We start from the raw sequence: 45678 nt of genomic DNA, 5'->3' as shown, positions 1-45678 counted from the left end.
TCGCAGCAACTGCTTGAGGTCTTCGACGCTTTCAGCGATTTCTAGTTTGTAAACCCCTGCCATAGATGCCTCTTGAACCCAATGACAGTTTTATACCATCTGTAGCCCTCCTTTAAAGAATTGGTATTATATGTAAACTCAATCTTAATGCACGCTAGCGAGGGTTTTTCCCGTAGCAAAGTCCGTACCGAGAACAGCGCACGGAAAATCACTACCGAGTTGTTGAATAATGGGGTGATTCGCCGAGTTACAACCTAGAAATAGTAAAGCAGCGTCTTCTGACTCAACAACGGCTTTAAGTTCTTGTGCAATATCACCAAAGCGTAGATGTGTCACCAACGAACCCCGCCATTCTGCTGCAAGGCTTTTCGCTTGCCATAGAATGAGGTCAGCTTGTTCAAATAAATCGGGAGACGTAATCCGTGGCTGAATTGCTGTTTCCCAACGCGATAAAGTTGCTACTGGTTGAAATGCTATCTGAGTTGATTGCTGTAAAAGTCTCTCGGTGGACAATTTAGCAACATCGAATACAGGAGAGGTTGGACAATGATGCTGAGGATGTTCTTCAGCAACATAGACTACATGAACAGTTACTTGCTTTTGAGTTGCTAAGCGAGTTTGATGCGCAATCCACAGTGTTAGATCTAAAGCTGTTTGACTGTTGGGAGAACTGTTATAACCAACAACCAGGTTAACTGATGTCGCCATCGTGTTCTGAGTATGTGCTGCTGGTGGTAACAACATCATTCTTTCGATCGCGTTCGTACCCATTGCGCTTTGTAGACGCGCGAGCATTGGCTTGATATTCATGCGTTTAGATACCTTAGGTCAAAAGCAGGTACAAAAAACTGAGCAGTACGAGCCTCAGACACTGAACGAGATATAAGGCATTATGAAAATGCTTACTCTTCAGTCTCCTCTCGATGCCTACGAAGTTAGCTGACGGGCTAGGACTGAGAGATGTCCTTCTACCTTAATTTTCGGGCTAGTTAGGATAATTAAGGTTTAATAGATACGCCCCATAATGTGGTTCCTCCGCTCTAGCTTTCTTTCAATTCGTCGAAATGATTACCTTGAAAGAAATGTCTAGATTAGGCTGACTTACTCAAATTCTGTAGATTGTATCATCGATCGTGACATCAAGCAACTTCTCTGGCGATCGCGATCGTGTAGATTGCACAAGTTCTAGAATTATTGGTAAAAATCTAAAATGAAAAGATAACGCTTCAGGCATTGAATGCGATGAACCATAAGTTCAAAGTAGTTGCATTGATTAAACCTTTTGGGTACTTAGCACTTGGTTATCTAATGGTGATAAGTGCATATTCTACAGTGCTAGCTAAAACGCCCGTGACGAATCACAAGCAAGCATTCCAGTTAGCGCAGATGGGCGAAAGCAGCACTGAGGAACGAACTCGTTTTATTCAAGCTGCTGATGCTTTATCCAGTCAGGAAAAATTTACTGAAGCTGAAGAGATTTTACGTAAGTTAATTGAAAGATATCCAAAGTATGCTGTAGGACATTACAAACTCGGCAATGTACTATTTCGTCAAAACAAAGCTGAAGAAGCAATCGCTGCCTATCAACAAGCTATCAAACACAATTCACGCTATGCACTTGCTTATAATGCGATCGGCATCGTTCGGGCGCGTCAAGGTAGATGGCAAGAAGCAATTACCGAGTATCAAAAGGCTCTCGAAATTAATCCTGAATATGGTGAAGCTCTAACACATTTAGGACAAGCACTTTGGCAACAAGGAAGACGCGATGAGGCGTTAGCATCGCTAGAAAAAGCGTTGAGTATCTTTAGAAATCAAAATCGGCTCGATCAAGCTTATCGACTCGAACAACTCTTGCGAGAACTTAAACCTGATGACGATCCTTCTGTAGCATAAAGCAGACTATTCTCAAGTTAGATGCTAGCCAGTCTTAAAGACGTGTAATTTGTAAGTAATAAATAAAAATAATCGGTTATTTTGTTTTTATTTATACCTAAAGTGTAGGCGATCGCGCGCTGAGATCGCCTACAAGCTATATGCTTATGAAAGGATTGCTTACATGGCAGACGCACAAGCAACAGAGAACGAAAAATTTCTTGGTGCAGGGAGATCTGGACAAGTCTTTTTAATTGAGAATCAGGATGTCAGTATTGCTAGAAAGATCTTTGCAGGCGACAAGCTGACTAAGTTAGTTCACTATATTTTTTTAGGAGCGCCCAACCCCTATATTTGGAACGAAGATATCATTCGATGTGCGTACTACCGCAGAAAGATTTTAGGTGCTTTAGTTGAGTATTGGTTTGATTCACAATTAAAAGTCTCAGATGCGATCGCCACTGCTTGGAACCAAGAACAGAAAGCATATCAGATTGATACAGAATTTGTAGATGGTAGAAGTGTTGCTTTGTGTCAGCCGTTCACGCGACTGCGAAAAAAAGAATTACCCGATTTAGTTCATCAAGTCATGCTACCACTTCAACAAAAGCTAATTGATGCAGGATTTGATGGTTTAGTTTGGCAAGCAGGAAAAGGAAATCCGGTTGCACTAAATAACTTTTTGCTAACAGATGTAGAACATAACGATACAAATGGTAAATTTAGTTATTACTATGCTTGGATTGATTTAGAATCAGGCGTCCCTGCATTAGCTCCCTTAAATGTTTTGAAGCTTTTCACATATTATATTCCCATGTCTGTTAAGCATGGGCAACCTTTATTTGATGATGTTGATGTTGTCACTCTAAAGAAATATTTGGCAAAACATAAAAAAGCAATAATAGATAAGCTAGGTCGAGATAAATATGCAGCAATAATTGCAGACACTGATAATTTGGAACATCATCAAAGTCAGTGGAAAGAACTCAAACGAGTAGAGCGAAGTATTCAGTATCAACTTAAAAAAGGTAAAATTACTCAGCAACAAGCTGAATGGTATTCTCATCATATTTTTCGCTGGTATTTAAGAGAATTAGTAAGAGCTTGGCAAAAAATCTTACGTTTGTTTGTTAAACTACCAGTTAAAATAATCGAAAAGTTAAAGAAAATTCGATACCGAGATTTCTTTGCACGAGTTTGGAAAGTACTCATCTCACAACGCTACCGATTACAATTTACAAGAGATATAGTTAGAGATCGCATTGATGCATGGGAAGAGCGAACTCAATTAATTCCAGAAGAAGCAAATTTTTTGCGATCGCGTTTAGATCGAGAACACGGTAGTGGCTATTTAGTTGACTTTAGTATTCATGTTGCCTTGAAAATTATCATTCAATCACTTGAATTTATTGTTATTCCTTCACTTTACGCGCTTGGAGTAATTGATGAGATAAGTTTTGGAGTTTTATTTGTAGTTGATGGTCCTATTTTTAGATCAATTTATACTGGCTACAAAAGTATTCAAGCTTTAACTACAGGTCAACAAATACCTTGGGTTGCTTTTCTAGTAGGGTTAATTCCTTTTGTTGGTACTGTTGCTTATCCTTGTCAACTTGTTTATTCAACAGCAGGTAAGCGTGGCAAGATAGCACAATTTATTGTATATGATACTTTTACCCAACTTGGTGAAAAAATTCCTATTTGGGGTGGAGAAGATACATTAACCGAACATTTTTTCAATCAAACTGCTTACAAACTAATTCGATTTTTAAATAACCATGTAAGTGTTTCACGCCGGAAAGTAGTTTCGTAAGTGAGCAATAAACTAAATTAAACATCAATCATAATTGAATACTTACATCTTCGTAAATCGCTGATATAGGACAGTAAAAATCAACGCTGGCTAGGTGTATTTCTTGCCCTTGTTCATACGGATAAAGTTCCCAACGCCCTTTCTCATTACGACGGAAACACTCTACATTCATAGTGTCTTGAGAAATTAACACATATTCTTGAAGCGTCTCTAAGTGGCGGTAGTCACTAAATTTTCTACCTCGGTCAAGAGCTTCGGTACTCTCAGAAAGTACTTCTACGATTAAGCAAGGATACGACTTAAAATAGTCAGTCTTTTGATCTCGCATATCACAAGTTACCATGACATCAGGATAGTAGTAGCGATTGATAGTTTCAATTTGAGCTTTCATATCTGCCATGTAAACGCGACATCCGCTACCTCGAAGATGGTTGCGTAACAAAACAAAGAGGTTTCCTGTTATGGTGACATGAGCGTCACTTGCTCCTGCCATTGCATAAACTTGCCCATCGATATATTCGTGTTTAACTTGGCTTGTTTTCTCCGCTTCTAGATATTCTTCAGGAGACAGATAGTATTCGTACTTACTAGTAATCATAAGTTTCTCACTTATTCTTCATCTCAATCTCATTTTAAAATGAGTATCATAGCTACTTTGAGTTACATCATGACTTCCATAACTGCATTAACTTCAGATCTTGCACCGTTTTCATCTATTACCCAATTGCTCGCCCTCTACTAAAGTGCGGGCTAACAGCCAAAGTCCAATTTATCAGACTGAATCAGTTTTTCAGTCCACTTTAAGTGAGCTTGAGCTATCAGCATGGGAATTGATTCCCAGGCGGGCTGTATGGTTAATTTATTTCGGGTGATGGTAGTGAAGATAACCGCACTTCTCTATCAGAGTGTGAACCTGGAAAATTTTGAGTATACGAATAAGCTATTCGCGTACCTTATCATGCAATTTATGAAGTCGAAAAGGCTCAAGTAGAAGTATATCACTTAATCGACAATGCTTACCAATTGATGTCACTGAATGAGCCTAGACATTATGCGATCGCACTGATGAAAGTAGAGTTAGAAATTTGGGTATGAAACTTACAAAAGAATAAAAATCTCCCAACACCTAGGGCGTGGGAGTTTGTTTGTGGAAATTAGAAAATACTTCAAACCCTTTGATTCAATAATTGTTGAATGTCAAGTATTCTTATTTATACTTTTTTTTGTGCTCTGGTCAGCCTATATTTATTCAACTTATGTAAATTGAAACGGTACTAACGACGAGAAGACAATGCCATAACAATTCGCAATACATACCAGAACAACAAAGCAACTGAAGCAAATAATTCTAAGGAAGCTGCTACATATTGATTCTTGGAATAGTGATGCATCACCTTTGACGTGTCATAAAGGATTGCTGCTGAAGCAAATCCCACCATTGCTACTGAAAAGAATAACCCCAGTGTGAAACCAAATAAAATACTACAAATAATCAGTCCTAGCGCAATAAACCCACCAACTTTGAGTATTCCACCTAAAAAGGAAAAGTCTTTACGGGTTGTAAAGGCAACTGTTGTTAATCCACCAAAGAGTAATAGCGTCAGAATGGCAGCTGTGGGAATCACGCTTGGATCAAAAAACACTGCTGCAATGTACAGCAAGGGTGCAAAGACCAAAGCTTCTGCTACGACGTAAACTCCTAAACCGATATACTGAATTTGTACTGAATCTGCTTGGGATGCTAATTCTCGTGATATCCAACCTAGCAAGGCAAATGCTCCGAGAATACCAAGCCAGGTAAACCGACTTGCCATAACAAAGTTAGTCACGGCTTCAGCAATACCTGTCTGAAATAGCAAGAACTCAATCACAATAAATGCACTTACTGCTCCAGCAAGATGCGTATACGTACGTTGAATAAATTGAGCGCGTTCGTCAGGTCGCGCTTGTGCAACTGTCAACATAGATTTGATGTTTTAAAACTAATAGAAGCTATCTGCAAGCTTAGCTTCTACTCTAGATACTCAGTAGAGTAAAAATGCGGAAGTAAGCGGCGATCGCAACCACAAAATTAGCTGAATGTAACTCTATCAATAATCGTAAAAATACTCACAAAAGGGTAGGCAAAAGCCCACCCTGTTACTTATTGAATAACACCAGAATGACCAGGAATATCTCCCATTGGTTCAAATCTTCCACCCAAGTATTTTGCTAAAAACTCCTCCGCTACAGCATAAAAATGCAAGCGGTTTTCAGGACGCGCAAAACCGTGTCCTTCATCGGTGTAAAGTACATATTCAACAGGCTTCCCTGCTTTTTTTACAGCTTCAACGATTTGGTCACTTTCGGCTTGTTTAACGCGCGGATCGTTTGCACCTTGGGCAATTAGTAGTGGTTTTTTGATACGGTCAGCGTAAAATAAAGGCGATCGCGACTTTAAAAAATCCTGTTCAGTCTCTAAATTACCAATACGATGCGCTTCCATTGCTCTTAATGGTTCCCAGTAGGGGGGAATACTCTCCATCATCGTAATTAAGTTGCTAGGACCAACAATATCCACACCCGCCGCAAAGACATCAGGAGTAAATGTTAATCCGACTAAGGTTGCATAACCACCATACGAACCACCCATGATGGCAATTTTTTGCGGATCGGAAATTCCTTGTTCGACTAACCAATTTACTGCATCAACCAAGTCATCGTGCATTTTTGCACCCCATTCGCGATTACCCGCGTTGAGGAAGTTTTTACCGTAACCTGTCGACCCTCGGAAATTGACTTGCAACACTGCATAGCCGCGATTTGCTAGCCATTGCACTTCCGGATCGTAACCCCAAGTATCCCGCGCCCAGGGTCCACCGTGAACTAATAGTACTGTTGGTAAATTCTTTGGTTCAATTCCGACTGGTATTGTTAAGTAGCCATGAATTGTTAACCCGTCGCGTGCAGTGTAAGCTATCGGTTGCATCGATGCGAGTTGTAAACCTTCAAGTTTCGGCTGATTGCTAAAGAGTAGCGTGCTATTTTTTGATTCGCGATCGTAAGTGTAGTAATAAACAGGACCATCATCAGTGAGGTAAGATACTAGCCAAGTTTTATCTGCTAAGTCACGGCTACTGATAGCAAATTCACCATGATGTACCTGCGCAATTGCTGCAAAATCAGGTGCAATACTTTGATCGAGAATTTGCCACTCTTCCTTATCTTTGTAGAACGAAACAGCCTGGATTTGACGTGAAAGTGGTTGCACGAGGACACCATCAACATCATACTGAGGATCTTCAGCAACGACCCTTTCTTCACGAGTTGCTAAATTTAAGGCAATCAGTCGCTGCGTATTTGCTTCGTGGCTAGCAATGAGATACAGCGTTTGACCATCATTAGAAAATAATACTGGAGCACCTTCGTCATCGGGTCCCCAGTGACGTAACAATTGCCATTCTCGATCTAGATCTCGATACAAAAGATCTGAACCACCATCTGGGGTAGTTGCGATCGCTGCTTTTATCTGAAATTGTGCATCTGCTAACCAGCCAACGATATTTCCTGGATTTTCGGTATCAAATTCGACTGCGCCGTTTTTCAAGTTAACTCGATAGACATCATGCTTGCGCAGATCTTGTAAGTTTAACCCTACAAGTATTTCATTCGGGAAGTTTGGATCGAGTCCCACTGGTTGTGCTTGAATTCCTTGAAAGGGAGTTAAATCGCGGACGATCTGTGTATTAATATTTACTGAATACAAATGCCAGTTTTCATCACCATCGGTATCTTGGAGATAAATTAACTGTTCGCCTTCATACGTCCAAAAGTAGACGCGGATACCGCGTTTTTTATCGTCAGTGAGTTTGCGATCGTCTTCTTGTCCTACTGTACGCAACCATACTTGTAAAACGTTCTTGTCATCGGGTGCAATATATGCTAAGTATTTCCCATCAGGTGATAGTTGCGGGCGCGCGCGTTCAGGATTGCCAAACAGGATTTCGCGCGGAATTAGTGGTGGTAGCTTGGATAATTGAGTTTCTGTTTCGGTTTGCATTGTTATTTAAGAGATACGGCATCAAACGATTTAAGTAGGGAGTGGGTAACGGGTAATAGGTAATGGTAATGGGTAAATGTTGGTAGAACGTCTTTGTAATGACCAATTACCAATAACCAGAAGTTGCGATGACTTTCACCCCTTTACTTATATTGCTTTTCTTCTACAGTAGATGAAAGCTTCTCGCAGCTGCATCGTATTTGCTAAAGTGCAAGTAGAGTAATAACACTACAAGCAGTTCACATTACATTTACAGCAAGAGGGAATTATGGAAGCTTTAGTAAAACAAAAGTGTACTGCGTGTCATAAAGATGCACCCCGCGTCACCGATGCAGAAATTGCTGAACTCAAACCTCAAATTCCTGACTGGAATATTACTGAAGTCGACGGGGAGGCGCGTTTGGAACGTACCTATAAGTTTCCCGATTTTCAATCTGCGCTTGATTTTACTAATCGTGTTGGTGCCATAGCTGAAGAAGAAGGACATCACCCTGCATTACTGACAGAGTGGGGCAAAGTTAAAGTCAGTTGGTGGACTCATGCCATTTCTGGATTACACCGTAATGATTTCATTATGGCAGCAAAAACCGATCAAATTGCTGCTGGTTTGTCACAGTGAAATTAGAGGATGAGTGGTAACAGGTAATTGGTAATGGGTAATACTTAATTTGTTGTTGGAAGCGATCGCTTTTTAACCTTCCGATTGAATTTGTGTGATTAGCTCTTTTGTAGCAGGTAAATACGTTTCATCTCCATTTGTTGTTGGAAGCGATCGCTTTTTAACCTTCCGATTGAATTTGTGTGATTAGCTCTTTTGTAGCAGGTAAATACGTTTCATCTCCTTGTTTGCGAAACAAACTAGATGCTTGTTGTAAATCTGCGGTCGCATTTTGTCGATTATCTAAGCACCAATAAATCAATCCTCTTGTCTGTCCTGATGTTATAGCGTACTGGATATCTCTACGGTTTCCATCACCAACTTGGGTTGAATTCAGATCTTGCACCATTTTCATCTGTTACCCGATTGCCCGCCCTGCACTATAAAATGCGGGCTAACAGCCAAAGTCTGATTTATCAGACTGAAAAGCTGATTCAGTCCACTTTGAGTGGGCTTGATCTATCAGCCTGGGAATTGATTCTCAAGCGGGCTGTATGGCTAAACTGAGAATGCTGCAAGATTTCAGTTGAAGGAAAGGTGATTCCTACTGTGTTAAGCGGTATTGCGCCTGAACCTAAAGCCGTAATCGCGATTCGATTAACTCCAGGACGAAACAGATTTGCCGGAAATTGAACAACTGTGCCACTAATTGTAAATGGCAATGCATTCTGAACAGTTTGACCGGTAAAGGATCTAACTGCATATCCATCACTAGGAGCAGTTATACTCGCTTGAATGCTTCCTCTTGGCTTCGCTTAGCAAAATAGACTCTAGCGATTTTCGGTGTTGATACTGTCGAACTGTACAATAAGTTAGTGCGATCACTTACTCTACACTAGCGTAATTCTACTGAAAAAACGCGGACTCCTGTAACAATATTAATCTTCTCAGTGAATTTACACTTGTATTTGTGTAAGTAACTTGTTATGGTCTTTAACCACTTTTTTTTCTTACGGTTACTTAGAAAACGTAGTGTTATTTTGTATGCAGTTATCTTATAATATTTTTTTGTTTCTCAGCTTGCTGCGCAGAACATCTAAACTACTCGCAACGTACTCGCGCTAATTTCACAAGCATAAATAATGGGGAAATTTAACTTCGACTACTTTAGCCCAGCGTACAAGCAATAATGGTTTGCTGCATCACTGCGATCGCAATCTCGATCATCCCAATTCTCAAAGGTCGACTTATTGATAATGTTCAGGAATTGCTATTACCAACATTGGATATTTCAACCTATTTACACTAAATTTAAGGCGTCAAGATAAAACCATCTGCTACTTACAACGCAGCTTTTCTTTGAGATGAAAACTTGATTGGACTAAGTTCAAGTTTTTTTACATAGTTTTTAACTAAGTGAATCAGTTTTTGTCGTTGCGGCTTTAATGATGATGCCTTATGAGGTCTCAGCGCTAATTGTGTAGGATAATGCTCAAATATGATATCAAGTTGGCTTTTTCCTTCAGAATTCCATAATTGTTCTATCGGCTTAAATTCTTCGGAATGAGGAAAGAGTGGATTGTTACTGGATATTACCTTCGCGTATTGTGTTAAAGGCTGAAAGTGAATTGAATACTCTAATTTTGCATCTAAAGTTTCTCTTAACTCAAAGCACGGAAAAAATTCAGGAAAGCGTTGTCTAGCTTCTTGAAACCGATTGTAAATTTCTTGTTGCCAACGTCTGCGACAGAGGCTAATAAAAGCGTTGTTGATATTCTGTATTTGTATAAATTTTAACAACCCATCAGCTGATAATGGTTGTTGAGTATATAAAGGAAACTTTGGCAATGGAGCGAAAAAAGGAGAAAATAGAGTATTTTGATACGGTTGATTTCCCTGCGTAGAAATACGTAGTAATGACATATTGCTCAGTTTTGAATCATCAGCTAATATGCCTTTTTCCATGACTACTGCTGTTTGTCTTAGTTTAGTTAATTCTTGCATAGTCTCTTACTCGATTTGATGCACAAGGAAACTTGATGTAGTTTTCAGAATATTGGTTGAGTATGACAAGCGCATGACAAACAAGTGACAATAGTATGGATATGAATAGTTATTGGTTTTGCCTCAAGAGTGGCGATAAATCAGGTATCTGTATTTAGTGTGCGATCGCACCTGAATTGTTCTTCATTTTCTTAAAGAAAATTACCGTAATCCCACTTAACAATAACGTAATACCAATAAAGTAAAAACAATCATTAAACGCCATGACATAAGCTTCGCGACGAACTAGGCTGGAGATAGATGCGATCGCCTGATTTTGAGCTACAGTAGCATCTGAACCCTGACTTACAAAAAACTGCGTCAACTGCTCGATTCTTTGTTGAGTTGCTGAATTATATAAAGAAATAGCTTCACCCAAGCGATTCGAGTGAAATTGTTCTCTTCGCGTTAACAATGTTGCCAAAGCCGCAATTCCGATTGAACCACCCAAGTTACGCATCATATTGAATAAACCCGACGCTGAACCGGCTTGTTCTTTTTCTATCCCTGCTGTTGCAATCGAGGAAAGCGGTACAAAAATCAACGGTTGTCCCATTGCCCGCACCAGTTGCGACCATTTTAATTGATCGATACCGGTATCGTGCGTCAAAGTAGAGTTCATAAAACAACTAATGGCAAACAAACTTACACCTACAGCAATGAGTAGCCGACTATCAATTCGTTGCATTAATTTGGGAACGAATGGCACAATCAGTAATTGTGGCAATCCTAACCACATAATCACTTCACCGATTTGCAGCGGGTTATAGCCTTGGATTTGGGTTAGATATAACGGCAATATATATACTGAACCATACAAACCAATTCCTAGCGAAACATTAATAACACTTGCTAAACCAAAGTTACGCAGCGCCAATAAGCGAAGATTAATAAATGGTTGCTTGCGCGTGAATTCAACCCAAAAAAACATGGCGAGAAAAATTACTGCAACAACCGCAAGTCGCACAATTAACGGCGAACTAAACCAATCTTTACGGCTACCTTCTTCTAACACAACTTGCAGAGAACCCAAGCCAATTGCCATTGAAATGATTCCCCACCAATCTCCTTGTTTTAATAAATGTAGTTGTAACTTTTGAGGTTTCAATCCATACCAAACCGCAGCAATTAATAACAACCCTGGAATTACATTCAAATAAAAAATATATTGCCAGCTAAAATTTTCTGTTAACCATCCTCCCACTGTTGGACCAATTGCAGGCGCAAATACCGCTGTAATCGCAAACATTGCCATTCCAATTGGCTGCTTTGCTGGTGGCAAATATGTTAGCAAAATTGTAAAAGCCATCGGAATCAAAACTCCGCCTGTAAACCCTTGCAAGGCGCGAAATAAAATCACTGAAGGTAAATTCCACGCCCACGCACAGCACACCGAAAAAAACGTAAATAAAGCAGCGTTAACAACTAAATACCAGCGTGTAGCAAATATCCTTGATAGCCACGCAGTTAAGGGAATAACAACAATTTCAGCGACTAAATATGCTGTAGAAATCCACGAGCCTTCTTCTAAAGTTGCCCCTAATGCTGCTTGGATATCTTTTAAAGAAGCGTTCGTAATTTGAATATCTAGAACTGCCATGAAAGCGCCCAACATAGCACCCATGACAGCAATCCAGCTTTTAAAGGGAACGCGATCAGATGCAGGTGGTGCAGAACGGTTGTGTCGTTGTCTTAATACGTTTGTATGTGCCACTGCTTTACTCTACTAATAAGTTTCTTAGTGGCTAGTTGTTAATCATTTATTACTCTAATTACTAACCACTCCGATCATAATTAAGAATGTGCTTTGGGTAAAATGCCGCGATTTAGATAAATTGGACGGATGAATTTTCTTAAGTAAGGCAACTGTCGGGAAAATATCAATGAAGCTGCAATACAAGCAACTCCGCCGATAATTAATGTATGAGAAGCACCAATTTGATTTGCTAAGCTACCTGCGAGTAGATTTCCAAAGGGAACCATACCCAGAAATGCCATTGTAAATAAGCTCATTACCCGTCCGCGTTTGTCATCTTCAACAATGGTTTGCAGTACAGTATTACTAGAGGCTATTTGCAAAATTGAACCGCAGCCAATTAGCAACGACATCAGCAAAGAAAGCCACAAAACGCGCGATAAAGCAAAAGCAATAATTCCTGTTCCGCAAATTGCGGGAGCAGCCGCAATTACTTTACCTAAGCCAACAACACTGGGGCGAGTGCTAAGATAAATTCCACCGCCAAGCGCTCCTACTCCGGAAGCTGCCATGAGAAAACCAAGCGTATTGGCATTCCCATGCAAAATTTTGGTGGCAAAGATCGGTACGAGAGTTACGTAAGGCATCGCCATCAAGCTAAACGACGCGATTAGTATCAAAATCGACCGAATTGGTGGAAAACCAAAAGCGTATTCAAAGCCTTCTTTTAATCTTTGCAAAGGCGCAGCGTTTGATACGACAACTTGGCGTGGTTTGAGCTTCATTGCTAATAAGGCAGTAATCACCGCAATATAGCTGATGCCATCAATCAGAAAACAGTATCCAGAACCAATTCTGGCAATAATTATCCCTGCGATCGCAGGACCAACTAACCTTGCACCATTTACAAGTGAAGAATTTAGCGCGATCGCACTGGCTAAATCGTCTTTGCGTTCCACAATTTCGTTAACCAGTGTTTGTCTAGCAGGGGCGTCAAACGCATTAATTAACCCTTGAAACAAGCTCAGTACGATAATATGCCAAATCTGAATCACACCAGTTAGCGCTAACACTGCTAATGCTAACGATTGGCACATTGCCAAGATTTGAGTATTGACAAGGATGCGATGCGGATGCCAGCGATCGACTAACACGCCGCCAAACGGCGCTAAGACAAAGCTAGGAATTTGACCTGTAAACCCGACTACACCTAACATCAGTGGTGAGTTTGTTAATTGATAGACAAGCCAAACCGTCGCAATTTGTGTCATCCATGTCCCAATCAAGGACAAACCTTGTCCAGCAAAAAACAAGCGGTAATTTTTTGACTTTAAGGCTGGTACGTTCGGTAACATTCGATTAATAACGTTTATTGAACTGTGACTGTGACTTCTGCCGACATTCCTGGTGCGATTCGCGATTCGTATCCTTGGATGCTTTGCGGATCGAAGGTAACTTTAACTGGAATCCGCTGCACAATTTTGGTGAAGTTACCTGTGGCGTTATCGGGGGGAAGCAGTGCAAACGTAGCACCGGATGCGGGCGAGATACTGTCGATGTGACCTGTAAACGGATGATGTGCAAACGCATCGAGTTTAATTTCTACGGGCTGTCCCGGTTGCATGGCTTCTAGCTGCGTTTCTTTAAAGTTGGCAATTACCCAGTAATCGTTGTTCACGATCGCCATTAATGGTTGTCCTGGTTGCACTCGTTGTCCGACTTCTACCGATTTACTTCCGACTCGACCACCTGTGGGCGCGGTGATGTTGGTGTACGATAACTGCAACTGTGCATCTTTGAGACTCGCTTGTGCTTGAGCGATCGCGGCTTGTGCTGCGGCGTACTGGCTGCGGTTAACATTGGTTTGTTGACCACCGGCTTGCGCTTGTTGCAATCCGCCTTGCGATGCAGCTAGTTGCGCTTGCGCTTGGACGACACCTTCTTGGGCTTGCGCTAGTTTTGCTTGTGCTTGTGCGACTTGTTGCTGTGCAGAATTTCGCTGTGCGAGTGCGACTTGATACGCTGCTTGGGCATCATCAAGCTGTTGACGGGGAATTGCTCCTTGTTGATACAGCGTGTTGTAACGGTTATAATCTACTTGGGCTTTATGTAAATTTGCCTCGGCTTGGGCAACGGAGGCTTGTGCGGTAGGAATTCCAGCTTGCGCTTCGGTAACTGCGGCTTTGGCTGTGGCGATCGCGGCGATCGCGCTTTGCACATTTCCCTGCGCTTGGGCGGTGCTTGCATTCGTATTCTGCGATGCTAGGTTAATTGTTGCTTGCGCTGCGTTTGCCTGTTTTTGCGCGGCTAAAAGTGCGGCTTGGGCTTGCTGCACTTTATTAATATAGTCTTGTGGATCGAGCTTCACCAGCAATTGTCTTGGTTGCACCAGTTGGTTATCATTTACTGGCACATCGATGACTGTACCAGAAATTCGACTGCTGATTTGATGGATGTGTCCGGCAACCGTAGCGTTATCTGTAGATTCGTGCGTAGATGCATACTGCCACCAATGGTAGCCAAATACTCCAGCGGCGATCGCACCGATTCCTAAACCTGCTAAAGCAAAACCCAATTTGCGATTGCGTTTGACTTCTTTTTGCGGTTGCTGCGGTGGTGTTGATGATTGTTCGGTATCCGATTCAACTAACGGTGTCGCTTGTAGTTTCGTTTCGTTGTCTAAGAAGGTGGTTTTGCCGTTTAAAGATTGGTCGCTTGAGGTATCCATAAGTTTTCACGGGTGAGGAGAAAGTTAATACGTAGGCTTTTATTTAGGATGCGTAATATTGATCTATAATTATTTAGCATGCGTAATATTTACAAACATTAAAAAACTGGGTTTTAAACACCTATCATCAGATATACTTTGCTGAGTCTAATGACTTCTACTTAAGATAAGTTAGCGATCGCTTGATCGAGCAGTTGTGAGAAAAGACGGCGTTCGTTTTGTGAGAATCCTTGCAAAGTTTGCTCTCTGATTTCTAAAGCGATTGGCGGTAAAACATTTTGCAACTGATTGCCAGTTTCGGTTAACCATATCCGCCAAATGCGGCGATCGTGCGGATCTCGTTCGCGGCGGATCAGGTCGCGTTCTTCCATGCGATCCAACACACCCGTTAAAGTTCCTCCCACCTGTTGCAGCTTTTCCCCGATACTCGAAGTCGCTAAACCATCTTCTTCCCACAGACAGCACAAGACTACCCAGTGCGAAGGTGTCAAGCCAAAGGGTTCTAAGCGTTCTTGAAATTTCCGACCCAGAAGTTGTCCTAACAGCTTGATGCGATATCCGACGCTATGAGGTGCTAGAACTTCTCGCCGTGATTCTAGGGAATTTTGCGGAGCAGATACAGGAAGCATTTTGCTAATTACTTCGTATGCGTACTATTATTATAGTAACTTTTCCTGCGTGTGGTAATAAAAAGCTCCTCTCAAGTTCAATGGGCAATTACCCGTTACCGACCTGTAAAGATATTATCAGCATTGAGCAGAATTGTTAGGCGTGGTAATTTTTCTAAACTGAAAAAGGACTATGTTAACTAGACACTTATGGTACTGCGACCTAACCAACGACAAAAATTAGACAGTTCTGACGACCAACAGTTTTATGCTTATCCTCGGTTTGTGACTCATGTTGATGACGGATTTATTCAACAGCTGACAGATTTGTATCGCCTTCGCCTCAAACCAAACACGCGAATCTTTGACATGATGAGCAGTTGGGTTTCGCATCTACCCGAAGAGATAGAATTTGCCCATGTTGAAGGACACGGTCTCAATGAAGAGGAATTAGCACGTAATCCGCGGTTGAATCATTATTTTGTCCAAAATCTCAATGAAAATCCTAAATTTCCGCTCAAAGACCAAGATTTTGACGCGGTACTCAACGCTGTATCAGTACAGTATCTACAATATCCTGAAGCTGTGTTTTCTGAAATTCATCGCATTCTCAAGCCTGGTGGAGTTGCAATTGTTAGCTTTTCCAACCGGATGTTTTTTCAAAAAGCGATCGCCGCGTGGCGCGAAGGTTCAGAAGCTAGCCGCGTTGAGTTAGTCAAGCATTACTTTGAGTCAGTACCAGGATTTACACCTCCCGAAGTTATTGCACGTCAATCTAACGCACCAAGTTTTTTGCAATGGTTGGGTGCTGGCGGGGGCGATCCTTTTTATGCTGTAATTGCTTACCGTGAATGATAGCAGGGGAGAAATGCTGTTATTGGCTTCTCTTTCACTAACCACTTTCTCACGCTCTTAACTTCTATTAATCAATTTAAAGGAGACATGAATGAAATTTCCAAACGTGCGTAGGGTTTTAGCCGCTTTATTACTCTCGATGTTACTGCTTGTTACAGCTTGTCAAACTCAAGCATCCTCGCGTTTTGATGAAGTGCAAGCGATCAGTAGCCAGCAAAAAAGTGGTCAAGCTGTTGCTAAAGATGCAACTCAAGGTGGTAGCTTTAATCAATTTTTCCCTAAAGCTAGTCGCGGTTACGAACGAGTTTTCACGCAGGAGAAAAAAGGTTTTGCTGAAGCTAAATTGAAAAAAGATGGAAAGGATTTAGCGTTGATGGCGATTTCTGATACGCGCAGCCTTCCGACTGCGGCGGCAAAATTTAAGAATGCGACAAAACAAATCGCAGGCTATCCCGCATTGGAAATTGGTAGTACACAAACAGCAGTGCTAGTTGCCGATCGCTATCAAGTGAAAGTACTATCCCGCGATCCGTCGTTTACTGCAAGCGATCGCGAAGCTTTGTTAAAACAATTCGATTATCAAGGGCTTGCCAAATTGCAGTAATCATATCTCAGACTAAAACAATTTTGAATACAGGAGCTTGACATGAGCAAACCTATCCAAAAGTTGGTTGACGATCTGCCAACTAATAACTTAACCGTTTCGATGCTGCGATCGCTCGATTTTGTCATTCCAGGTCAATGGCAAAATATTACCGGATTTGAAAACACCATTCGTGTTGTGACCGGTGAAACTGATGAAGACTTAATTCAACAAATTGGCGAACGCGCAATTTATCTCTACAACGATCGCTCGCAAGGCTACCAACGCGCCATGTGGTTGTATCAAACTGTAGACAGTACGGATGTGGCGCTTGGTACAGCTGCATTAGCCAACAAAGTAGGAGAAAGAATTCCACTATTAGGATTCTTAAATCGCCTGACTCCCAAAGCTGATAAAGCACAAACCATCGATTTAAGTCTCAAATTAGTCGCAGAATTAGTTGCATTTTGCTACATTAACGGTATTCCTGGAGACAGTATTGGTGATTTTGTTGCATCTTTAGCCGACTACAGCGGCGAATCGTTAATGCGCATGGTTGCTTTAGTTTGTGTCGATGGCTTGATTCCCTTAGGACCAGATTTTATTCTCAAAGCACAATCAGTTCTCAACAACACAAGCCCCAACGAGTTAGAAAAAAATGTAACTTTCCAACGAATCAGTGATGCAATACCTGGCGTGACTTCTCTCAATAAACTACTTTTTATCAATGAAAGTTTTGACTCGGTCAAAGGTTGGATGAGCGGTCTTGTCTCTTCAAGAGATCTTACACCACAAAAAGTGGTTAATAATCTTCGACAAGCAATCGAAGTTACTGACGATAAACTCGACTATCTTGCAGCCTTTCTCGATGTCGCAACAAACTACTACGAACACACCGGTACGCAAACGTTAGCACGTCGCTTGATTGAACGAGCAGTTGCTGAAATTTAAAGTTGTAAGTGGACAAAATTAGTAAAGTATATCTGTTGAGATTGAATAATAGGTAATAGGTAATGGGTGATAGGATTGTTGCCAATTGCCAGTTACCAATTACCAGTTTTGTTTATCTCAACTGCTCTATTTGCACCTGTGATAAACCTGTTAATTTAGCAACTTGTTCTACAGTCATTCCTTCTTGTAGCAGGTTCCGAATAGTCTGCTGCAACAAAGACTGCACTTGTTCGGCGCGTTGACGTTCTTGTTCAGCACGTTGACGTTCTTGTTCTTCAAAAGTGGGTAACAATTCTCCCTCTAAAGTCGCCCAGCGTAGCCAAGTTGCTTCTATACCTTCGTATGTACCATGCCAACGTTGTAATGCTAAACCAAGAGTTTGACTAACTAATTGGTTTTGAGCATTAGGCATAATAGGTTGATAAACTCCGTGCTGTAAGAAAAACCCAGCCCAGTCATCAGGATTAAATGGATCGAACCAAAAATATTCTGGTATGCGTAGTTGATTTTGATAAATTAACTTCTTTTCATTTTTATCTGCTTGTGCAGTACTTGCAGAAAGCAACTCAATGACAACATCTGGGGCTTTTCCTTCTTCCCAAACTACCCAACTTTTGCGTTCCTTTTTCGGTACTCCTAACACGGCAAAAAAGTCTGGTCCTCTAAAGTCTTGATTGCGTACTTGTGCCAGACTAAAGTAGACGAACATATTGCCACTTGCGTAACCATCCGATCGCTTGTCGAGCCAAGGCAATAAGCTATTAATGAGTAAATTCATTTGCGCTTTATGCCGTTGGGTTTCCATAGGAATACCGTCATCGCAAGGCAGTTCATCTTGAGTAGGGGGCAATGCTACACCTAATTCTTTGAGGGTAATTTCTGACATGGTTATTTCAGAGGCTTCTACCCACTATTAGTACTTACATACTACAGCGATTCTAAATGTTGTGTAAATGCCACAAAAAGTTGACTAATCGCTAATGGCTAAGGGCAAAGAATAAATCTTTCATTAACCACGAACAATTAGCAACCCCAACCGGATGTACGCAACTCAACGCAAATCCTTAAGTACTTTTTGTGTAACTAGTCAACTATCTATCTGCGCTAGAATTTTTTCAGCTTCTTGACAGAGTTGAGCGTGACAATGACCGTTACTTGCCATTAAACCTCCCCACTGATTCACATCTCCTGTGTTGTATTGCAGAGGATTGCCATTAAAGTGGGTAAACTGTCCGCCAGCTTCCGTGAGAATTAATTCTGGTGCAGCCATATCCCAATCTTTTGGTGCAGACTTACCAGAAAGCGAAATATAAACGTCGGCTTCTTGTTCGACAATTGTGGCAATTTTGCAGCCAACACTACCGACAAATTTTTGTTTTTTGCAGGGAAGATGTTCTAAGAGTTGATTGAAGCGTTGATCGCGGTGTGTGCGGCTCACAACTAAGGTTAAATCTTCAACTTGCTTGCGATCTGAAACTTTAATCGGCGTGAGTGCGCCATCACGAGTTTCGGCAAACGTTCCACCACCAAGCGTTGCATAGTACTGTTTTTCTAACTCTGGACACGCAACAATTGCTAGCACGGGGCGTTTGTCTTGAACTAAAGCAATGTGAATTGCATATTCACCGGTTTTGTCTATAAAGTCACGCGTTCCGTCTAAGGGATCGATAATCCAAACCCAAGGTTTATTAAAATACTCAGGAGATTGCAATTTATAGGTTTCTTCGCTCATATAAGCAAATTCTTCATCTCCTAACGCGCTCTTGAGCTTATCTAAAATGTAGTGATTAACTGCAAGGTCTGCTGAAGTTACAGGACCATCTTTTTTATCTTTGACTTCTAGATTACCTTCATTGATGTCAGCTTGGTAATAAGAGCGTAGTAAATACGATGCTCCCCAGCCTACGGAACGCGCGATCGCTAAAATTTCTTTTAGATCCTTCATTATGCCACCAGCTTTGACGAACCCCTAGATTTTAGCCCATTGCCTTCGTTTCATTAGATATCTAAATCAATTAGTTGGCTAAACTAAGAGTTCCTGTACGGTAGCACTAACCTTGTCTATACAGCCTATGCTGCAGATTCAGTCAGCAAGCTTCATGTCGATGCGCTCGATGTTTCAGTTTCTTGAGAAGCCGGTTTGGCAACACCCATGCGAATCTCAGAAGTAAACGAAGCCATACTAAAGCCACCAAAGCGCTTTAAAACACTAACGCGCATTCGTAAATTAGGGCTAGCAAACCACAGGCGTTCTTCAGAAGACATCGTTTCGTATTCTGTAATTAAGGTTAACGCGCCGTCGCTACCCATAATATAGCGTCCTGCAACGGGAACTTTTTCCGCATAACCAATTTCTCGCAGCAACTTACCTTCTTGAGGATTTTCTGGATCGGGAACTGAGACTAACACTGTAGAACCAACGTGCTTTTCTTCATCCCATTCCATCGTGCCATTCCAGCTAACGCGCGCACCACAGCTAGCTTGTGTGGGGTCAATTTCATATTGTTCGCAGAGTTTAATAACTTCTGGATGGTCTTTTGGTAGTGTTTCAATGGTAATGTCAGATTTTCCTGACTCAGATTGTTTAAAAGCCAAGTGATGACTTGTGCGGTGTGAAAACCATTTACCGGCACTTTGCTCAAAAAATTCTTGAATATCCATTAATTTATCCTGCATTTAACCCTACTATCTTAAGTTAGCAGCTTGCTTGATTGTTTCAAATTTTAGGTGGAAGCTTGGTTTAGACGTTCTAAAGCAATTTTTGCTGCAGCAGCAACATTCGGATGGCTGTCTTTTTCCAAATATTTTAATGCAGATACGCTTTTGTCACTCGGTAATTGACTCAATGCTTCAGCAAGGCGCTGTCTTGTTAACCAGTCTTCTGACTGGGCAAAACGCAGAATTCGATCGACCGAGTTAATGTCCTTGATTTCACCTAAAGCGGCGATCGCAGCTTGCTGCAGTACAACTTCATCACTTTCTAATGCTTGTAGTAGAACTTCATGCGCGCGAGGATCTTTTAAGTTTCCCAACGATACTGCTGCGCTAAAGCGAACCAACCACTCAGTATCTTCATAGAAGGCGCGTACCAAAGGTTCAAACGCTCTTAGGTCGCCCAAATAACCTAACGCCCCCGCTGCGTCTGCACGAATTCCGTAATCAGGATCGGTTTCTAAAAGTTCGACTAGGATCGGATAGCACTCATCTGTTGGCTTAATTCCCAATGCGAATACAGCCATCGAGCGAATTTGCAGAATTTCATCTCCTAGGACTTTTTTAATGAGTGGTACAGCATCTGTGGCGGGAACGTCACGCAACGCAGCAAGCGCCAACATGCGATCGCGCGAATTTGGACTTTCTAATTGTGCAGAAATTTCTTCTAGGCTAGAGTTTGCCATGTAGTTTCGATGCCTTTTTTAATGTTCTTAAATCTACTGTTACCACTTTTGACGCACAGATCTACTGCCAAATGAGAGGTCTTATATCTTTTATCTTAAAAGTTGCGATGTTTGGGTAGCAGAGGAGCCTGCGCAGTGCGTTCTTTCCCCCCGTCATTGTATGTATGTTAAGCTGTGCTAGCTATTTTGCAGTAGGTAGTGTGAGTCACCGAATTGGGCAAAGTACAACCACATTAGGATTATTGCGCTGGTTTACGAGGTGCGTACTAAAATAATGAAGATAGCGTAGTAGTGTTTGCAACTTCATAATTTAGTGCTAGCCATGTAGACTAACAAAAAGGTTTGAAAAACAAGATGGGTTTTGTTAGTGTTGCTACGGGTTCAATCACCAAGCTGTTTTTATATTAAGCGAAAGTGTCCGAAATGTTCTTCGCCTTGACGTGCTGGTACAGAATTAGCAATTGGCTGTAACTTCAAAATTTCAAAATCTGCCTCAAAATACTGTTCAATTTCCTCTGGACTCACGCCAAAAGGCGGCCCACCAGGGCGAGAATGCGTAAAAAAGATTGCTATGAGTTCACCTCGTGGTTGTAGGATTTCTTTTACAACTTTTACATATTCTTGTCGCTGTTGTGGATTGATTGCACAAAAACAAGTGTGCTCAATAACATAGTGAAAATATTGGAAAAATTCGTTAGGTAAGTCAAAAATGTTACGTTTTAAAAATTTTGCTGAACAGCCATTTGTTTGAGCGATTGCAGTAGCTTCGGCGATCGCAGCGGGTGCAAAATCAAAACCAATGACATCAAAGCCATATTGCGCAAACGCGATCGCATCATACCCGCGACCACTACCTAAAACTGCTGCCTTTCCTGGTAGTAAAGAATGTGACTGCAATAAACTAATAAACGCTGGTGCTGCTTGTCCTAAATCCCAACGCGTTGTTCCTTCTCGATATCGCTGTTCCCAATATTCCGAGGTGTTAACCACTAACTACTAATCACTAACCACTCTCTTTTTATGCTAGAACACATGGTGGTTTAATATAGAGTCTCAAACTAAATCCGCTGCAAAACGATGATTTCAGTTGAGCATTTAAGTAAAGTTTATGGATCTACGCCAGCAATCCAAGATGTCACCTTTAGTGTCGAACCTGGTGAAATTGTTGGGTTTCTAGGACCAAATGGCGCGGGGAAAACCACGACAATGCGGATTTTGACTGGATATCTCCCAGCGACGAGTGGAAGTGCCAAAATTGCAGGCTATGACGTTCACGAAAATTCCTTAGCGGTACGTCAGCGCATTGGTTACTTGCCAGAAACGCCACCGTTGTATCCTGAAATGACTGTTGAAGCATTTTTGTACTTTGTGACGCGACTTAAAGGTGTTCCTGCAGGCGATCGCGCAGCAAAAGTAGACGCTGCACTAAAACGCTGCAATTTACAAGAAAAACGTCGTGTATTGATTCGCAAGCTTTCTAAAGGTTTTCGCCAACGCGTGGGAATTGCGCAAGCGATCGTTCACGATCCTCCTGCGATTATTCTCGACGAACCAACCGTCGGACTCGACCCGCGACAAATTATTGATGTCCGCAATCTGATCAAAAGCTTAGCAGGAACGCATACGATTATCCTATCTACGCATATCTTGCCGGAAGTGAGTATGACGTGCAACCGCGTCACAATTATTAACCGCGGAAAAGTTGTGGCGACAAATACACCAGATAATCTCGAAGCAAGTTTAGCTGGTGGTTCTGGCTATGAATTAGAAATTGAAGGAAGTTCAACTGCTGCACAACAGCAAATACAACGAGTGTCAGGAGTACGAGTTGTTGAGCCCGTGACAACAACAGACATCCCCGCAGATCGGGCTGTGTTGCGTGTCGTATCCGAACCTGGAATTGAACCTGGAAAAGAGATTATTGCTGCTTTAGTAAGTATGGGAATTGGCGTTCATGAAATGCGGCGCACGCGGGCGAGTCTAGAAGACGTGTTTTTGCGTTTAACGACTCAAGAGACACTAGAAGACAATGCGAACGCCACCGAGAAGCAGAAAGAAGAGGTAGCGCGATGAAACTGATTTGGGCTAATATTGCAGCAATTTATCGCAAAGAGTTACAAAGTTACTTTGCATCGCCTTTAGCTTATGCGATCGCCGGAATTTTCTGGCTATTATCGGGTTTCTTTTTTGTGGTTATTTTACTAGGTCCGCAAGGATATGTTTCCTTGGCGGCGCAAGCCGATTTACAAGCGCAGCAGATTGGTATATCTCCACAACCGATTGATGTCGCTTATGAATTTTTACGCGCTTTTTTAGGGATTATGGGTTCGCTGGCGTTGTTTGTGTTACCGATTCTTTCGATGGGTTTGTATGCAGAAGAACGCAAACGCGGCACTTTAGAGTTACTCGCGACGTCACCTGTGACAAATTGGGCTGTTGCTGTCGCTAAGTTATTAGGGGTACTCACGTTTTTTGTGGCGATGATTTTACCGTTATTAGCGTATCAAGCGATCGCGCTAAGCGCCGCAAATCCTCCGGTACCACCTGCTGTTCCGCTATTAGGACACTTGGGTTTAATTCTGTTAGCAGCTAGCGTGTTGTCCTTAGGAATGTTTATCTCTTCACTAACAGATAGTACCTTACTTGCCGCTGTTCTGACGTTTGCTTTAATTTTGTTTCTCTGGGTGATTGATACCGTAGCGCGAGCATTTAGTGGTCCAATGGGAGAAGTCTTAGGTCATCTTTCGTTGCTGCGACATTTTAATAATTTGGTTCAAGGTATTTTTGACTCAGGTAGTATTGTTGTTTTTGCAAGTTACATTTTTTTAGGGATTTTCCTGACTGCTCAATCTATTGATGCATTGCGCTTTCAACGTTCTTAACTTTAGCTTCGAGTTGTAAACCTTTTGAGAAAACCACAAAGGTACAAGGAACGCAAAGGAAAGAGATAGGGAGAGATATTTACCCAAAAAATTTAGGATCGCTGTATATGAAGTCTATTGCGAGAAGAAATTACAAGTATTGGAAGTATTTGTTTTGGCTTGGTCCAATCCTTTTTGTCGCTGGGTTGACGGCTGGATTGGTATCGAATGATTGGGAACCAGTACCGTTGGGGTTAATTGTTGCTGGTGTTGTTATTACTGGATTGTGGTTGATATGGAGTGCAAATCAAAATCGTTGGTGGAGTCGGCGATCGACTCAGGCGGGAACGAATGCGCTGATTGCTACACTTTCTGTATTGGCACTTTTGGGGTTGATTAATTTCTTGGCTGTGCGCTACCCTGTGCGGCGTGACTTTACCGAGGCACAGCTATTTACCTTAGCACCTCAATCACAGCAAGTTGTACGAAATTTGTCGCAACCTGTGAAAGTGTGGATTTTTGACCGCAACCAAGACCAGCAAGATCGCGAATTGCTAGAAAATTATCGTCGGCAAAATCCGCAATTTAGCTTTGAGTATATCGATCCGCAAGTCCAAAGAGGATTAGCCGAAAGATTTGGTGTCAAACAATTTGGCGAAGTTCATCTCGAAGCAGGACAACAGCGGCGGTTAGTGCAAGTTGTTAATAATGAACAACGATTGTCGGAAGTGCGATTAACGAATAGCATTCAGCAAGTGATTAGCGATCGCACTGCAAAAGTTTACTTCCTCCAAGGACACGGAGAACTTCCTGTTCCAGCAGAACAAGGTGGACTCTCGCAAGCATTGACTGCATTAGGAGAACGTAACTACACAACTGAACCGCTCAACTTAATCCAAAACCCAACGATTCCCCAAGACGCCACAATAATTGTGGTTGCAGGTCCCAAGCAGCCATTATTTCCGCCAGAAGTCAAGGCTTTAACAGATTATCTTAATGCGGGTGGTAGTTTACTTTTAATGATTGACCCAAATACAAATCCAGGGCTAGATAGTTTATTGAAATCTTGGGGCGTCACTCTTGATAATCGCATAGTGATCGATCCTGCTGGTGCAAGTATTGGTTTTGGTCCTGCGGTTCCTGTAGTAGATACTTATGGCGAACATCCAATTACGCAAGATTTTAATAATGGAATTTCTTTCTTTAGTGAAGCGCGATCGCTCGAATTGAGTGAAGTTGCTGGAGTGCAAGCGACACCTTTATTAATTACAAATCCCCAAACTTGGGCTGAAAGTAATTTGCAGGGCGATCAATTGCAGTTTAATCCAGAAACCGATGTTCGAGGTCCACTCACAATCGGTGCAGCACTAAGCCGTAAAGTCAACGATCGAGAGTCGCAAGAAGCAAGACTGGTAATTTTTGGTGATTCTAATTTTGCCGTGGATGGATTATTTGAGCAACAACTTAACGGCGATGTGTTTCTCAACTCGATAGGTTGGTTAAGTAAGCAAGACGAAGAAACACTATCCATTCGTCCAAGAGAACCAAGAAACCGCCGTATTAATTTAGCCGCACAGCAAGCCAATGTTTTAGGTTTAACTGCACTGTTATTAATTCCCCTCGTTGGCTTCGCCTCAGCGGTATTTTTATGGTGGCGCAGGAGGTAAGAAGCAGAGGAAGCAAAGGTGCAGAGGAAGCAGAGGTGCAGAGGAAGCAGAGAGGTAGGGGAGAAAATAGTACTATGAAGCTACAGCGTACCACTTTGATTTTGCTACTTTTGGCACTTGGGTTAGGAGGCTTCGTTTATTTCTATGAAATTCGAGGTGCGACTCAGCGACAGGAAGCAGAAGCAAGAGAACAGCAAATTTTTGCGTTTACTCAAGAACAAGTACAAGAGTTAAATATTCAAACTCAAGGACAAACATTAAACTTTGAGCGAGATAATGAACAATGGGTGATGACATCGCCTGAAAAGACTCCCGCAAGCGATGCGTCAATTTCTTATTTACTCGATTTACTCGTACAAGGAAGAAGCGATCGCACAATTCAAGTTCCTGCAAATCAACTTGCAGACTACGGCTTAGCAAAACCACAAGCAACGGTCACAGTGACGCTCAATAATCAGCAAACGCATCAGTTAAATTTAGGCAATCCAGACTTTACTGGTAATTTCTTATACGCGCAAGTCGATCCTGGAACTAACCCTAGCGGTAATGTAGATCTACTCTTGGTGTCTTCAGATTTCCAAAATGGTGTCAATCGCGATTTAGCTGAGTGGAAAATTGAAAACGATACCCCTTCTGCTAGCCCGTCTCCTTCTCCATGAACCCTCCTACTGCAACTTTACTCATTTCGTGTCCGGATCAAAAAGGCTTAGTCGCCAAAATTGCTAACTTTATCTACGCTAATGGCGGTAATATTATTCACGCAGATCAGCATACGGATTTTGCAGCAGGTTTGTTTTTGACGCGCATTGAATGGCAGCTTGATGGTTTTAATTTACCACGCGAATTAATTGCGCCAGCATTCGGTGCGATCGCCCAACCGTTACAAGCGCATTGGCAATTACATTTTTCTGATACTGTTCCGCGTATTGCCATTTGGGTAAGCAAGCAAGATCATTGTTTATTTGACCTAATCTGGCGGCAAAAAGCTAAAGAATTTACTGCTGAAATTCCTTTAATTATTAGCAATCATCCTGATTTAAAAGAAGTTGCTGAACAATTTAGTATTGATTTTCATCATCTTCCTATCACAAAAGAAAATAAATCGATTCAAGAAGCGCAACAACTCGAACTGTTACAGCGCTACAAAATAGATTTAGTGGTATTGGCAAAATATATGCAGATTGTCAGTCCAGATTTTATTAATGAGTTTCCTAATATTATTAATATTCATCACTCTTTTTTACCTGCTTTCATCGGTGCAAGTCCTTATCATCAAGCTTATGAACGAGGAGTCAAAATTATTGGTGCTACAGCACATTATGTTACACCTGAACTCGATGCCGGACCAATTATTGAACAAGATGTAGCACGCGTTAGTCACCGCGATGATGTAGCTGATTTAATTCGCAAAGGGAAAGATTTAGAGCGCGTAGTGTTAGCAAGAGCAGTGCGATCGCATTTACAAAATCGCGTTTTAGTTTATGGTAATCGTACAGTAGTCTTTGAATAGATGTTTATATAAATAGTCAATTTACTAATTACTAGCCCATAAGCTATACTAAATTCCATAGTGTCAAAAATTCTTCTTCTGTTGGTTCTTTTACATCAACATTATTTAAGCTATGACGAAGTTCTGAGAGAGCTTCATAGACTTGCTTGCGCGCGCGATTGACTCCCCCTAAAGGTTGATGTTCAGGTAAAGAATGCCAAGGTGTGAATGATAAATGTTCGCAAAATTCCATTTGTTGGGGAGAATCGAATTGCTGGCGAGGAATTCTAATTTTTGCTACTTTCTGAAACGGCGATCTCCATTCAATTCTTGGATCTTCAATTGGCATTGTTTTGGGATTTGTTTGCAACTGAATTAAGAAATCAAAGCTAGCATCTTGATGATTTAGATGCTCAATCATTGCTTGACGAAGATAGTCTGCTGTTTGAGTAACGGGGGGTATAGGATTTGTCGAACTTGGTATTACAGTGAATTTGATAGCGCGATCGCCTAGTTTATAAGGCGTACTACTCCAATACTGAATCGCTAGGGGACTACTCACTTTTTTATTGAGCATCACCATGCCAATAATAAATTCTCGTAAATGCCATTTAAATGGATTAGGATTGAGAAAGAAAAATTTCAGTGGTAAATTACCTTTTTCTAATTGTCTAGCTCTAAAAAAATCAACGTAATCTTGTACATCTTTAATAAAGAAAACAGGATGATTGATTAGTAGTAAATCCTGCGTTTTTTCATATTTTTGTCGCTCTAATATTTTTTCACCTTCCACTCCAAGAAGCTTAATTGCCATTCCTCGAACATCTTTCTTTGTATCGTCGATTACTTTATTATTAGAGAAACGAATTGCCGCAGTAAAAGTACGAGGGTATTTAAAAATTCCTACTTTGAGTTCTTGGGGAATATCTTCATCGATAACAAATTCTGCTCTCACACAGCCATGATGTTTTGGATGAGCATCGCGTAAAACAGGTCTAGTATTATCTGGAAAACTTTGTTTAAGCGCATCAATACTAATTTCTTCAATTTCTTTTATTGCTGCTACTTCTTCTGCGATCGGATACTCTTTGCCAAGTTCAAGTTTTTTAAGCTGCATAATAGTTCCTGTTTTAAAGTGTAAGAAGCTTAGCCAAGGACTGTATCTACTAGTGAACTACGCTTTTACATCAAGCAACAAAGATGAAAAACCTGAAAACTTAATCAAAATTAATGTTTGGTGATTTCTATTATCTAAGCACATAACATCAGTTAAGTAAGCAAATTGAAGCTAAAGGCAAAGTATCATCAGAACTTTTAAGCAGCATGAAGTTACGGGAAGGATTTTGCTGAAATACACGTCAATAACTGATAGTTATTTATTCGGTGAGAGGAATGAAAATTCGAGGTAGAATGATCTTGTTTGCTATCAGTGCAGCCTTGGGGTTGATGCCTTTGATGAATTTAGCAAACGCTCAAAACAATGCACCATCTGCACAACCTTGGTATAACTGTAGAACGCGCGAACATTGGACGCCGCAGAAGCAAGCTTGGTGTCAAAAAGCTGCGCGAGTGAAAAACATGACTTATCAGCTACCTAGTATTGGTTCAGTTCAACTCCAAAATGGCATTTATCAAAATCAAGCCAAAGGAGTAACAGTTACGTTAGTAGACAAGCCAGGTTCGATCGCGTTTGCAGATATCAATAATGACGGTGATGAAGATGCGGTAACTATATTAATGGTTAATGGAACAGAGGCAGCTTATTTGTCCCCAATTCTGAATGTAACGAATAATCCGCAGAATGTAAATTCTGTATCGTTAGGCGATCGCGTTCAAGTTCAGTCGCTTGTTGTTAACCCTGGACAAATTCAAGCGAACATTACTAAAAATAACCAAGCAGTCACGCAGACTTATACAATATCAGGAAATAACCTCACGCTTGTCTCAGAGTGTCTAACTGCAACCAACGAGCGCGATAGTTATAGTGCAATTAATCTAGAACAAATCAGTTCAGAGTTAACTGGAAGCAATCCCAGAGAAATGGCGATCGCTGCATTTGGATTTCAAGAACCACAAGAAGGTAATTTTCAGCAAACTGTCACTGTTGACGATCGCAATCCTCAGCAAGTTGTCGTGACGATTACGCAAAACAATTTACCTGATGATTCGGTGCAAGATGTACGTTATCGCGTAGAATTTGAGCCAGTAGCGAATCAATCGCAGTGGCGGATGGTATGGGCTGGTAGACAACAGCGCTGTCGCCAAGGGCGAGGTTCTCAAGATTGGACAACCGAAGCTTGCTTGTAAACATCAAATAAAAAACCTCCTGCATAAGACTGAAGTAGTTTTATCGCAGGAGTTAAAAGAGTAGAAAAGCAAAGGTGCACAGGAGAAGTTCTTTCGCTACGTGATTGTTATGCAAACACAAACCTGTTACTGTTGAGTGTATTCGCTTGAACACCTGTGAGGACAGCGATATCTTGATTTAAAGCACGAATCACTGTATTGGCACCGCTTTGTGTAATAGTGAGGTCATCAAACGAGTTAATTTCGGCAACTCCACTAATTCCCAGCACGTTATTACCTAGATTAAAGTCAGTAATTGTGTTTGCTGTTTCTGGTAGTTGATTTAACGCAATCCAAAACTGATCGTTACCAAAACCACCACTGAGGAAATTACCACCGTTACCAGCATAAAGGACATCATTGCCGAATTGACCGTAAAGTTGATCGTGCGTTCCCCCAGCAAACAACGTGTCATTACCAATACCGCCGTATAGTTGGTTATTACCCGTACCATCTGCGGCATTTAAATAATCATTACCGATACCACCGAGTAAAGTATCATTGCTGCGAGCAAATAATTCATCGTTACCCCTGCCACCATTAATAATATTGCTTCCTATTGAACTTGGTGCAGGACCTACTAAGTCATCGCCATTCCCTGCAAAAATAGTTTGTCTACCTTGGGCGGCGATTTCATCATCTCCAGCAGTTCCAAATACTAAGCGAGAATTACCTACTGTAGATGTTGGATTTGCTAGCGCAAAGCGCGAGAGTAACGGCTCGTGGTCGCTATCTTGATCGGCAAATTCTGCATTAACATGGACGATATCGTATTCAGCTTTGGGTAATAAGCTATCTGTCACTAAAATGTGATCGAGGGCTTGCGAGTTACCTTGAAAAATGTAGCTGTAGCGTTCATTTTCTGGTAGCGTTTCAGTTAAATTGTTGAGGACTTGTTCAGCACCACCTTCTAGAACTTTCAAAGGCGGGAAGAACTGAAATTCATTCAAGTCACCTAAGACGATCGCTCTCGCGTCCGAATTTGCAGCTAAGATATCTTCGACAAACTCGCGATTAATTCTTGCTTGTTCTGCACGAACATCCTCGCGATTGTTAGTAGGAGGTTGAAAGCGACCAAATAGCGGATCGCTACCACTTTTTGCACTAAAGTGATTGTTGATTAAAAATAACCGCTGACCGTTAAAAACAAACTCACCTGCAAGTGGTTTGCGGCTAGCAGTAAATGCGGGGTCATTTGGTTCTACTCTACCAGGACTTTCTGACAAGCGACCGTTAATAACTGTTGTTTCACTCGTTGCAGTACCGCCAGGGCGATCGATAAAGTTCGCGCGTTCGGGGTTGTAGAGATAGCCGACGCGAATGTTACCGCCAGGTTGTCCGCCATCTTGTCCGTCAATAGGGGCAATGTCGCGGAATTTGTAAGTAGGACCGCCAGCAGATGCGATCGCATTGATTAATACTTGATACGATTGTGCAGCATCCACAATACCATCATTTGTAGGACCAGAGTTATCCTGAACTTCTTGCAAAGCAATGATATCTGGTGCTTTCAAGTTTTGGGCGATATGTTTGGCGATACCGTTAATTTGCGATGCGGGGCTACCAGGATGAAAATTTTCGATATTGTAAGAGGCAACCGTTAAGCGATCGCCTACTGGATCTAATGTCGTGACTTCGCGCTGTAACCCTCCTGGTGTTGCGGTGACAGGAACTGTGCTTAATACTTCAAAGTTACCAAAGCTGTAGTCGAGAATGCCAGTAACGCTATCTAAGCGATCGCCAACATTGACTTGCGGTGCAGACCCTGGCGTCAATGTACTATCAATTTGAATCTGAATGCGTTCGGGGTTAAAATCGTCAGGACTGATGACAATTCCACCACGCGGAGTGCGCCCTGTCGCCGCTATCCCGTTGTCTCCTAGTACCCAAATTTCATTAAACTGGTTCGTAGGACCGACAACAACACCGCCATCAACCTGCACGCGCATTCCCTCTAAACTTTCGTAAAAGTCGAGTCCGTTGCGTTGCGGATTAAATTCGTTACCAGGATTTTCGACATTACCACCTACAGCATTGCCATAAATTCTCTCAGTAGGTGGCTTTCTTCCTTCTATACCAATAATTGTTGCTTCTGGTAGCGCATTACCACGCGATAGTATGTTAAAACTCGCACCACTAATTTGCGTTGTTGTCAAGTTACCACTATTTGCACCACCAGGACGAAACTCGCCTACTATTCCACTTGCCAAAACTGCATCGCCTACCGCAACATTAGGAGCAGAAGAAGTAAAGATAAAAATACCATCTGAGGTTGCCTCGTTGCCGTCACCTGTTGCATCTTGAATGTAAAAGCCATTATTCCTCACTGCGGTGACGATTCCAGGAACGTTTGTCACTTGTTGTCCTGCTAAAGGCGATCGGTGCGATGTTCCTTGAATATCAAAAATTCGTATATTACCAGGTTCAACAGGATCGGAACCTCCCTGTTCGCTAATTGCAACTGTAAAATCATCAATAGCTAAACCATGGTCTGCACCTGGATGATCGGGATCGAACCAGCGTAACCAAATTTCTTGTTCTGCTTCTAAAACTAAATTGGTTAACGTTGCAGATTTAAAAGTACGATTAGCATCGGCATTGCCATTGAGTGCGCCTGTTGTACCGCTGGTAACAGGACTAGTAAAATCGAGAGGGTCAAAATCTATCCAATTGCCGCTAGTTAAATTCTGCGCTCCAATTTGGTAGGAAAAATCAACTGTTTGCGGGGCGTTTGCACCGCTAAAGCGCCATTGTTCGCCAACGTAACTGATATCTAATCCGGTAATTGTTTGATTGGTATTGTTAACTAAGCGTACTCCCCAATAAAAATCTCCTGCTGCTGCATTTCCTGAACCAATCGAACCTAAAGCGCGATCGCTACTACCTACTAAGCCAAAGCTATAAAGATTTCCTGCATTACTACTGCCGTTAGATGCAACAATACTTGTTCCGGTTCCGGTTCTTGCGGTGTACCAACTTGGAATTGTCGCGTCATTCGCCCAAGTTGCGGAACCAGAATTAATCAAAGCATCAAAGTTTTGCGAGTAACCGTTTTCCGAATTAACCGCTGCCATTTAATCACCTCTGGGATTGTAAGTGCGATCGCAGCTACAGATCGTCCGTAGTCTGCCACTTTCTACAAATCCCACAGGAACTTTAACAAATCTCTATCGGAAGATTAAAACTGATTGGTCATTGGTTTACTTTTACGTTTGTTAAAAGAAATCATGTGAATTAGAAAAGCTTAATAAGCGGCAAAGCAAAGTTTTGCGAACAGTGCTTGGTATCAATTCTGTAATATTTTGTATTGAATTCCTATCAGGAATATGACCGAACTAGCGTTAACGGGTGACTCACTCGATATGCTGGGTAATGCAATCGCATATGCAGTTGATATGTCATCAACATGGGTAGCAGCAAGGCTCATGCCCAATCAGCTATGTTTAAGGGCTGCATAATGTTTGTATCGGCTGTAGCTGTATTTGTAAAGGCTGCGTATCAACTTGCGTTTAGTACGCCTCCAGAACTTATGGTGATGAGTGGTGCTGGTATTGTGGTTCTCTGCACCAATTTCTTCTGTTTCTATGCTCTGTGTTGGTAACTTAAGGAATATAACGTCACCAAAATCTTTCTTCTATCCGCTGCAACGCAGTGTTAAACCGCTTACACAGCAATAGTTCATAACTTATAGACTGGAAGAGTCCGCTTCATCCTGGACATACTTAAAACCTAATTGCATTGATAGTTGTGCTTTTGCCAACTCCTTGCCTAAATAGGCAGCATGATCTAGCTGCGTCACCCAACCATTTTCAACGATTGTCCCATAGAGGCTCCTAGCGTTTTTTCCTTCAATTGATCTTAAAAGTACGTTGTTATAGGAATATTGTTCTACTAGAATGATTCCCTTATCGGGTTGTGGAAAAATAACAAAATAACCTGCTTTGTCCATTCGGAACTGAGCTGGCTCTTGGGACTGAATAACGGGTGCAGTCAATGGTTGTACCGCCTGAGTCTCACCTTTCGCACAACCACATGATGAAGACAGTGATTTGGTGAGTTCCTGCATTTTCTCAACTATTCTCTCCACATCCTCGCATTCGATTAAATCGACAACTTGCACCTGCTTGCGAAAAGCCTCCACCTCTTCATAAGTGACGTTTTTCAACACAGGACGCTTACCAGGAGAACCGAGCACTTTCATGCGATCGTCCACTCCATTTGCAGCAAGTGCCAGTAGGGTTTTTCCACTTTGATGCCCCTCGGAGTCTTTTCCTGTTAATAGCAAAAATCGAATAGTTGAGTTACTTACGATGTTTTTAATAACCTTGTCAATTCCAATATTTTCTGTCTCAGTTTTACCTACTATACAGAGTTCTCTAGGTTTGAGATTCGCTAGTTGTTCCGCCAGTCCGACGCTAGCAAGTGTTGAAACTGCAACTGGGCAATCCTCTCCATGACAGAGAGCAAAATACTCTCCAGGAACTGGAAAGAGGGTGTTTTCTCTGACCTCAAACCCGCACTTTGATGAGTAACTTTGGGCAGATTCAGGAAAGATTTGGTGAATAGAGTTGGTTGCTACCGCAGGAAAACAGTGGGCGCATCCTATACAGGAATACTGGATAGGCTCCATTTGACTCAGCCAATGCTGGGTATTTCTAAGTAAATCTGACGTAGTGTCAGTCGGATTCGTGGATAAAGTAGTTGCTAAGTTTTCTAGTGTTTCCTTCATACAGCCACATTTGCGGCACTTGGCAAGTGACATCCCTTCTTGGAGTTCGGAGTGAACATTGCTGAGTTGATTTTGTTCTAGCATTTTGCCCTCTGCGGTTTTGTAGCCTGTAACTTTACGACAACACCAAGACAGTCATGGGGTGCGAACTGTACAAACTAACTTAACGCTAAATATTTACCAACAGCTTCAAAATACTGTCCCGCTGAAATTCTTGAAGTAACTTAACGCTAAACTCTGGATAATCTGCAAGTATTGTCCCAACCAAGGTTTTGCAGTCTAAATCTTAGTTATATTGCGGATCGTTTAATTCTTTCCACTTGGCTTCGGCGGCTTGATACGCTGCTAAGTATTCAGCACCACCTAACATCACGTCCCCATAGTATTCATACGGTGCAGCACCATAAACCGGAAGTGGGTTATCTTCAGGATAGTCTTCTTGTGCTTCTTCGACGGCGGCTTTAAGTTGTTTGACGGTAAGTTGCTGTGCAGGATAGTAGTAAAGGTCTTGGGCTTTGTGGTTTAAAAAAGGTAGTGTCGGATCGATGATGCGGTCTTCAAGTTCAATCCAACTGTGTTCGATGATGCGATAAGGTTTCGCTGCTAAGACTAAAAATCCTTGTACGTACACGGCACCATCGGTTGCTAGGGCTGCTTTGTAGGCATTATCAAAGCTTTGTTTTGCTTTACTTTTGATATTATTAGCAATTTCTCTCGAAACTGTTTCATCTAGTTGTTTACTCATAAACCGAAATTAGCGCTGAGAACAGAGTATATTTACCAAGCTACTGCATTTAACGAGATTTACCTAAAGCGATCGCCATTGAACCCGTAACGACTAAAATTGCACCTGCAAAACCTAAAAGTGTCAATTGTTCGCTGGCAATCCAACTAGGAAGAATCGATGATACGACTTCGACAGAGATCAAAGTCACGATTGGGGTGAGTGCCAAAACCGCACTGACGCGCGAGGCTTCCCAGTGTTCGAGGGCTTCAGCAAATGCACCATAGGCAATTAATGTATTTAACCCGCAAAAGAGTAGCGTTCCCCAGTGTAGTAAGCTTAGCGTCAAAATTGTTTGTGGTGTTGCTACAGGTGTAAATAACAACGCACAACCACCATATATGAGTAGCATCACGTTTGTAGAAGAAAGCGATCGCAATAATTGTTTTTGTGCTAAAGCATATACTGCCCAAGCTGCGGCAGCGAGAACTAAAATACTGCTACCAAGCAGATACGTAGAACTTGCTACTAGTAAGCTTTGCAATTGTTCGTTAAAAAATAAGACTAAACCAAATACGAGAATACCTAATCCAATCGATTGGTAACGGTTGAAGCGTTCTCTGAAAACGGCGATCGCGCCTATGCCAAACAGTACTGGTGCAAGTTGAATCAAAACTTGGGCATTTCCAGCAGATGTTAGCGTTAAACCTTGGACGAAAAGTAGGTAGTTGATACCTAAAAATACTGTAGCAATGAAAACGAGTCCTAATCCTGCATCGCGGAGTTTTTGCCATCGCGGTAACTGCTGGCGACTTGCTAAAAAAACGGCGAGTAACGCAAAGGAAATTAAAAACCGAAACCACGTCAGTGTATAAACATCAACAACTTGGAGGGTGACGGATAAAGCAATGGGTAAAATTCCCCATAAAAAAACTGTCAACAGCGATAAGGCTAAACCTAAACGCCATCGACCGGAAGTTTGATGCGATCGCATTTTTATATTCTATGAAGCTAAAGCGTATCAGCTAGCGTTTACTTGTAATGCTAATTTTTGTATGACAGCTTGCTATACTAGCACTTCTAGCAAAAGACGGAAATTACTCACGGCTTTCTTTCTTGCTTTAACCAATTGACTTTGAAGTTACTGCATAAGTAGCTTCAGGAGCCAGTGCGGTACAAAGGAGAAATTAATTGTGGTTCTGATTTCGTGAAATGGTATTTTTCTTGGTATTCGCTACAATGTTCGCTATCAAAGTTTTCTCTTAGCGATTCTCTTCGAGTCTTTGACCTAGCGATCGGTGTATGAGAAAGCTCTCGTTTTGTTGTCAGGCATACATAATACATACTTGTGGATTATTGATGCGTACTCCAACAGACGGATGCGATCGCCACAACAATGCTCTAATTTGAGCCTAAAATCCAGTGCCTGAAAGATGGTAGTATATTTCGTTATCAATTATGCCGTCAGTTGAGCTCGAGCAGTTTAGTGTATTTTTCCGTACATACCAGTTTGTCAAGGTTTTTATGAAAAAGCTAGCGTACCAAACACGGAGACTATTCTTGCTTGGATGGATTGTGCTTTTAGGTTTCAGTATTTCTATCTATTTGTAGCAGCCAGCACCCCTGAGTGTCATGAATCGCTCGTGCAATAGCTCAGAATGGTTTCAGGATTTGGCATTAATGTCTTTGCCAAAGAGGTGGGGAATAGTGGCAATATCGCGATCGCATCTAATGGTATTTATGTTGTTACTCGCCGCGAAGAGTAAGATGCGATTGTACTACGCGATCGCCCTTTAGCGAACATTTCCTCCAACGTGTCACTTTTTTGCCACATTGTCTGCAAATACTAGATAAAGTGGTGTTATGTGTTTCACTATTTTAGTTGAAATTTAGCAGATTGGAGTGTTTGCGATGGGTATTATCATTACTTGGATTGTTACCACAATCAGTTTCTTAATTATTTCTAAACTACCCATCGGTGTAGAAATTGACAGCTTTGGGAAAGCCGCACTATCAGCTGCCGTTTTTGGAATTCTTAATGCATTTGTTCGCCCAATTATTGCTTTTTTTGCTTTTCCTATTACTCTATTAACTCTGGGCTTATTTAGCATTGTCATTAATGCAATTATTTTTGGATTAGCAGCGCTGTTAGTTCATGGATTTCGCTTGCGGTGGGGAATTTGGAGCGCACTGATTGGTACAATCGCACTGAGCATTGTTAATTCGATACTGTTTAGTTTACTAGGAACATTAGGCTTGTAAATAGTTTAACGTCAATCTCAATTGAAGTGGAAAGAGAAAGATGTTTCAAATGAAAAATCCCTGGGTTGCCGGAACCTTTTGGGTAGTTTTATATCTTGTAGTTACGCTTTCTCCCTTGTTGATTCTTTTGATTCACCCAGCACCAGGAGGAAGAGGATTTTGGATCGAATTTTCTGCTGCCTTGGGTTATGTGGGCTTAGCAATGATGATGTTGCAGTTTGCATTGACCGCGCGGTTTGATGCGATCGCAGCTCCTTACGGTATTGATATTGTGCTGCAATACCATCGCTATATCACCCAGGTGGCATTTGCGTTGATTTTAGCGCACCCGATTATTCTATTCTTTCGCGATGCGCAATATCTACAGCTACTCAACTTTTTTGAGGCACCGTGGCGGGCAAGATTCGCGGTAATTTCGACAATAGCATTGATTTTGCTGGTTGTCACCTCGTTATGGCGACAGAAGCTAAAGCTGAACTACGAAATGTGGCGCACTAGTCACGGAATTTTAGCTGTACTGGCAGTAGCATTAGGCTTAGCTCACGCGTTTGGTGTTAATTATTACCTCGCACTGCCTTGGAAAGCTCTGTTGTGGATACTTTTAGCACTACTTGCGTTTGGTTCGTTAATTTATGTTCGTCTGATCAAGCCGTGGTTAATGACGCAAAAGCCGTATCGAGTTGAAGCAGTAGTACCACAGCGGGGTGATACTTATACATTAGTCCTCCGTCCGCAAGGTCATGAAGGTATTCGTTTTTTACCAGGTCAATTTGCTTGGTTAACGCTCGATCGCTCTCCTTATCGCATTCAAGAGCATCCGTTTTCATTTTCTTCTAACGGCGATCGCCCCGATCAAGTCGCGCTGACAATCAAAGCCGTTGGTGACTTTACTAACACGATTAAAGACGTCCAGCCAGGGACAAAAGCTTTTCTTGACGGTCCTCACGGAGCTTTTACTCCCGATCGCTTTGATTGCAGTGGGCTAGTACTCATTGCGAACGGTGTCGGCGTCACTCCGATGATCAGCATTCTGGTAACGCTGGCGGAACGCGGCGATCATCGACCAATTCGTTTGATTTATGCTAACGGTTCTTGGGAAGATGTTGCTTTTCGCGAAGACCTAGAGTATCTCAACAAGCGATTAGATAGTCTTACGGTAACGCACGTGATTAAAAACCCTCCAGATGATTGGCCTGGAGAATCAGGATATGTTGATAAAGAACTACTAGCACGACACATCCCGCACAATCGCGAAGGCTGGCGTTATTTTCTGTGCGGTTCTCCCCGCTTTTTAGATGAAGTCGAAAAAGCCTTACACGACTTAGGAGTTCCTGCTAAATATATTCACATGGAACACTTTAATCTTGTTTGATGGAGGTCATAACTCACGAATTATGCGGTTCCACATTATGCTCGAAGTTGTCGCTTTTGTCTCAGTTGTCTTGGTTTTGACATCTGCTTTGTTCGGTTATGTCCAAAGACGTCCGGTAGAACCTAGTATTGATTCTGGTTGGGTTGAACCTACTAACCAATAAGCTCGATATGCGCGATTGCGTTTTTCCTAGTCTCTTTCCTAAATTGAGGGAGACGATAAAAAGTTGATTGCTAAGAAGTCCACTACCGTGGACTTTGTTTTTTGTTGCGAATGAGTTTGCAATTGTATTTATAGCCCTAGTCGATGGATGTAGGACATGATAGCAGCTAGTAGTCATTTTCCTAAAGGGAGTCTAGCCCAAACCCTAACCTCTGACCTCTGACGCCTGCTAGATATAGCTCTCAACTGCTACCACAGCACAAATAGGCAAGTAGGATAATTGTAAATAAATCCTAGTTTGTATCTACCCAAAGGTAGTATTTTAAATATTGGCTTTATAGTATTTGCTTTCATTCTACAGGCAAACTTCACAAACAAAACTAAAAACTTTACACAAGCTTTAATTAAAAATTGGTAAAAATTAACCTCAATTAGTGGTAATCTGTAAAGACAATTAAATTTTCTGTTTACAGAAATTAACTCTGTGGATACATCAGAATTGTCACCTTCCAGTGAGGTTGAAGTTACTTATTGTAAAGCTAAGAATCCAGACTATTTGACTGTGCGTTATGACTAATAAAATGAAGAGTAAATCTATTTAATTAAACTATTAGTCTACCAATTTTTATTTGTTGCAAATCACATTGGAACTTTGACCGATGATTCGCAGTCTGTCAGTTTCAATGAACTAATAATAAGCAAAATTCTATAAAGCTCCTGCCTCAATCCAGATAGAGGAAAGGAATGTTGTATTTAAAATTTGCCAGGATTGTCAAGTGATGATAGATACACTATCAAAGGTTTGGTTGCGCTTACGTAACCGCCACTTTTTTGTTGCTGATGCGGTAATTTTTCTGCTGACACCTGCACTAGCACTAGCTTTGCGTCTTGACAAACTATTTGTATTTAGAGTTTACGGAACCGATGTTCTTATTGTAACAGCAGTCTTTTTAGCTGTAAAGATATTACTGTTGTATCAATTTGGTTTTTATCGTAGGTGTTGGCGTTATGCCAGTATTGACGAATTGATTCAAGTGGTGGCTTCGATGGCTGCGGTTGTAGTCGTACAATCATGGTTATTCTATGTGCTGTATTACACCACTGATTTGATTGGTGACTTACCGCGATCGCTACCGTTGCTTGACGGAATGCTCAGCCTCATATTAGTGGGTGGAGTGCGGTTTAGCGTACGAGCGCTCGAACGCGCGTGTCAACTTCCGCGCACAAATCACCAATACGAACGCGCTTTGATCGTCGGTGCAGGACATGCAGGCGTATCACTTGTGCAAACAATTCAGCACAATCCTAAACTCGGTCTTTATGCAGTTGGTTTTATTGATGACGACCCAACCAAGCTAGGCTTACGTATTCGAGGAATTCGGGTACTTGGCGATCGCCGTAGCATTCCTGAAGTCATTCGTGCTTTTAACATCGAGCGCGTGATTATTGCGATGCCTACAGTTTCTGGTAAAGTGATTCGAGAAATTGTCGATCGCTGCCAGTCACTGGGTGTAGCAACAAGTACATTACCTAGTATTCATGAGATTCTCAGCGGTCATGCTCGTGCTGCCAGTATTCGCGATGTCTAAGATTGAAGATTTACTACGACGCGAACCAATTAAAACAAATGTAGAAGCAGTATCGCGTTTCCTTAATGGTAAACGAGTGTTGATTACAGGTGCTGGCGGCTCAATTGGTAGCGAAATTTGTCGTCAAGTTCTTCAGTGCAATCCAGCCGAAATCTTGCTTGTCGGACATGGCGAAAACTCTGTATTCAATATTCAGCAAGAACTGCAACAAACCTTAGAAAGTTGGCGTGGTTGTGCTGCTAATGTCGTCCCTCGGCTAACGACACTCATCGCGGATATTCGCTTCGCTGCGCGTTTAGATTATGCTTTTGAGCAATTTAGACCAGATATTGTTTTCCACGCCGCTGCACACAAACACGTGCCTTTAATGGAAGCTAATTCCCCCGAAGCAATTACAAATAACGTTGTTGGCACAAAGAATTTGCTCGACTTGGCGCTGCGTTACAACGTCAAACACTTTGTCATGATCTCTACCGACAAAGCTGTAAATCCTACAAGTGTTATGGGTGCTAGTAAAAGAGCCGCAGAGATGTTGGTTCTTCAAGCTGCGCAAGTCAGCAAAAGACCTTTTGTGGTTGTACGGTTTGGTAATGTTCTAGGCAGTAGAGGCAGTGTCGTTCCGACATTTAAGCGACAAATTGCCGCAGGAGGTCCGATTACGATTACGCATCCGGATATTTGTCGTTATTTTATGACAATTCCAGAAGCTGTACAACTTGTGTTGCAAGCTGCGGTGATCGGTGATGGTGGTGAAGTGTTCATGCTCAATATGGGAGAACCTGTCAAAATTGTCGATTTAGCAAAAGATTTAATTCGCCTTTCAGGTTATGAAGTCGGCAAGGATATCGATATTGTATACACAGGGCTACGACCAGGCGAAAAACTATACGAAGAATTATTTGTTCCTGGCGAACGTTACGAACCAACACAACATGAAAAAATTCTCTCGGTGCGCAACGCGAGTGGCATCATTCCTGAGAATTTAGAGTCAATGGTTGCAGCGCTTTGCAAAGCTGCCGATTTGAATGATAATGAGGCAATTATTTCTCTTCTACAGCAGTTGGTGACTGAGTACAAGCCAGGCGGTAGTAAGGTAGCTCAGGATGTAAGCGATCGCCCTCTTCCTCATTGTCAACAAAATCTGACGCCAGTTACCTCTGAATCAACTCAACTCGAAAAAGACTTAAAACGGGCATTGATGCAACGCGAGTTGCAGATTTACTATCAACCGATTGTCAACTTGGAAACGAATGAAATTACAAGCTTTGAAGCTTTACTGCGCTGGCAGCATCCACAACATGGTTTGATTGCTCCTGATAAATTTATGAATACTGCTGAAAACACAGGCTTAATCGTGCCTATTGGTTGGTGGGTATTGCGTCAAGCATGTCAACAACTTCAAACTTGGCAACGGCAATTTCCGCATATGCGCTTGGGAATGAGCGTTAATCTTTCGCGTCAGCAATTTTTTCAGCCTAACTTAAGCGAACGAATTGCCCAGATTTTAGCAGATGTTCGTTTGGCAGCAGGTAGTTTAAGGTTAGAAATTGCTGAAGATGCGATCGTTAAAGATGATGATTATACCTCGACGCTGATACAACAGTTAACGGCTTTAGGCGTGCAAGTGCAAATTGATAATATTGGTGTAGGTTATTCGTTCTTAAGCTTGCTGCAACAACTACCACAACTATTGCAAAACAAAAAAATTAGCAGACTAAAGCTCGACCGCATTCTAGTAAGTTGTGACGACAGTGAAACTGCGGAGATTATGCAAACAATTACGGCGATCGCATACGATTTACACATAGACGTGACTGCGATCGGAGTCGAAACAACAAAGCAGCTTGCCCGTGTCAAGGCGCTCAAGTGTAAGTACGGACAAGGATACTTTTTCGCAAAACCTTTAGTGGGTAATGCCGCAGAAAAATTGTTAGAAGGACAGTTACACTATCAAGTTTCGCATCTCAAATAATGACCTATAGTAAGGGTTAGGATTAAAATCTAGCGAGGACAGCGGTTAAGGAAACTTGTAGAGTTTTTCAAATAAGTGTAAACCTGACAAGACAATGCTTCTCTGAGCTTTTATAATGTCCTAACCCAAGCCTCAGTTGCTGTATCTTAAGTTAAGCTATTTTGTTCTATTGCTAACTACAAGCTTTTAACTTGCAATGAGCGAGTAGAAATAATATTTAAGTAAATCACCAAGACCTTAACTTATTCTCTCATGTAAATCTACTGAATTTTAAGTAAATTTTCTTAAAGAAAGATAAATGAAAAAATCTGAACTCAACTCTATTTCTCAGTAAAATTTCTCTGGATTCAAAAGAAAAGGTAAAGCTAACTTTAATTTGTAGTCAGGTCGTGTAAAGTTATATCTTCAACAAGGACACGAGCCTTTATTACATAACCGGTAAGTTAGATTTTCCCCATAGCAATGATAATGACTAAGGTTTTGAAGCTACCCATAGTGTTAGCAATTATGAGCATAACTTTCACGAGTTTATGCAATGCAGCATCCAATTTTGATACTGCCACAGTCTCATACATCGGCACTGAAGAAAATTTTCCTAACCCCGAAAGAGGCTTTTATGTGTCAATGGAACCGCATGGCAATAAAGCTATCATGCCACTAGAGCTTTCCGAATTACAAAAGCTCAGGAACAATAATATATCTTTGGTTCGTAAGTACTACCTGCTATCAGACTTTCGGAATAAACCAATATCGCAGTCTTTTTTAGAAATGATATCGAATGACTGCCAAACAGCGCGCAAAGCAGGAGTTAAATTGATTATCCGATTTACTTACAATTGGTTAGGTGGCGGTGATGATGCACCTGCAAGTATTATCCTTTCTCACTTAGACCAATTAAAACCATTGTTAGAAGATAACTACGACGTTATTGCTTACATGGAAGCAGGCTTTATTGGTAACTGGGGAGAATGGCATAAGTCGAGTAACAATCATGTTGACTCCTGGACTTTAAATGCAAGTACTAATGCTAAAAGTATTTTGCATAAGTTATTGTCTGTGTTACCCAAACAGCGGATGGTAGCGCTGCGATACTCTAAGCACAAAAAGCAAATTCTTGGCAAAAATCCACTATCACCTACAGAGGCATTCAATGGTTCTTTTAGAGCAAGAACCGGTCATCACAACGATGCTTTTCGTGCTGGTATAGATGACATGGGAACTTATAGCTACTCTAACCATGTCCAAGTAGCGCAAGAAAAAGCCTGGCTCAACCTTGATACTAGATTTGTAGTACAAGGCGGCGAACCTGCGGGTGTAGCTAGTTCGCTTGCATACAGTGATTGTAAAGGGACTTTAGCAGATTTGGCACATATGCACTGGAGCGCAATGTCAATCAATCAATCTGATTCGACGCAAGTTTATCAGAAGTGGCAAGCGCAAGGTTGTATGGAAGAAATCAAGCGGCGCTTGGGATATCGCTTCCGTCTGTTGAATTCTACTGTGCCAAAAACCGTTAAACCTGGCAGTACGTTTTCAATGAAGTTTACTGTGGTGAATGATGGTTGGGCTAGTCCGTACAACCCGCGCAGGCTAGAAGTTGTTCTGCGTCACAGCGAGACTGGGCAAGAATACTTTCTGCCTGTGGCAGAACCTATCAGAAGATGGTTCCCTGGCGTCACGACTGTAGTCAATGTTGAAGGTAATCTACCTAGCAATATTGCTGCTGGCGAGTACCAAGTATTATTAAATTTACCCGATCCGCATAGCAAATTACGTAATCGTCCAGAATACTCTATCAGGCTAGCAAACAAGTATGTGTGGGAGCCATCTACAGGCTATAATTCTTTACTGCAAAGTGTCAGAATTGATCCAGCAGCAACAGCAAGTTCGCATTCAGCTAAGCGCTTCTTTGCTGCTCGCTAACCGCAGCAGAAACTTTTTTGTCAAAACTACGTCATATATAGCGGAATTTTAGCTTTGATATTGTTCCGCTATATTTTTTGATATTAACTGTTATTAAAAACTATTAAATCCAACTTGACACTTACGAAGAAATTGCTTTTAGAGGAAAAAGGATAAATTAATAGAGATTGGCGCTATGTTTAGCGTACTCTCCATGTTTTTTTACTAAATTTTTAGGAAAAATACTATGCCTCTTTCAAGCGAGTAAAGCTTTGCAATTATCAATTGTTATCTTATTTTACGGCTAGCAAGAAATATATTATCATTTTTTTAAATAGAGAGTAATAACATAGCTTTACCGTTAACAAGTGCAAAAAATATTTAATGCATGGGATAAACTGACGAACGGCTCTATCAATCGGAAAATTTTTGGGGCAGCAGTTACTATTGCTATTTTAACTTTGCTCGTCAAAGTTGTAGCTGTAGCTAAAGAGCTGGTTATTGCTTGGCGATTTGGGACAGGAGATGCGGTAGACGCGTTTTTAATAGCTTTGTTGGTACCTGCTTTTGTAATTAATGTAGTAGCAGGTTCTTTTAATGCAGCGCTAATTCCTACATATATTCAAGTGCGAGAACAGCAGGGTATAAAAGCCGCACATCAGCTTTTCTCAGGAACTATGGTTTGGGGGTTGGCACTGCTAGGCGTGACGACTATCATTATGGTGATAGGAGCACCCTTGTATTTGCCTCTAATCGCAACTGGATTTGATGCACAAAAGCTAAATCTTACTTTTCATTTATTGTATGCGATCGCACCCTTGGTCGTATTGAGTGGTATTGTTGTTGTCTGGGGATCGGTTTTAAATGCAGGAGAACGTTTTGCCCTAGCAGCATTTTCTCCGATTACAACACCAGCGCTGACCATTTTATTTCTCTTGATTAAACCTTGGGGAATTTTTGCCCTAGCAGCAGGGTTAGTTGGAGGTACAGTACTGGAAATATTGCTTTTAGGGGTAGCACTCAAACGCCAAGAAATTCCTCTAATTCCTCAATGGTATGGAATTAATAGTTCATTAAAGCAAGTAGTACATCAATATACACCGGCTGTTATTGGAGCTTTTTTGATGTGCAGTGCAGTTTTAGTCGATCAATCGATGGCAGCAATGCTCGAACCAGGAAGTGTAGCTGCATTGAACTATGGCAATCGCGTTATTGCTTTTCCAATCACTTTAGCAACGACAGCATTGAGTACTGCAATTATTCCTTATTTTTCTAAAATGGTTGCTTGTAATGATTGGGCAAGTGTACGCCGTACACTTAAGCAATATATGTTCTTGATTTTTGCAGTAACTGTCCCTCTGACACTGCTATTTATGGTTTTATCTGAACCTATTACTCGAATTTTGTTTGAAAGAG

The 45678-nt window shown here is 41.6% G+C and carries 40 protein-coding genes, 2 pseudogenes and 1 riboswitch (1 of these 43 cut by a window edge); of the genes and pseudogenes, 21 read left to right on the top strand and 21 right to left on the bottom strand.

Annotation, left to right across the window (positions count from 1 at the left end):
• Positions 1 to 144: 144 nt before the first annotated feature.
• Both B1A85_RS22095 and B1A85_RS25740 read right to left on the bottom strand, forming a co-directional pair.
• On the bottom strand, positions 145 to 810 hold the full coding sequence (locus B1A85_RS22095; protein ID WP_104548879.1) for a universal stress protein: 666 nt from the start codon (positions 808 to 810) through the stop codon (positions 145 to 147).
• 99 nt (positions 811 to 909) lie between these two features.
• Positions 910 to 1072, bottom strand: a riboswitch (cyclic di-AMP (ydaO/yuaA leader).
• 33 nt (positions 1073 to 1105) lie between these two features.
• On the bottom strand, positions 1106 to 1234 hold the full coding sequence (locus B1A85_RS25740) for a hypothetical protein (protein WP_256387492.1): 129 nt from the start codon (positions 1232 to 1234) through the stop codon (positions 1106 to 1108).
• Between the two features lie 8 nt (positions 1235 to 1242).
• On the opposite strand from B1A85_RS25740, the gene B1A85_RS22090 reads away from it, so the two are divergent.
• Positions 1243 to 1896, top strand: coding sequence for a tetratricopeptide repeat protein (locus tag B1A85_RS22090; RefSeq protein ID WP_104548878.1), 654 nt, complete (start codon positions 1243 to 1245; stop codon positions 1894 to 1896).
• 163 nt (positions 1897 to 2059) lie between these two features.
• Entirely contained in the window at positions 2060 to 3688 is a 1629-nt protein-coding gene (locus tag B1A85_RS22085; protein ID WP_104548877.1) for a hypothetical protein, read from the top strand.
• Positions 3689 to 3716: 28 nt separating this feature from the next.
• On the opposite strand, the gene B1A85_RS22080 is transcribed toward B1A85_RS22085, so the two are convergent.
• On the bottom strand, positions 3717 to 4286 hold the full coding sequence (locus B1A85_RS22080) for a Uma2 family endonuclease (RefSeq protein WP_104548876.1): 570 nt from the start codon (positions 4284 to 4286) through the stop codon (positions 3717 to 3719).
• A gap of 260 nt (positions 4287 to 4546) precedes the next feature.
• Here B1A85_RS22080 and B1A85_RS26370 point away from each other — a divergent pair.
• Positions 4547 to 4777: pseudogene (locus B1A85_RS26370) on the top strand (Uma2 family endonuclease); the annotation flags it as partial.
• Between the two features lie 185 nt (positions 4778 to 4962).
• Here B1A85_RS26370 and B1A85_RS22075 read toward each other — a convergent pair.
• Complete coding sequence (locus tag B1A85_RS22075) at positions 4963 to 5652, bottom strand: Bax inhibitor-1 family protein (RefSeq protein WP_104548875.1); 690 nt, start codon at positions 5650 to 5652, stop codon at positions 4963 to 4965.
• Here B1A85_RS22075 and B1A85_RS26365 point away from each other — a divergent pair.
• The gene (locus B1A85_RS26365) at positions 5587 to 5724 is read left to right on the top strand and encodes a hypothetical protein (protein WP_210404678.1); all 138 of its coding nucleotides are present in this window, start codon (positions 5587 to 5589) and stop codon (positions 5722 to 5724) included. The genes B1A85_RS22075 and B1A85_RS26365 overlap by 66 nt on opposite strands.
• A 107-nt stretch (positions 5725 to 5831) precedes the next feature.
• On the opposite strand, the gene B1A85_RS22070 is transcribed toward B1A85_RS26365, so the two are convergent.
• Positions 5832 to 7727: a S9 family peptidase gene (locus B1A85_RS22070; RefSeq protein ID WP_104548874.1), complete on the bottom strand. Its 1896-nt coding sequence runs from the start codon at positions 7725 to 7727 to the stop codon at positions 5832 to 5834.
• A 268-nt stretch (positions 7728 to 7995) separates the two neighbouring features.
• Between B1A85_RS22070 and B1A85_RS22065 the strand changes: the two genes are divergently transcribed.
• Complete coding sequence (locus B1A85_RS22065; protein ID WP_104548873.1) at positions 7996 to 8346, top strand: 4a-hydroxytetrahydrobiopterin dehydratase; 351 nt, start codon at positions 7996 to 7998, stop codon at positions 8344 to 8346.
• Between the two features lie 160 nt (positions 8347 to 8506).
• Here B1A85_RS22065 and B1A85_RS22060 read toward each other — a convergent pair whose 3' ends face one another.
• The 6 genes from B1A85_RS22060 to B1A85_RS22030 form a co-directional block, all read right to left on the bottom strand.
• On the bottom strand, positions 8507 to 8734 hold the full coding sequence (locus tag B1A85_RS22060; protein WP_104548872.1) for a hypothetical protein: 228 nt from the start codon (positions 8732 to 8734) through the stop codon (positions 8507 to 8509).
• A 932-nt stretch (positions 8735 to 9666) separates the two neighbouring features.
• Positions 9667 to 10329: a hypothetical protein gene (locus B1A85_RS22050; RefSeq protein WP_104548870.1), complete on the bottom strand. Its 663-nt coding sequence runs from the start codon at positions 10327 to 10329 to the stop codon at positions 9667 to 9669.
• A gap of 154 nt (positions 10330 to 10483) precedes the next feature.
• The gene (locus B1A85_RS22045; protein WP_104548869.1) at positions 10484 to 12082 is read right to left on the bottom strand and encodes an MDR family MFS transporter; all 1599 of its coding nucleotides are present in this window, start codon (positions 12080 to 12082) and stop codon (positions 10484 to 10486) included.
• A gap of 80 nt (positions 12083 to 12162) precedes the next feature.
• Positions 12163 to 13419 (bottom strand): MFS transporter, encoded by a 1257-nt coding sequence (locus B1A85_RS22040; protein ID WP_104548868.1) that lies wholly within the window; start codon positions 13417 to 13419, stop codon positions 12163 to 12165.
• 14 nt (positions 13420 to 13433) lie between these two features.
• On the bottom strand, positions 13434 to 14792 hold the full coding sequence (locus B1A85_RS22035) for an HlyD family secretion protein (RefSeq protein WP_104548867.1): 1359 nt from the start codon (positions 14790 to 14792) through the stop codon (positions 13434 to 13436).
• Positions 14793 to 14953: 161 nt separating this feature from the next.
• Entirely contained in the window at positions 14954 to 15421 is a 468-nt protein-coding gene (locus tag B1A85_RS22030; RefSeq protein WP_104548866.1) for a MarR family winged helix-turn-helix transcriptional regulator, read from the bottom strand.
• Positions 15422 to 15610: 189 nt separating this feature from the next.
• Between B1A85_RS22030 and B1A85_RS22025 the strand changes: the two genes are divergently transcribed.
• The 3 genes from B1A85_RS22025 (at position 15611) to B1A85_RS22015 (ending at position 17789) form a co-directional block, all read left to right on the top strand.
• Positions 15611 to 16255, top strand: coding sequence for a class I SAM-dependent methyltransferase (locus B1A85_RS22025; protein ID WP_104548865.1), 645 nt, complete (start codon positions 15611 to 15613; stop codon positions 16253 to 16255).
• Between the two features lie 91 nt (positions 16256 to 16346).
• A complete protein-coding gene (locus tag B1A85_RS22020; RefSeq protein WP_104548864.1) occupies positions 16347 to 16859 on the top strand; it encodes a hypothetical protein in 513 nt (170 codons plus the stop codon).
• 42 nt (positions 16860 to 16901) lie between these two features.
• Positions 16902 to 17789, top strand: coding sequence for a hypothetical protein (locus B1A85_RS22015; protein ID WP_104548863.1), 888 nt, complete (start codon positions 16902 to 16904; stop codon positions 17787 to 17789).
• A gap of 112 nt (positions 17790 to 17901) precedes the next feature.
• Here B1A85_RS22015 and B1A85_RS22010 read toward each other — a convergent pair whose 3' ends face one another.
• From B1A85_RS22010 to B1A85_RS21990, 5 genes are all read right to left on the bottom strand, one after another.
• Positions 17902 to 18675 carry a Uma2 family endonuclease gene (locus B1A85_RS22010; RefSeq protein ID WP_104548862.1) on the bottom strand — a complete coding sequence of 258 codons (774 nt, stop codon included), beginning with the start codon at positions 18673 to 18675 and terminating at the stop codon, positions 17902 to 17904.
• A gap of 201 nt (positions 18676 to 18876) precedes the next feature.
• Positions 18877 to 19734, bottom strand: coding sequence for a 3'(2'),5'-bisphosphate nucleotidase CysQ (locus B1A85_RS22005; RefSeq protein WP_104548861.1), 858 nt, complete (start codon positions 19732 to 19734; stop codon positions 18877 to 18879).
• A gap of 152 nt (positions 19735 to 19886) precedes the next feature.
• Positions 19887 to 20450, bottom strand: a complete 564-nt coding sequence (locus B1A85_RS22000) for a phycobiliprotein lyase (RefSeq protein WP_104548860.1) — start codon at positions 20448 to 20450, stop codon at positions 19887 to 19889.
• Positions 20451 to 20512: 62 nt separating this feature from the next.
• Positions 20513 to 21187 (bottom strand): HEAT repeat domain-containing protein, encoded by a 675-nt coding sequence (locus tag B1A85_RS21995; protein ID WP_104548859.1) that lies wholly within the window; start codon positions 21185 to 21187, stop codon positions 20513 to 20515.
• A 399-nt stretch (positions 21188 to 21586) separates the two neighbouring features.
• Positions 21587 to 22177, bottom strand: coding sequence for a methyltransferase domain-containing protein (locus tag B1A85_RS21990; protein ID WP_104548858.1), 591 nt, complete (start codon positions 22175 to 22177; stop codon positions 21587 to 21589).
• Positions 22178 to 22264: 87 nt separating this feature from the next.
• On the opposite strand from B1A85_RS21990, the gene B1A85_RS21985 reads away from it, so the two are divergent.
• The 5 genes from B1A85_RS21985 to purU all read left to right on the top strand — a co-directional run bounded on the left by B1A85_RS21985 (position 22265) and on the right by purU (position 27225).
• Positions 22265 to 23260, top strand: a complete 996-nt coding sequence (locus B1A85_RS21985) for an ABC transporter ATP-binding protein (protein WP_104548857.1) — start codon at positions 22265 to 22267, stop codon at positions 23258 to 23260.
• On the top strand, positions 23257 to 24069 hold the full coding sequence (locus B1A85_RS21980; RefSeq protein ID WP_104548856.1) for an ABC transporter permease: 813 nt from the start codon (positions 23257 to 23259) through the stop codon (positions 24067 to 24069). The genes B1A85_RS21985 and B1A85_RS21980 overlap by 4 nt, the downstream gene beginning before the upstream one ends.
• 107 nt (positions 24070 to 24176) lie before the next feature.
• Positions 24177 to 25715 (top strand): Gldg family protein, encoded by a 1539-nt coding sequence (locus tag B1A85_RS21975; protein WP_104548855.1) that lies wholly within the window; start codon positions 24177 to 24179, stop codon positions 25713 to 25715.
• Between the two features lie 74 nt (positions 25716 to 25789).
• Complete coding sequence (locus B1A85_RS21970) at positions 25790 to 26374, top strand: DUF4340 domain-containing protein (protein ID WP_104548854.1); 585 nt, start codon at positions 25790 to 25792, stop codon at positions 26372 to 26374.
• Positions 26371 to 27225, top strand: a complete 855-nt coding sequence (gene purU, locus B1A85_RS21965) for a formyltetrahydrofolate deformylase (RefSeq protein WP_104548853.1) — start codon at positions 26371 to 26373, stop codon at positions 27223 to 27225. Before B1A85_RS21970 ends, purU begins: the two co-directional genes overlap by 4 nt.
• A 43-nt stretch (positions 27226 to 27268) precedes the next feature.
• Here purU and B1A85_RS21960 read toward each other — a convergent pair whose 3' ends face one another.
• Positions 27269 to 28321 (bottom strand): catalase family protein, encoded by a 1053-nt coding sequence (locus B1A85_RS21960; RefSeq protein WP_104548852.1) that lies wholly within the window; start codon positions 28319 to 28321, stop codon positions 27269 to 27271.
• A gap of 275 nt (positions 28322 to 28596) precedes the next feature.
• On the opposite strand from B1A85_RS21960, the gene B1A85_RS21955 reads away from it, so the two are divergent.
• Complete coding sequence (locus tag B1A85_RS21955) at positions 28597 to 29511, top strand: VCBS repeat-containing protein (protein WP_104548851.1); 915 nt, start codon at positions 28597 to 28599, stop codon at positions 29509 to 29511.
• Positions 29512 to 29618: 107 nt separating this feature from the next.
• Here the strand turns inward: B1A85_RS21955 and B1A85_RS21950 are convergent, their stop codons facing one another.
• Complete coding sequence (locus tag B1A85_RS21950) at positions 29619 to 32624, bottom strand: endonuclease/exonuclease/phosphatase family protein (RefSeq protein ID WP_104548850.1); 3006 nt, start codon at positions 32622 to 32624, stop codon at positions 29619 to 29621.
• Between the two features lie 252 nt (positions 32625 to 32876).
• Between B1A85_RS21950 and B1A85_RS25735 the strand changes: the two genes are divergently transcribed.
• Positions 32877 to 33008 carry a hypothetical protein gene (locus tag B1A85_RS25735; protein WP_256387491.1) on the top strand — a complete coding sequence of 44 codons (132 nt, stop codon included), beginning with the start codon at positions 32877 to 32879 and terminating at the stop codon, positions 33006 to 33008.
• A 227-nt stretch (positions 33009 to 33235) separates the two neighbouring features.
• On the opposite strand, the gene B1A85_RS21940 is transcribed toward B1A85_RS25735, so the two are convergent.
• The 3 genes from B1A85_RS21940 to B1A85_RS21930 form a co-directional block, all read right to left on the bottom strand.
• Entirely contained in the window at positions 33236 to 34363 is a 1128-nt protein-coding gene (locus tag B1A85_RS21940; RefSeq protein ID WP_104548849.1) for a DUF4346 domain-containing protein, read from the bottom strand.
• Between the two features lie 202 nt (positions 34364 to 34565).
• Positions 34566 to 35024: a hypothetical protein gene (locus B1A85_RS21935; protein ID WP_104548848.1), complete on the bottom strand. Its 459-nt coding sequence runs from the start codon at positions 35022 to 35024 to the stop codon at positions 34566 to 34568.
• Between the two features lie 49 nt (positions 35025 to 35073).
• Positions 35074 to 35997, bottom strand: a complete 924-nt coding sequence (locus B1A85_RS21930; RefSeq protein WP_104548847.1) for a DMT family transporter — start codon at positions 35995 to 35997, stop codon at positions 35074 to 35076.
• Positions 35998 to 36914: 917 nt separating this feature from the next.
• Between B1A85_RS21930 and B1A85_RS21925 the strand changes: the two genes are divergently transcribed.
• The 6 genes and pseudogenes from B1A85_RS21925 to murJ form a co-directional block, all read left to right on the top strand.
• Complete coding sequence (locus B1A85_RS21925) at positions 36915 to 37265, top strand: phage holin family protein (RefSeq protein ID WP_104548846.1); 351 nt, start codon at positions 36915 to 36917, stop codon at positions 37263 to 37265.
• Positions 37266 to 37305: 40 nt separating this feature from the next.
• Positions 37306 to 38637, top strand: a complete 1332-nt coding sequence (locus B1A85_RS21920) for a ferric reductase-like transmembrane domain-containing protein (protein ID WP_210404677.1) — start codon at positions 37306 to 37308, stop codon at positions 38635 to 38637.
• A gap of 22 nt (positions 38638 to 38659) precedes the next feature.
• Positions 38660 to 38800: a hypothetical protein gene (locus B1A85_RS24095; protein ID WP_168192458.1), complete on the top strand. Its 141-nt coding sequence runs from the start codon at positions 38660 to 38662 to the stop codon at positions 38798 to 38800.
• Between the two features lie 778 nt (positions 38801 to 39578).
• Positions 39579 to 42360, top strand: a pseudogene (locus tag B1A85_RS21915) (polysaccharide biosynthesis protein).
• Between the two features lie 507 nt (positions 42361 to 42867).
• Positions 42868 to 44283 carry a DUF4832 domain-containing protein gene (locus B1A85_RS21910; RefSeq protein WP_246841506.1) on the top strand — a complete coding sequence of 472 codons (1416 nt, stop codon included), beginning with the start codon at positions 42868 to 42870 and terminating at the stop codon, positions 44281 to 44283.
• Between the two features lie 347 nt (positions 44284 to 44630).
• A protein-coding gene (gene murJ, locus B1A85_RS21905; protein WP_104548844.1) for a murein biosynthesis integral membrane protein MurJ crosses the window boundary here: on the top strand, positions 44631 to 45678 show its 5' portion. Its footprint extends 308 nt past the window's final position; only the first 1048 of its 1356 coding nucleotides appear in the window; its start codon is at positions 44631 to 44633; the stop codon falls past the right edge of the window.

The sequence above is a fragment of the Chroococcidiopsis sp. TS-821 genome (assembly GCF_002939305.1).
GTDB lineage: Bacteria > Cyanobacteriota > Cyanobacteriia > Cyanobacteriales > Chroococcidiopsidaceae > Chroogloeocystis.
This window is presented reverse-complemented; position numbering and strand designations above follow the sequence as displayed.

Excerpts from the sequence above, each read along its gene's own strand:
- B1A85_RS22015 (WP_104548863.1), top strand. The coding sequence starts at position 16,902 with ATGAGCAAACCTATCCAAAAGTTGGTTGACGATCTGCCAACTAATAAC.
- B1A85_RS21960 (WP_104548852.1), bottom strand. The coding sequence starts at position 28,321 with ATGCAGCTTAAAAAACTTGAACTTGGCAAAGAGTATCCGATCGCAGAA.
- B1A85_RS22020 (WP_104548864.1), top strand. The coding sequence starts at position 16,347 with ATGAAATTTCCAAACGTGCGTAGGGTTTTAGCCGCTTTATTACTCTCG.
- B1A85_RS21910 (WP_246841506.1), top strand. The coding sequence starts at position 42,868 with ATGAGCATAACTTTCACGAGTTTATGCAATGCAGCATCCAATTTTGAT.
- B1A85_RS21995 (WP_104548859.1), bottom strand. The coding sequence starts at position 21,187 with ATGGCAAACTCTAGCCTAGAAGAAATTTCTGCACAATTAGAAAGTCCA.
- purU (WP_104548853.1), top strand. The coding sequence starts at position 26,371 with ATGAACCCTCCTACTGCAACTTTACTCATTTCGTGTCCGGATCAAAAA.
- B1A85_RS22000 (WP_104548860.1), bottom strand. The coding sequence starts at position 20,450 with ATGGATATTCAAGAATTTTTTGAGCAAAGTGCCGGTAAATGGTTTTCA.
- B1A85_RS22060 (WP_104548872.1), bottom strand. The coding sequence starts at position 8,734 with ATGGTGCAAGATCTGAATTCAACCCAAGTTGGTGATGGAAACCGTAGA.
- B1A85_RS22095 (WP_104548879.1), bottom strand. The coding sequence starts at position 810 with ATGAATATCAAGCCAATGCTCGCGCGTCTACAAAGCGCAATGGGTACG.
- B1A85_RS22080 (WP_104548876.1), bottom strand. The coding sequence starts at position 4,286 with ATGATTACTAGTAAGTACGAATACTATCTGTCTCCTGAAGAATATCTA.
- B1A85_RS21940 (WP_104548849.1), bottom strand. The coding sequence starts at position 34,363 with ATGCTAGAACAAAATCAACTCAGCAATGTTCACTCCGAACTCCAAGAA.
- B1A85_RS22065 (WP_104548873.1), top strand. The coding sequence starts at position 7,996 with ATGGAAGCTTTAGTAAAACAAAAGTGTACTGCGTGTCATAAAGATGCA.
- B1A85_RS21925 (WP_104548846.1), top strand. The coding sequence starts at position 36,915 with ATGGGTATTATCATTACTTGGATTGTTACCACAATCAGTTTCTTAATT.
- B1A85_RS21950 (WP_104548850.1), bottom strand. The coding sequence starts at position 32,624 with ATGGCAGCGGTTAATTCGGAAAACGGTTACTCGCAAAACTTTGATGCT.
- B1A85_RS22005 (WP_104548861.1), bottom strand. The coding sequence starts at position 19,734 with ATGAAGGATCTAAAAGAAATTTTAGCGATCGCGCGTTCCGTAGGCTGG.
- B1A85_RS22025 (WP_104548865.1), top strand. The coding sequence starts at position 15,611 with ATGGTACTGCGACCTAACCAACGACAAAAATTAGACAGTTCTGACGAC.
- B1A85_RS21930 (WP_104548847.1), bottom strand. The coding sequence starts at position 35,997 with ATGCGATCGCATCAAACTTCCGGTCGATGGCGTTTAGGTTTAGCCTTA.
- B1A85_RS22090 (WP_104548878.1), top strand. The coding sequence starts at position 1,243 with ATGAACCATAAGTTCAAAGTAGTTGCATTGATTAAACCTTTTGGGTAC.
- B1A85_RS25740 (WP_256387492.1), bottom strand. The coding sequence starts at position 1,234 with ATGCCTGAAGCGTTATCTTTTCATTTTAGATTTTTACCAATAATTCTA.
- B1A85_RS22050 (WP_104548870.1), bottom strand. The coding sequence starts at position 10,329 with ATGCAAGAATTAACTAAACTAAGACAAACAGCAGTAGTCATGGAAAAA.
- B1A85_RS21985 (WP_104548857.1), top strand. The coding sequence starts at position 22,265 with ATGATTTCAGTTGAGCATTTAAGTAAAGTTTATGGATCTACGCCAGCA.
- B1A85_RS21920 (WP_210404677.1), top strand. The coding sequence starts at position 37,306 with ATGTTTCAAATGAAAAATCCCTGGGTTGCCGGAACCTTTTGGGTAGTT.
- B1A85_RS21980 (WP_104548856.1), top strand. The coding sequence starts at position 23,257 with ATGAAACTGATTTGGGCTAATATTGCAGCAATTTATCGCAAAGAGTTA.
- B1A85_RS22035 (WP_104548867.1), bottom strand. The coding sequence starts at position 14,792 with ATGGATACCTCAAGCGACCAATCTTTAAACGGCAAAACCACCTTCTTA.
- B1A85_RS24095 (WP_168192458.1), top strand. The coding sequence starts at position 38,660 with ATGCGGTTCCACATTATGCTCGAAGTTGTCGCTTTTGTCTCAGTTGTC.
- B1A85_RS22010 (WP_104548862.1), bottom strand. The coding sequence starts at position 18,675 with ATGTCAGAAATTACCCTCAAAGAATTAGGTGTAGCATTGCCCCCTACT.
- B1A85_RS22030 (WP_104548866.1), bottom strand. The coding sequence starts at position 15,421 with ATGCTTCCTGTATCTGCTCCGCAAAATTCCCTAGAATCACGGCGAGAA.
- B1A85_RS26365 (WP_210404678.1), top strand. The coding sequence starts at position 5,587 with ATGCGTATACGTACGTTGAATAAATTGAGCGCGTTCGTCAGGTCGCGC.
- B1A85_RS25735 (WP_256387491.1), top strand. The coding sequence starts at position 32,877 with ATGACCGAACTAGCGTTAACGGGTGACTCACTCGATATGCTGGGTAAT.
- B1A85_RS22040 (WP_104548868.1), bottom strand. The coding sequence starts at position 13,419 with ATGTTACCGAACGTACCAGCCTTAAAGTCAAAAAATTACCGCTTGTTT.
- B1A85_RS22070 (WP_104548874.1), bottom strand. The coding sequence starts at position 7,727 with ATGCAAACCGAAACAGAAACTCAATTATCCAAGCTACCACCACTAATT.
- B1A85_RS22075 (WP_104548875.1), bottom strand. The coding sequence starts at position 5,652 with ATGTTGACAGTTGCACAAGCGCGACCTGACGAACGCGCTCAATTTATT.
- B1A85_RS21975 (WP_104548855.1), top strand. The coding sequence starts at position 24,177 with ATGAAGTCTATTGCGAGAAGAAATTACAAGTATTGGAAGTATTTGTTT.
- B1A85_RS21955 (WP_104548851.1), top strand. The coding sequence starts at position 28,597 with ATGAAAATTCGAGGTAGAATGATCTTGTTTGCTATCAGTGCAGCCTTG.
- B1A85_RS22085 (WP_104548877.1), top strand. The coding sequence starts at position 2,060 with ATGGCAGACGCACAAGCAACAGAGAACGAAAAATTTCTTGGTGCAGGG.
- B1A85_RS21935 (WP_104548848.1), bottom strand. The coding sequence starts at position 35,024 with ATGAGTAAACAACTAGATGAAACAGTTTCGAGAGAAATTGCTAATAAT.
- B1A85_RS21970 (WP_104548854.1), top strand. The coding sequence starts at position 25,790 with ATGAAGCTACAGCGTACCACTTTGATTTTGCTACTTTTGGCACTTGGG.